At 36.6% G+C, this 57,671-nt stretch carries 54 protein-coding genes and 5 other annotated features (1 of these 59 running past the window's edge); of the genes, 43 read left to right on the top strand and 11 right to left on the bottom strand.

Features of this window, described 5'->3' with window-relative positions:
* The 3 genes from pfkA to AC0NJG_RS23540 all read left to right on the top strand — a co-directional run.
* Window positions 1–527, top strand: the 3' portion of a protein-coding gene (gene pfkA, locus AC0NJG_RS23550) for a 6-phosphofructokinase (RefSeq protein ID WP_000821163.1). 433 nt of this gene lie to the left of the window's left edge; only the last 527 of its 960 coding nucleotides appear in the window; its start codon lies off the left edge, out of view; it ends in the stop codon at window positions 525–527.
* Window positions 528–580: 53 nt separating this feature from the next.
* The gene (gene pyk / locus AC0NJG_RS23545) at window positions 581–2,338 is read left to right on the top strand and encodes a pyruvate kinase (protein WP_087954125.1); all 1,758 of its coding nucleotides are present in this window, start codon (window positions 581–583) and stop codon (window positions 2,336–2,338) included.
* A gap of 199 nt (window positions 2,339–2,537) precedes the next feature.
* Complete coding sequence (locus AC0NJG_RS23540; RefSeq protein WP_087954126.1) at window positions 2,538–2,927, top strand: FxsA family protein; 390 nt, start codon at window positions 2,538–2,540, stop codon at window positions 2,925–2,927.
* Between the two features lie 729 nt (window positions 2,928–3,656).
* Here AC0NJG_RS23540 and ytvI read toward each other — a convergent pair.
* The gene (gene ytvI, locus AC0NJG_RS23535) at window positions 3,657–4,775 is read right to left on the bottom strand and encodes a sporulation integral membrane protein YtvI (protein WP_087954127.1); all 1,119 of its coding nucleotides are present in this window, start codon (window positions 4,773–4,775) and stop codon (window positions 3,657–3,659) included.
* A gap of 419 nt (window positions 4,776–5,194) precedes the next feature.
* Between ytvI and AC0NJG_RS23530 the strand changes: the two genes are divergently transcribed.
* The 5 genes from AC0NJG_RS23530 to AC0NJG_RS23510 all read left to right on the top strand — a co-directional run bounded on the left by AC0NJG_RS23530 (window position 5,195) and on the right by AC0NJG_RS23510 (window position 10,292).
* Window positions 5,195–5,656, top strand: coding sequence for a DUF441 domain-containing protein (locus AC0NJG_RS23530; RefSeq protein WP_000625507.1), 462 nt, complete (start codon window positions 5,195–5,197; stop codon window positions 5,654–5,656).
* A gap of 387 nt (window positions 5,657–6,043) precedes the next feature.
* Complete coding sequence (gene citZ, locus AC0NJG_RS23525) at window positions 6,044–7,192, top strand: citrate synthase (RefSeq protein ID WP_000503657.1); 1,149 nt, start codon at window positions 6,044–6,046, stop codon at window positions 7,190–7,192.
* A gap of 160 nt (window positions 7,193–7,352) precedes the next feature.
* A complete protein-coding gene (icd, locus tag AC0NJG_RS23520) occupies window positions 7,353–8,645 on the top strand; it encodes an NADP-dependent isocitrate dehydrogenase (RefSeq protein WP_474063526.1) in 1,293 nt (430 codons plus the stop codon).
* Between the two features lie 19 nt (window positions 8,646–8,664).
* Window positions 8,665–9,603: a malate dehydrogenase gene (gene mdh / locus AC0NJG_RS23515; protein WP_000153232.1), complete on the top strand. Its 939-nt coding sequence runs from the start codon at window positions 8,665–8,667 to the stop codon at window positions 9,601–9,603.
* A gap of 215 nt (window positions 9,604–9,818) precedes the next feature.
* Window positions 9,819–10,292: a MaoC family dehydratase gene (locus AC0NJG_RS23510; RefSeq protein ID WP_000914178.1), complete on the top strand. Its 474-nt coding sequence runs from the start codon at window positions 9,819–9,821 to the stop codon at window positions 10,290–10,292.
* Between the two features lie 56 nt (window positions 10,293–10,348).
* Here AC0NJG_RS23510 and AC0NJG_RS23505 read toward each other — a convergent pair whose 3' ends face one another.
* Window positions 10,349–10,480, bottom strand: coding sequence for a hypothetical protein (locus AC0NJG_RS23505; RefSeq protein WP_087954128.1), 132 nt, complete (start codon window positions 10,478–10,480; stop codon window positions 10,349–10,351).
* A gap of 89 nt (window positions 10,481–10,569) precedes the next feature.
* On the opposite strand from AC0NJG_RS23505, the gene AC0NJG_RS23500 reads away from it, so the two are divergent.
* From AC0NJG_RS23500 to AC0NJG_RS23410, 19 genes are all read left to right on the top strand, one after another.
* Window positions 10,570–10,809, top strand: coding sequence for a hypothetical protein (locus AC0NJG_RS23500; RefSeq protein WP_474063525.1), 240 nt, complete (start codon window positions 10,570–10,572; stop codon window positions 10,807–10,809).
* 154 nt (window positions 10,810–10,963) lie between these two features.
* A complete protein-coding gene (gene phoP / locus AC0NJG_RS23495) occupies window positions 10,964–11,683 on the top strand; it encodes a two-component system response regulator PhoP (protein WP_001065225.1) in 720 nt (239 codons plus the stop codon).
* Window positions 11,676–13,439 (top strand): sensory box histidine kinase PhoR, encoded by a 1,764-nt coding sequence (gene phoR, locus AC0NJG_RS23490; protein WP_308902024.1) that lies wholly within the window; start codon window positions 11,676–11,678, stop codon window positions 13,437–13,439. Before phoP ends, phoR begins: the two co-directional genes overlap by 8 nt.
* Before the next feature lie 285 nt (window positions 13,440–13,724).
* Complete coding sequence (polA, locus tag AC0NJG_RS23485) at window positions 13,725–16,358, top strand: DNA polymerase I (protein WP_140421148.1); 2,634 nt, start codon at window positions 13,725–13,727, stop codon at window positions 16,356–16,358.
* A gap of 12 nt (window positions 16,359–16,370) precedes the next feature.
* Window positions 16,371–17,201 (top strand): DNA-formamidopyrimidine glycosylase, encoded by an 831-nt coding sequence (mutM, locus tag AC0NJG_RS23480; protein ID WP_087954132.1) that lies wholly within the window; start codon window positions 16,371–16,373, stop codon window positions 17,199–17,201.
* A gap of 72 nt (window positions 17,202–17,273) precedes the next feature.
* The gene (ytaF, locus tag AC0NJG_RS23475; protein WP_000281752.1) at window positions 17,274–17,906 is read left to right on the top strand and encodes a sporulation membrane protein YtaF; all 633 of its coding nucleotides are present in this window, start codon (window positions 17,274–17,276) and stop codon (window positions 17,904–17,906) included.
* Window positions 17,907–17,957: 51 nt separating this feature from the next.
* Window positions 17,958–18,560: a dephospho-CoA kinase gene (gene coaE, locus AC0NJG_RS23470; RefSeq protein ID WP_087954133.1), complete on the top strand. Its 603-nt coding sequence runs from the start codon at window positions 17,958–17,960 to the stop codon at window positions 18,558–18,560.
* Between the two features lie 109 nt (window positions 18,561–18,669).
* Window positions 18,670–19,698 (top strand): glyceraldehyde-3-phosphate dehydrogenase, encoded by a 1,029-nt coding sequence (locus AC0NJG_RS23465; protein ID WP_087954134.1) that lies wholly within the window; start codon window positions 18,670–18,672, stop codon window positions 19,696–19,698.
* A 387-nt stretch (window positions 19,699–20,085) separates the two neighbouring features.
* The gene (speD, locus tag AC0NJG_RS23460) at window positions 20,086–20,469 is read left to right on the top strand and encodes an adenosylmethionine decarboxylase (protein ID WP_002003660.1); all 384 of its coding nucleotides are present in this window, start codon (window positions 20,086–20,088) and stop codon (window positions 20,467–20,469) included.
* Between the two features lie 284 nt (window positions 20,470–20,753).
* Complete coding sequence (gene nrdR / locus AC0NJG_RS23455) at window positions 20,754–21,215, top strand: transcriptional regulator NrdR (RefSeq protein ID WP_001203687.1); 462 nt, start codon at window positions 20,754–20,756, stop codon at window positions 21,213–21,215.
* Window positions 21,216–21,342: 127 nt separating this feature from the next.
* On the top strand, window positions 21,343–22,749 hold the full coding sequence (locus tag AC0NJG_RS23450) for a replication initiation and membrane attachment family protein (RefSeq protein ID WP_087954135.1): 1,407 nt from the start codon (window positions 21,343–21,345) through the stop codon (window positions 22,747–22,749).
* Between the two features lie 33 nt (window positions 22,750–22,782).
* Window positions 22,783–23,721, top strand: coding sequence for a primosomal protein DnaI (dnaI, locus tag AC0NJG_RS23445; RefSeq protein ID WP_000400101.1), 939 nt, complete (start codon window positions 22,783–22,785; stop codon window positions 23,719–23,721).
* A gap of 280 nt (window positions 23,722–24,001) precedes the next feature.
* Window positions 24,002–24,883, top strand: coding sequence for a putative sporulation protein YtxC (gene ytxC, locus AC0NJG_RS23440; RefSeq protein WP_000569618.1), 882 nt, complete (start codon window positions 24,002–24,004; stop codon window positions 24,881–24,883).
* Window positions 24,884–24,914: 31 nt separating this feature from the next.
* Window positions 24,915–25,143 (top strand) — a binding site (T-box leader).
* Between the two features lie 47 nt (window positions 25,144–25,190).
* Window positions 25,191–27,128, top strand: coding sequence for a threonine--tRNA ligase (gene thrS, locus AC0NJG_RS23435; RefSeq protein WP_000786083.1), 1,938 nt, complete (start codon window positions 25,191–25,193; stop codon window positions 27,126–27,128).
* A gap of 210 nt (window positions 27,129–27,338) precedes the next feature.
* Window positions 27,339–27,459, top strand: a sequence feature (ribosomal protein L20 leader region).
* Window positions 27,460–27,521: 62 nt separating this feature from the next.
* A complete protein-coding gene (infC, locus tag AC0NJG_RS23430) occupies window positions 27,522–28,025 on the top strand; it encodes a translation initiation factor IF-3 (protein WP_000973214.1) in 504 nt (167 codons plus the stop codon).
* A gap of 21 nt (window positions 28,026–28,046) precedes the next feature.
* Complete coding sequence (rpmI, locus tag AC0NJG_RS23425) at window positions 28,047–28,247, top strand: 50S ribosomal protein L35 (protein WP_001125945.1); 201 nt, start codon at window positions 28,047–28,049, stop codon at window positions 28,245–28,247.
* Between the two features lie 37 nt (window positions 28,248–28,284).
* Window positions 28,285–28,641, top strand: a complete 357-nt coding sequence (rplT, locus tag AC0NJG_RS23420; RefSeq protein ID WP_001138362.1) for a 50S ribosomal protein L20 — start codon at window positions 28,285–28,287, stop codon at window positions 28,639–28,641.
* A gap of 469 nt (window positions 28,642–29,110) precedes the next feature.
* Window positions 29,111–29,602 (top strand): dUTP diphosphatase, encoded by a 492-nt coding sequence (locus AC0NJG_RS23415; RefSeq protein WP_000365050.1) that lies wholly within the window; start codon window positions 29,111–29,113, stop codon window positions 29,600–29,602.
* 69 nt (window positions 29,603–29,671) lie between these two features.
* Window positions 29,672–30,757 carry a M42 family metallopeptidase gene (locus AC0NJG_RS23410; protein ID WP_087954136.1) on the top strand — a complete coding sequence of 362 codons (1,086 nt, stop codon included), beginning with the start codon at window positions 29,672–29,674 and terminating at the stop codon, window positions 30,755–30,757.
* A 40-nt stretch (window positions 30,758–30,797) separates the two neighbouring features.
* On the opposite strand, the gene AC0NJG_RS23405 is transcribed toward AC0NJG_RS23410, so the two are convergent.
* On the bottom strand, window positions 30,798–31,415 hold the full coding sequence (locus tag AC0NJG_RS23405) for a TetR/AcrR family transcriptional regulator (protein WP_087954137.1): 618 nt from the start codon (window positions 31,413–31,415) through the stop codon (window positions 30,798–30,800).
* A gap of 297 nt (window positions 31,416–31,712) precedes the next feature.
* Between AC0NJG_RS23405 and AC0NJG_RS23400 the strand changes: the two genes are divergently transcribed.
* Window positions 31,713–32,366: an HlyD family secretion protein gene (locus AC0NJG_RS23400; RefSeq protein WP_016086016.1), complete on the top strand. Its 654-nt coding sequence runs from the start codon at window positions 31,713–31,715 to the stop codon at window positions 32,364–32,366.
* A gap of 12 nt (window positions 32,367–32,378) precedes the next feature.
* Complete coding sequence (locus AC0NJG_RS23395; protein WP_474063524.1) at window positions 32,379–34,178, top strand: DHA2 family efflux MFS transporter permease subunit; 1,800 nt, start codon at window positions 32,379–32,381, stop codon at window positions 34,176–34,178.
* A gap of 137 nt (window positions 34,179–34,315) precedes the next feature.
* Here the strand turns inward: AC0NJG_RS23395 and AC0NJG_RS23390 are convergent, their stop codons facing one another.
* The 3 genes from AC0NJG_RS23390 to sspI all read right to left on the bottom strand — a co-directional run bounded on the left by AC0NJG_RS23390 (window position 34,316) and on the right by sspI (window position 36,264).
* The gene (locus tag AC0NJG_RS23390; RefSeq protein WP_087954139.1) at window positions 34,316–35,029 is read right to left on the bottom strand and encodes a CPBP family intramembrane glutamic endopeptidase; all 714 of its coding nucleotides are present in this window, start codon (window positions 35,027–35,029) and stop codon (window positions 34,316–34,318) included.
* Between the two features lie 140 nt (window positions 35,030–35,169).
* Window positions 35,170–35,727, bottom strand: a complete 558-nt coding sequence (locus AC0NJG_RS23385; RefSeq protein ID WP_087954140.1) for an HD domain-containing protein — start codon at window positions 35,725–35,727, stop codon at window positions 35,170–35,172.
* A gap of 327 nt (window positions 35,728–36,054) precedes the next feature.
* Window positions 36,055–36,264: a small acid-soluble spore protein SspI gene (sspI, locus tag AC0NJG_RS23380; protein ID WP_000009513.1), complete on the bottom strand. Its 210-nt coding sequence runs from the start codon at window positions 36,262–36,264 to the stop codon at window positions 36,055–36,057.
* A gap of 82 nt (window positions 36,265–36,346) precedes the next feature.
* Between sspI and AC0NJG_RS23375 the strand changes: the two genes are divergently transcribed.
* The 3 genes from AC0NJG_RS23375 to pheT all read left to right on the top strand — a co-directional run bounded on the left by AC0NJG_RS23375 (window position 36,347) and on the right by pheT (window position 40,938).
* Window positions 36,347–37,144, top strand: a complete 798-nt coding sequence (locus tag AC0NJG_RS23375) for a TrmH family RNA methyltransferase (protein ID WP_003305540.1) — start codon at window positions 36,347–36,349, stop codon at window positions 37,142–37,144.
* Window positions 37,145–37,192: 48 nt separating this feature from the next.
* Window positions 37,193–37,421: a binding site (T-box leader), on the top strand.
* Window positions 37,422–37,464: 43 nt separating this feature from the next.
* On the top strand, window positions 37,465–38,499 hold the full coding sequence (pheS, locus tag AC0NJG_RS23370; RefSeq protein ID WP_000388219.1) for a phenylalanine--tRNA ligase subunit alpha: 1,035 nt from the start codon (window positions 37,465–37,467) through the stop codon (window positions 38,497–38,499).
* Between the two features lie 18 nt (window positions 38,500–38,517).
* Complete coding sequence (pheT, locus tag AC0NJG_RS23365) at window positions 38,518–40,938, top strand: phenylalanine--tRNA ligase subunit beta (protein ID WP_429681233.1); 2,421 nt, start codon at window positions 38,518–38,520, stop codon at window positions 40,936–40,938.
* A gap of 57 nt (window positions 40,939–40,995) precedes the next feature.
* Here pheT and AC0NJG_RS23360 read toward each other — a convergent pair whose 3' ends face one another.
* Both AC0NJG_RS23360 and AC0NJG_RS23355 read right to left on the bottom strand, forming a co-directional pair.
* Window positions 40,996–41,391 (bottom strand): carboxymuconolactone decarboxylase family protein, encoded by a 396-nt coding sequence (locus tag AC0NJG_RS23360; RefSeq protein ID WP_087996679.1) that lies wholly within the window; start codon window positions 41,389–41,391, stop codon window positions 40,996–40,998.
* Window positions 41,378–42,595, bottom strand: coding sequence for an MFS transporter (locus AC0NJG_RS23355; RefSeq protein ID WP_474063523.1), 1,218 nt, complete (start codon window positions 42,593–42,595; stop codon window positions 41,378–41,380). Before AC0NJG_RS23355 ends, AC0NJG_RS23360 begins: the two co-directional genes overlap by 14 nt.
* A gap of 104 nt (window positions 42,596–42,699) precedes the next feature.
* Here AC0NJG_RS23355 and AC0NJG_RS23350 point away from each other — a divergent pair, with 104 nt between their 5' ends.
* From AC0NJG_RS23350 to AC0NJG_RS23340, 3 genes are all read left to right on the top strand, one after another.
* Window positions 42,700–43,539, top strand: coding sequence for a helix-turn-helix transcriptional regulator (locus AC0NJG_RS23350; RefSeq protein ID WP_474063522.1), 840 nt, complete (start codon window positions 42,700–42,702; stop codon window positions 43,537–43,539).
* A 136-nt stretch (window positions 43,540–43,675) separates the two neighbouring features.
* Window positions 43,676–43,927: a binding site (T-box leader), on the top strand.
* 52 nt (window positions 43,928–43,979) lie between these two features.
* On the top strand, window positions 43,980–45,371 hold the full coding sequence (gene asnS, locus AC0NJG_RS23345) for an asparagine--tRNA ligase (protein ID WP_097851384.1): 1,392 nt from the start codon (window positions 43,980–43,982) through the stop codon (window positions 45,369–45,371).
* Window positions 45,372–45,463: 92 nt separating this feature from the next.
* Window positions 45,464–45,598, top strand: coding sequence for a YuzL family protein (locus AC0NJG_RS23340; RefSeq protein ID WP_000039588.1), 135 nt, complete (start codon window positions 45,464–45,466; stop codon window positions 45,596–45,598).
* 43 nt (window positions 45,599–45,641) lie between these two features.
* Here the strand turns inward: AC0NJG_RS23340 and AC0NJG_RS23335 are convergent, their stop codons facing one another.
* The 3 genes from AC0NJG_RS23335 to rnhC form a co-directional block, all read right to left on the bottom strand.
* The gene (locus AC0NJG_RS23335; protein WP_000994757.1) at window positions 45,642–45,893 is read right to left on the bottom strand and encodes a hypothetical protein; all 252 of its coding nucleotides are present in this window, start codon (window positions 45,891–45,893) and stop codon (window positions 45,642–45,644) included.
* A complete protein-coding gene (locus tag AC0NJG_RS23330) occupies window positions 45,890–46,159 on the bottom strand; it encodes a hypothetical protein (RefSeq protein ID WP_087954144.1) in 270 nt (89 codons plus the stop codon). The genes AC0NJG_RS23335 and AC0NJG_RS23330 overlap by 4 nt, the downstream gene beginning before the upstream one ends.
* A 116-nt stretch (window positions 46,160–46,275) precedes the next feature.
* Window positions 46,276–47,211, bottom strand: coding sequence for a ribonuclease HIII (rnhC, locus tag AC0NJG_RS23325; protein ID WP_087996685.1), 936 nt, complete (start codon window positions 47,209–47,211; stop codon window positions 46,276–46,278).
* Between the two features lie 124 nt (window positions 47,212–47,335).
* Here rnhC and zapA point away from each other — a divergent pair, with 124 nt between their 5' ends.
* The 8 genes from zapA to AC0NJG_RS23285 form a co-directional block, all read left to right on the top strand.
* Window positions 47,336–47,605 carry a cell division protein ZapA gene (gene zapA, locus AC0NJG_RS23320; RefSeq protein ID WP_000082701.1) on the top strand — a complete coding sequence of 90 codons (270 nt, stop codon included), beginning with the start codon at window positions 47,336–47,338 and terminating at the stop codon, window positions 47,603–47,605.
* Window position 47,606: 1 nt separating this feature from the next.
* The gene (locus AC0NJG_RS23315; protein ID WP_000565408.1) at window positions 47,607–48,146 is read left to right on the top strand and encodes a CvpA family protein; all 540 of its coding nucleotides are present in this window, start codon (window positions 47,607–47,609) and stop codon (window positions 48,144–48,146) included.
* 55 nt (window positions 48,147–48,201) lie between these two features.
* Entirely contained in the window at window positions 48,202–49,920 is a 1,719-nt protein-coding gene (gene polX, locus AC0NJG_RS23310; RefSeq protein WP_000867555.1) for a DNA polymerase/3'-5' exonuclease PolX, read from the top strand.
* A gap of 19 nt (window positions 49,921–49,939) precedes the next feature.
* Window positions 49,940–52,300, top strand: coding sequence for an endonuclease MutS2 (locus tag AC0NJG_RS23305; RefSeq protein WP_087954146.1), 2,361 nt, complete (start codon window positions 49,940–49,942; stop codon window positions 52,298–52,300).
* A 196-nt stretch (window positions 52,301–52,496) separates the two neighbouring features.
* On the top strand, window positions 52,497–53,186 hold the full coding sequence (locus AC0NJG_RS23300; RefSeq protein ID WP_429681236.1) for a 23S rRNA pseudouridine(2604) synthase RluF: 690 nt from the start codon (window positions 52,497–52,499) through the stop codon (window positions 53,184–53,186).
* A 108-nt stretch (window positions 53,187–53,294) separates the two neighbouring features.
* Window positions 53,295–53,546, top strand: a binding site (T-box leader).
* A 117-nt stretch (window positions 53,547–53,663) separates the two neighbouring features.
* The gene (gene brnQ6, locus AC0NJG_RS23295) at window positions 53,664–54,989 is read left to right on the top strand and encodes a branched-chain amino acid transport system II carrier protein BrnQ6 (protein WP_429681237.1); all 1,326 of its coding nucleotides are present in this window, start codon (window positions 53,664–53,666) and stop codon (window positions 54,987–54,989) included.
* Between the two features lie 499 nt (window positions 54,990–55,488).
* Window positions 55,489–56,196 (top strand): heme uptake protein IsdC, encoded by a 708-nt coding sequence (gene isdC, locus AC0NJG_RS23290; RefSeq protein WP_087954149.1) that lies wholly within the window; start codon window positions 55,489–55,491, stop codon window positions 56,194–56,196.
* A gap of 19 nt (window positions 56,197–56,215) precedes the next feature.
* On the top strand, window positions 56,216–57,671 hold a 1,456-nt coding region (locus AC0NJG_RS23285), incomplete at its 3' end, for an NEAT domain-containing protein (RefSeq protein WP_474063521.1).

The raw sequence follows: 57,671 nt of genomic DNA, 5'->3' as shown, positions 1-57,671 counted from the left end.
CTGTTATTGATGCAATTGATAAAATTCGTGACACAGCTACATCTCATGAACGTACATATGTTATCGAAGTAATGGGACGTCACGCTGGTGATATCGCATTATGGGCTGGTTTAGCTGATGGTGCGGAAACAATCTTAATTCCAGAAGAAGAGTATGACATGGAAGATGTTATCGCTCGTCTGAAGCGCGGTAGTGAACGTGGTAAAAAACACAGTATTATCGTTGTAGCTGAAGGTGTTGGAAGTGCAATTGACATCGGTAAGCACATTGAAGAAGCAACAAACTTTGATACTCGCGTAACTGTATTAGGTCACGTACAACGTGGTGGATCACCAAGTGCACAAGACCGTGTATTAGCAAGCCGTCTTGGCGCAAGAGCAGTTGAATTATTAATTGCTGGTAAAGGTGGACGTTGTGTAGGTATTCAAGATAACAAACTTGTTGATCATGATATTATCGAAGCGTTAGCTCAAAAGCATACAATCGATAAAGATATGTATCAATTATCTAAAGAATTATCCATCTAATCGACTTAATGTCGGATATTTGGGAACGGTTTCATAATTTTCGGAGGTGCAATATGCGTAAAACTAAAATTGTATGTACTATAGGTCCTGCTAGTGAAAGTATTGAAAAATTAGAGCAATTAATCGAAGCAGGTATGAACGTTGCTCGTTTAAACTTCTCTCATGGTAGCCATGAAGAGCACGGCGCTCGTATTAAAAACATTCGTGAAGCTTCAAAGAAAACTGGTAAAACAGTTGGTATCTTACTTGATACAAAAGGTCCAGAAATCCGTACTCACGACTTCGTAGACGGACAAGCTGAGCTTGTAACAGGTGCAGAAGTAGTTCTTTCTACTGAGCAAGTATTAGGTACTGCAGAGAAGTTCTCTGTATCTTACGCTGGTCTTTATGACGATGTAGACCCAGGTTCTCGCATTCTAATCGATGACGGTCTTATCGAGCTAGAAGTAATCGACAAAGCTGACGGAAACATCCGTACAAAAGTTCTTAACAGCGGAACTGTAAAAAATAAAAAAGGTGTTAACGTACCAAACGTAAGCATTAAGCTTCCTGGTATCACTGAAAAAGACGTAAAAGATATCATTTTCGGTATCGAGCAAAAAGTTGATTTCATCGCAGCTTCATTCGTACGTAAAGCAGCTGACGTATTAGAAATCCGTGAATTATTAGAAGAGCATAACGCTCAGTACATCCAAATCGTACCAAAAATCGAAAACCAAGAGGGTATCGACAACATCGATTCAATCTTAGAAGTTTCTGACGGTTTAATGGTAGCTCGTGGTGACATGGGTGTAGAAATTCCACCAGAAGAAGTACCGTTAGTACAAAAACGTCTAATTAAAAAATGTAACGTGTTAGGTAAACCAGTTATTACTGCAACACAAATGTTAGATTCTATGCAACGTAACCCACGTCCAACTCGTGCGGAAGCAAGTGACGTAGCTAACGCAATCTTCGATGGTACAGATGCAATCATGCTTTCAGGTGAAACAGCTGCTGGACAATACCCAGTAGAAGCAGTAACAATGATGGCTAACATTGCAGTACGTGTTGAAAAATCATTACAATATGAAGATATGTTCAAAAAACGTATTAAAGAGTTCACTCCAACAATTACAGATGCAATTAGCCAATCTGTTGCGCATACAGCACTTGCTCTTGATGTAGCTGCAATCGTAGCTCCAACAGAAAGTGGATATACTGCGAAAATGATCTCTAAATACCGTCCAAAATCTCCAATCGTAGCTGTAACATCTGACGAGCAAGTAGGACGTCGTCTTGCACTTGTTTGGGGTGTACAAGCATTTATGGCTGAGAAGCGCGCAGCTTCTACTGACGAAATGTTAGATACAGCGATTCAAACAGGTATGGATGCAGGTCTAATCGGACTTGGAGACACTGTAGTAATCACTGCTGGTGTTCCGGTTGCTGAAACTGGTACAACAAACTTAATGAAAATCCACGTTGTTGGTGAAGAAGTTGCTAAAGGACAAGGAATCGGTCGTAAAGCTGCAAAAGGTAAAGTAGTTGTAGCGAAAACAGCTGCTGAAGCTGTAGCGAACGTAAACGAAGGTGATATCCTTGTTACAACAAGCACTGATAAAGATATGATTCCTGCAATCGAAAAAGCTGCTGCTCTAGTTGTAGAAGAAGGCGGTCTAACAAGCCATGCGGCTGTTGTAGGTGTATCAATCGGTATTCCTGTTATCGTTGGTGTAAACGGCGTAACAACAACTTTAAAAAATGGCCAAGAAGTAACAGTTGATGCAGCACGCGGAATTGTTTATAATGGACATGCGGAAGTGCTATAAGTAATACGGAGAGAAGGGTCGGAGTCCTTCTCTTTTTTTTACACAAAAAATGAGATAGAACTAGCTTGAGGCGTCTGAAATTGCTTTTGAAAGCTGTTTATTATGAAATTTGATAGGAAAGCATATTCGGATTTCATGTAGTGTATATGAGCGTTTTGAGGACGTTAAAAGTGATGGTATATGAGAGGGGTGTAGAACTATGAAGTGGTTACTGTTCTTGTTTATTTTAATACCGGCTATTGAGATTACAGTCTTAATTGGGTCGAGTCATGTAATAGGTTTATGGTCTACGTTCGCTATGATCGTATTTACAGGTGTTGTAGGTGTATATTTGGCGAAAAGACAAGGGTTTAAAGTGCTTGGAGAGATTCAATCTAAGTTGAATAGAGGAGAAATGCCAGGGGCAGCAGTACTGGATGGTATTTTTATCTTTGTAGGGGGTATTCTTTTAGTGCTTCCTGGATATGTAACGGATATAATAGGTTTCATCTTTGTTGTCCCTATGACGAGGGCTTTATTGAAGCCGTTTATTATGAAGTGGATGGAATGGAAGTTTAGAAAAAACTCAACTATTATTGTGCAGAAATAGTGCTTAGATTTAGCGATCTAAGCACTATTTTTTTATCCCGCTTTAATGGGTAGTAAGACCCCCGCCTCAAAATTCAGTGAAAGCAAAGAAGTTAGGTTGGGGTCGGGCTGCCCATTAAAGTCCGATTGGTGAGGGCTGATAATCAGTGGGGATGAAGAAAACCCCACTGATTAAAGTTTCACTTTATCTGCAACAGGATGAGAGGGGGAGTAAAGTTCAGTTAATGAAAGATGTGTTTTGACATGCGGCGAATGTGACGGTTAATAATCGATGGGGATAGGATCCTTATAGATTAAAGTTTCACTTTATTGTATTTGTTGTGTACTTTTTCGATTGGATATGTGATTCGGGGAGTTATTAGCTCTTAATGAGTGTGTTTAAAGTGGGAATCTGAACTTAAGATTGTTTTTTTTTGTATATAAAAAGAATGAAAAAGTTAAATAAGAGTAGGAAAATGGTCAGTTTAAGTCTCATTCTGGGCTGTTTTGTATATTTATTCATTTACATAAAAAGTAATAAATGTAAGTAATAATTATGAAACAAATAGAATAAAAATGTAAAAACACCACGAAATATGCGGTTTTTATGCAAAAAACAAGAGAATTATCCTGTTTTTAGGGTAATTCTCTTGTTGTGTGTAATGAGTATGAAAAATAAGTACAAGGAATAATCAGTGGGAAATTCCCACTGATTACATGTAAGTTTTTGTTGTGTATGAATTAGAAACTATTATTTTGAAGGTGAGCCTTTAATATATTTCCACAAATCATGGAATACACGAGCTTTGTGCAATGTATTAAGTAGTACTAAGGTGACTGGACCGATGATTAATCCTAAGAAGCCAAAGAGCTTAAAGCCGACAAATAGAGCAATCAGTGTTGCTAATGGATCAAGGCCGATATTAGATGAAAGTACCTTTGGCTCCATAATTTGTCTTTGGACAATCACGACGATGTATAAAATGAGAAGACCGATGGCGAAAGCGGTGTCGCCAGTGAAAAATACGTATATAACCCAAGGAACGAAGACAGCTCCTGTTCCTAAATACGGGAGTAAATCTACAACTCCTGTAATAATCGCGATAGTAATGGCGTATGGTACGCGTAATATTAAAAGTCCGATTAATACAATAACAGTTGTCATAGATACGAGTGTAAGTTGTGCTTTAACAAAACCGAATAAAGCTTTTCTTAAATCCACAAAAATAGTTTTTCCATAGCCATGAACACGGTTGGGCAAAAACTTTCTTACTTTCTGAGCAAGACGATGCCAATCGTAACTAATGAAGAAAGTGGCTAATAAAACGAAAACAAGTACAGTTAAAGTAGTTGGTAGTGCACTAATAAAATTTGTTAACCCGCTTATAATAGCGGTTAAAAGTTCTTTCATTTGCGTCGTTGCTTCAGTTCCTAAGTTTTGAATGTTTTGTGTAATCGTATAGCGCTGTGGTTCCCCAAGATGATTAAATTTAGAAATTAAATCATCATAGAGAGGCATAATATGATTAAGTGCAAACTGCTGAGCGAATGCAACGATATCCGGAAATTTTACTGTAACAAGTTGTAGTAAGTATGTTGTAGCAGATATTGCTTCTGTTACAAGGTATGTAACGAGTCCGACGATAGCTCCAAATACGAGAATTAAGCTAACGAGTACTGCGAGTGCCCGAGGAAATTGTAGTTTTTGATTAAGGAAATTGACGACAGGATTAATCAAATAAGCAAATGCGAAAGCGATAATAAAAGGATAGATAAGTCCTGACATATATAGTAATGCATAGAACCCAGCTACCGTAGCTACAATGACAAATATGAATCGCAATATCATATATAGTAAGTTTCGATTCAAAGATGTATACCTCCCATTCCAATTTGGATTATCCTAATTCGTTCAACTTATAACGAGTGTGCCCCACTGATTAAAGTTTCACTTTATGTTATAGTGGAATGATGGATTTTTCCTGCTTTTTCAGTATGTGAGTGACTGTGAAAGCTTGGTGTTGATGCTTCTACTATATGGTAAAAACTTCATTTTCTCTTCTTTTTATTTTACCTGTTTCTAATTAGAAAAGAAAGGAGAGACGCCTGTTTTTTTAAATGTATACATGCTTACATTTGGATGGTGAAAGTCTCAGTTTTTCATTTTAAAATGCATAAAAAATGAAGTGATTCATGTTGGATAGGCATCGATATAGCATGTATAACGATAGGTTTAAAGGTATTTTTGTTTGGAAATGAGTTCATTATTTTCAGAAAGGAAGTGCAGACATGATTAGTCAGTCAACGTTATTTTTATTCATACTACTTATTATAGGACTTATTGCGAAAAACCAATCACTTACTGTAGCTATTGGTGTGTTATTTTTATTGAAATTTACGTTTCTAGGAGATAAAGTCTTCCCTTATCTACAAACGAAAGGGATTAACCTCGGTGTTACGGTTATTACAATAGCAGTACTCGTACCGATTGCAACGGGGGAAATAGGTTTTAAACAACTTGGGGAAGCAGCGAAATCGTATTATGCATGGATTGCTTTAGCTTCAGGGGTAGCAGTTGCTCTGTTAGCGAAAGGTGGCGTACAATTATTAACGACAGATCCTCATATTACAACTGCACTCGTTTTCGGGACAATTATAGCAGTTGCTTTATTTAATGGGGTCGCTGTAGGTCCATTAATTGGGGCTGGAATTGCCTATGCAGTTATGAGTATTATACAGATGTTTAAATGAAGAATTTTATAGTAATATAAAATTTTTGAATTCTTTCTGTTCACAAAAGTCAGATAATTGTTTATAATAGGATTAGAAACTTTGAAAAGTTACATAACAGCAGAGACTTTACACCAGATAAAATAAAAACAACATAAAACAATTTTATAATGATATTGCTTTATGTTGTTTTTATCATAAAACTCTTCGGAATTCATTTTCCTCACTAACTTGTTGTTTTGAGCGTGAGGATTCGGGGAGACATTCACGCTCATGCTTTCCATGTAAACAATGGACAATAAGAGGGGAACATCGCAACAAATTTGCATGATCGTGCATTTTGCTTGCCTAAAGAGTGAACGGGCGTTCATAATTCAAAAGGGGAGCAAATAGATATAAGGAGCAAGGTTGGGAGAATTTTCAGGAAAAGGAGAGAATGTCATGACTGTTATTCGAGGTTTAGAAGGGGTAGTAGCAACAACATCATCTGTGAGCTCTATTATTGATGATACATTAACTTATGTTGGGTATAATATTGATGATTTAGCTGAGAATGCTACATTTGAAGAAGTAGTGTACTTATTATGGCATCGCAAGCTTCCTAACGAGCAAGAACTAGCGGAATTTAAGGAGATTGTATCGGAATACTATAAAGTTCCAGGTGAGATTTTAGCATATTTGAAACAAGTAGATTTAAAAATCGCACATCCGATGTCTGTTTTACGAACTGCAATTTCCATGCTATCATTATACGATGAGAGTGCTGAAATTATGGATGAAAAGTCCAATTATTTGAAAGCGGTTAAATTACAGGCTCAAGTGGGAACTTTAGTTGCTGCTTACGCAAGAATCCGTAAAGGCTTAGATGTTGTTGAGCCTAGAAATGATTTATCATTAGCTGCAAACTTCTTGTACATGTTAAATGATCGCGAGCCAAATGAAGTTGAAATTGAAGCTTTTGATAAGGCGCTTGTACTTCACGCAGATCATGAGTTAAACGCTTCTACATTTACTGCACGCGTTTGTGTAGCTACACTTTCAGATGTATATTCTGGTATTACAGCAGCAATCGGTGCGCTAAAAGGTCCTCTTCACGGCGGGGCAAATGAAAATGTAATGAAGATGTTAACTGAAATTGGCGAAGAAGAAAATGTAGAATCATATATTCATAATGCTCTTCAAAATAAAGTGAAAATTATGGGCTTTGGCCACCGTGTATATGAGCATGGTGATCCACGTGCAAAACATTTACGCGAAATGTCTAAGAGATTATGCGTGCTTTTAGGAGAAGAGAAATGGTATAATATGTCTATCAAAATTGAAGACATTGTAACAAAAGAAAAAGGTCTTCCACCAAATGTTGATTTCTATTCAGCTTCTGTATACCATTGTTTAGGAATTGATCATGACTTATTTACACCTATTTTTGCAATTAGCCGTATGTCAGGCTGGTTAGCTCATATTCTAGAACAATATGAAAATAACCGTTTAATCCGTCCGCGTGCTGATTATAATGGACCAACACATCAAGTGTATGTTCCGATTGCACAACGATAAGCGAATAACACTATTTTGATAGTGAAAATACGCTTTCAAAAGTCTGATTTTTTCGGAAAGATGTAATGATTAGAATATTTTAATTTGACTAACGGTTTGAACTGAGGGGTTATTCCCTCAGTTTCATACATATGAAATTTCAAACATGGGGGTTATCACATTGACGACAGGTGAAAAAATTACTGTAACTAATGGTGTTATGAATGTACCAAACAATCCGATTATTCCATTTATTGAAGGAGATGGAATTGGTCCTGATATTTGGGCAGCTGCATCTCGTGTACTAGAAGCAGCAGTTGAAAAAGCTTATGATGGTGAGAAGAAAATCGTTTGGAAAGAAGTGCTTGCAGGGGAAAAAGCATTCAACCAAACAGGCGAGTGGTTACCAGAAGAAACTTTAAACTTAATTCGTGAATATTTAATCGCGATTAAAGGTCCACTTACAACTCCAGTTGGCGGTGGTATTCGTTCTCTAAACGTAGCACTTCGTCAAGAATTAGATTTATATGTATGTCTACGTCCAGTTCGTTATTTTGAAGGTGTTCCTTCACCTGTAAAACGTCCGGAAGATACTGATATGGTTATTTTCCGTGAAAATACAGAAGACATTTATGCTGGAATTGAATATGCACAAGGATCTCCAGAAGCAGAAAAAGTTCTTGCTTTCTTAAAAGAAGCAATGGGTGTTAATAAAATCCGCTTCCCAGAAACATCTGGTATTGGTATTAAGCCAATTTCAGAAGAAGGGACAAAGCGTCTTGTTCGTGCTGCAATTCAATATGCAATTAACGAAAAACGTTCTTCTGTTACATTAGTTCATAAAGGAAACATTATGAAATTTACAGAAGGTGCTTTCAAAAACTGGGGTTACGAAGTAGCGGAACAAGAATTCGGCGACAAAGTATTTACTTGGGCTGAATACGATCGTATCGTTGAAAAAGATGGTAAAGATGCAGCGAATAAAGCGATGGCAGACGCTGAAGTGGCTGGAAAAATCATCGTAAAAGATTCTATTGCAGACATCTTCTTACAACAAATTTTAACTCGTCCACGTGAGTTCGATGTTGTTGCAACAATGAACTTAAATGGTGACTATATCTCTGATGCACTTGCTGCACAAGTAGGTGGAATTGGTATTGCACCTGGTGCAAACATTAACTATGTGACTGGACATGCTATCTTTGAAGCTACACACGGTACAGCTCCAAAATATGCAGGTTTAGATAAAGTAAACCCATCTTCTGTTCTTCTTTCAGGTGTATTATTATTAGAACACTTAGGATGGAACGAAGCTGGGAAATTAGTAACTGCTTCTGTTGAGAAAACAATTGCTTCAAAAGTAGTAACTTATGATTTCGCACGCTTAATGGAAGGTGCAACAGAAGTGAAATGTTCTGAGTTCGCTAATGAACTTATTAAAAACATGGATGTAGCGATAATCAAAAACGCATAATTAAAGCGGGGGGTAAATTATGACAATCAAACGCAAGAAGGTTTCAGTCATCGGTGCAGGATTTACAGGAGCAACAACGGCATTCTTATTAGCACAAAAAGAACTTGCAGATGTTGTATTAGTGGACATTCCACAACTGGAAAATCCAACAAAAGGGAAAGCGTTAGATATGTTAGAAGCGAGCCCAGTACAAGGTTTTGATGCTAACATTATTGGAACATCTGATTACGCAGATACTGCTGATTCTGACGTTGTCGTTATTACAGCAGGTATTGCACGTAAGCCTGGTATGAGCCGTGATGACTTAGTAGCAACAAACTCTAAAATTATGAAAAGTATTACGCGCGACATTGCAAAACATTCACCAAATGCAATTATTGTTGTTTTAACAAATCCAGTTGATGCAATGACATATTCTGTATTTAAAGAAGCAGGATTCCCGAAAGAGCGTGTAATCGGCCAATCGGGTGTATTAGATACAGCTCGTTTCCGTACATTCATCGCACAAGAATTAAATCTTTCTGTAAAAGACATTACAGGATTTGTTCTTGGCGGACACGGTGACGACATGGTACCTCTTGTGCGTTATTCTTATGCAGGCGGTATTCCGTTAGAAACGTTAATTCCGAAAGAGCGTTTAGAAGCAATTGTAGAACGTACACGTAAAGGTGGCGGTGAGATTGTAGGCTTATTAGGAAACGGTAGTGCATATTACGCACCAGCAGCTTCTTTAGTTGAAATGACAGAAGCAATCTTAAAAGATCAACGCCGTGTATTACCAGCTATTGCGTACCTTGAAGGTGAGTATGGTTATAGTGACCTTTACTTAGGGGTACCAGTAATTCTAGGTGGTAACGGAATTGAAAAAATTATTGAATTAGAACTTCTTGCAGATGAAAAAGAAGCGTTAGATCGCTCTGTAGAATCTGTACGTAACGTAATGAAAGTTCTTGTTTAATCATTGAATAGTAGTGAAAAAGATTCGGGATTCCGAATCTTTTTCTACTATTTACCGAATTATTTTTTTGAAATAATATGAAAACGCTATCATTTGTAATATCCTATAATGAAACTGTAGATTTACACTATACATTGCCCTCATCATAGTAAATTTCGGATCAGGTATCGCTTTTAGTAGGATAATAAGGTGAAAAAATCGGAGGGGGTTGTAACATGTTAAAGAAAAAAGTTCAAATTGGTCGTAAAATGGATGAAATTACAGTAGGAGAGAAATTATCTATCACTGAAAAAATTGAGGATAAAGATTTGTTATTGTACTTAGGGTTAACGAATGATGCCAATCCATTATATATTCAGCATGATTACGCATCCCAAACTCCGTATGAAAAGCCGATTGTACCAAGCATTATGCTAACGGGAATGATTACAACGGCGGTTACGAAATATTTACCAGGTCCAGGAAGTCATATTACGAGAAAGGACCTTACATTCGTGAAACATGTTCACCATTATGAAACGTTACAAATCCACTTTGAAGTTGTGGCTGTTTCTGAGGAGGAACATACAATTGATATGCTTGTATCTGCTCATGATGAAAAAGGAGATACTGTTGTGAAAGGCTCATTAACAGTAACCCCACCTTATAAATCTGTTTCCATTATGGAAAAAGCATTGGATAATTTTTAAAACATGAAAATATGAATAGCGCTAGCATACCTTTTATAAGGGAGCTAGCGCTATTTTTAATTTAAGAATCCTTCAGTAAATCCTTGAGCGAAATCTGAACAACCTGTTTTAATCGTATCCCAGCTTGGGGCGTTGAATGTAAGAAGACACGTTACTATTAAAGATAGAATAGGTAGTACTAGTCGCATAATAGACCTCCATATTATTTATATTTATATATTTTAATTTATAATATATAAATTGTTAATGTAAGTCAATGAAAGGAGTGATTTTTAAGGTGAGATGGAAAAGAGAAGACGTTATCTTTGAAACGATGAGAGAGGCTGAAGTGTGGGCGGATTCAATTGTGAATGAAATGGATGGAAGAGTATTTGATGGGTATGAAACGCTAGATTATAAAATAGCGTATGCTCTTTCTTTTTTCTTAGCCCAGGAGAGGGAGTTTACGGTTTGTACGGAAAAACATTTTGAAAAAGGTAGATTCATCTATCGAGTTTGGAGAGCGGAGAGGGAATGAAGTTTTAATTGCTTTTATTTTCGAAGTGTTAGTACAAATGAGCTCCATGTATAGACAATTATATTGAGAGGGACCTTGTTTTCTAGTATGATGAGAATAACGGGGAAAATACTAGGATGAAGAAGGTTTCAAGTCTATAACTTGGAGGAAAAGAATGAACAATCGTATTTTAGTAGTTGATGATGAGGAGTTTATCTTAACTTTAATCGAATTTAATTTACAACAAGCTGGTTTTGAAGTGATAACAGCGATGGATGGAGAAATGGCGCTTCAAAAAGCGACAACAGAACGTCCAGATTTAATTATATTAGATTTAATGCTTCCAAAAATGGATGGTATGGAAGTGTGTAAAGAATTACGATTGCAGCGCGTTATGACGCCGATTTTAATGTTAACAGCAAAAGATGATGAATTTGATAAGGTGCTAGGTCTTGAACTTGGGGCTGATGATTATATGACGAAGCCATTTAGTCCAAGGGAAGTTGTCGCGCGTGTGAAGGCAATTTTACGCCGTACGAAATTACAACAAGAAGAGCAAGTTACAGAATCGTCAGATGAAGAGAGCATCACGATTGCTGAACTTAAAATTTTACCAGAGTTTTATGAGGCTTATTTCCAAGGAAGAAAGCTTGAATTAACACCAAAAGAATTTGAACTACTTGTTTATCTTGCGAAAAATAAGAGCCGCGTGTTGACGCGTGATCAATTATTAAGTGCTGTATGGAATTATGATTTCGCTGGTGATACACGAATTGTTGACGTTCATATTAGCCATTTACGCGATAAAATTGAACAAAATACGAAAAAACCGACGTACATTAAAACGATACGTGGTTTAGGATATAAATTAGAGGAGCCAAAAGGGGATGAATAAATTTCGTTCCAGGCTTCTTTTTACATTTGTTTCTCTTATTGTATTTATTTTAGTTGGACTCGGTTTATTGCTGGAAACTGTTTTTGAAAACTATTATATAGATCATGCGAAAGAGAGAATGGTAAAAGAGACAGAGTATGTTGCGGTATTAGCAGAAGAACAAGGTTTTGATGATGTTTTAAAAAATCCATATGTATTTGAGAAGTTAGAAGAAAAAATACAGGCTTCTATTGCATTTGTAGATGAAAAAAAGAAGGTTCAATATAGCGGGGACGAACAATCTGCGTTTAGCCAAGGGATAGTGAAAGAACTTACTTCTGAAACAACGAAACAAAGAAATAAAGTCATTACGAAAGAAACAGATCAGAATAACGAATTTTATCATGCGGTGTTCGTGCAAGATGTAGCAGGGAAACAAGGATACATTTTGGTGAAAAGCACAATTGAGCCTTTGAAAGACGTTCATCAAAAAACGTGGGGATTATTAATTATTGGATTTGTCATTGCTTGTCTCGTAGTTGTATTTTTAGGTATGAAAATTACAGGGCAATATATTAGGCCAATTGAATCGGTTACGAAAGTTGCCATCGAATTAGCGAAGGGTAATTATAAAGCACGCGCTTATGAAAGTCATTCGGATGAAACGGGAATGTTAAGTAAAGCGATTAATATTTTAGCTCGTAATTTACAAGAGATGACACTTGAGCAAGAAATGCAGCAAGATCGTCTACATACGTTAATTGAAAATATGGGAAGCGGAATGATTTTAATTGATAGCCGAGGATATATAAACCTTGTAAACCGCTCTTATAAGGAAACTTTCCACGTCACAGATGAAGAATATTTAGATCGTTTATATTATGAGTCGTTTCATCATTCGGAAATTATAGAGCTGGTGGAAGAAATCTTTATGACAGAAGTGAAAGTGCGCAAACAAATGTTATTGCCTCTTGGGATTGAACGAAAGCATTTCGAGGTATATGGAGCACCGATTATCGGGACGAACCATGAATGGAAAGGGATTGTCCTTGTATTCCATGACATTACTGAACTGAAAAAGTTAGAACAAATGAGAAAAGACTTTTTAGCGAATGTTTCTCATGAACTAAAAACTCCGATTACTTCTATTAAAGGTTTTTCAGAAACACTTTTAGACGGTGCTATGGATAATAAAAAATTCTGCGAGCATTTCTTGCATATTATTTTAAAAGAAAGTGAACGTATGCAAGGATTAATTGAAGATTTATTAGATTTATCAAAGATTGAGCAACAAGGATTTAAATTGAGTATGGGGACCGTTGATATGAAGGGGCTTCTTGAAGATATTCATATGGTGCTTGATAATAAAGCGGGAGAAAAAGAAATCTCTTTACAAGTAAATACGCTAAAACGTGTCTCTGTCATTGGAGATCCAAGTCGTTTGCAGCAAATCTTTATTAATTTAATGAATAACGCAATTGTATATACACCGGCTGGAGGCGTTGTTTCTGTAGAATTAGCAGAAGATAAATATAATGCTTATATAAAAGTATCAGATACTGGAATTGGTATTAGTAAAGAGGAAATTCCACGTATTTTTGAACGCTTTTACCGAGTGGATAAAGCGAGAAGTAGAAATACTGGTGGTACAGGCCTTGGGTTATCGATTGTAAAGCATTTAGTTGAGGCGCATCATGGTACGATTACAGTGGATAGTGAAGTTGGGGAAGGGACAACATTTACAGTTGTTTTACCAAAATCAGCAACTGAAAAATAGGATGAAGAATGTTTACAATATATTAACAATGGCTTAATTAAATATTAATAAAGCTCTGTTAATATAATACATGAAAACCCCTTCATCCAAGGAGTAATTTTGGACGAGAATAGTTAAGCTGTTCTCGTCACTTCCCTTTATGCCAATATAAGTCTGTTTTATATATGAAAGAAAATAACCGTTATTTTTCTTCTCTCTATTAGTCATGTTAATATAGAGGGAGGAAAGAAACGGTTTTTTTCTGTGAAAAAAATCATTTCAAATTTGTATGGGGAGGTTTCTGATTTGGAAAAAAAGGTCGTATTAGTAGATGGTAATAATATCGCGTATCGTGCTTTCTTTGCACTACCGCTTTTAAATAACGACAAGGGTATACATACGAACGCAATTTACGGTTTTACAATGATGTTAATGAGAATATTAGAGGAAGAAAAACCGACGCATATGTTAGTAGCGTTTGATGCGGGGAAAACGACATTCCGTCATAAAACATATAGTGAGTATAAAGGAGGACGTCAAAAGACTCCACCTGAGTTATCAGAGCAATTCCCGTTTATTCGTGAGATGCTTGATGCATTCAACGTACCGCGTTATGAATTAGAAAATTATGAAGCGGATGATATTATGGGAACGCTAGCGAAAGAAGCGAGTGAACAAGGGGCTAGTGTAAAAGTTATTTCAGGAGATAAAGATTTACTTCAACTTGTTTCTGATAACACGCTTGTATGCATTCCTCGAAAAGGGATTACGGAAGTAGATGAATATACAAAAGAAGCTTTATTTGAGAAATACAGCTTATCACCAAAGCAAATTATCGATATGAAAGGTTTAATGGGAGACCAATCAGATAATATTCCAGGTGTACCAGGAGTTGGTGAAAAAACTGCGATTAAATTGTTAACGCAGTTTGGAACGGTTGAAGAAGTGTATGAAAATATAGATCAAGTAAGCGGGAAGAAATTAAAAGAAAAGCTGGAAGCAAATAAAGACCAAGCTCTTATGAGTAAAGATCTTGCAACCATTATTACAGACGCACCGATTACTGTGCATGTGGATGATATGGAGTATAAAGGGTATGAAGCAAGTGATGTCATTCCAATGTTCGAGAATTTAGGATTCACATCTCTTTTAAATAAATTAGGCGTTACGCCAGAAGAAACAGCTCCAGTTGAATTAGATGATATTACATTTGATATTGTGGAAGAAGTTACTGAAGAAATGCTTCAGCAAGATAGTGCGCTTATCGTTGAAGTACAAGAAGATAATTATCATAAAGCAGACATTCAAGGTTTCGGTATTCAAAATGAAAATGGATGTTACTTTATTCAGACAGACATTGCTCTTAAGTCAGATGCATTTAAAGAGTGGCTTGCAGATGGAGAAATGAGAAAGCATACATTTGATGCGAAGCGTGCGATCGTTGCACTGAAATGGAACGGTATAGATATGCAAGGGATTGACTTTGATCTATTAATTGCTGCTTACTTACTTGACCCGGCCGATACAGATAAAGATTTCCGTACTGTAGCGAAAATGAAAGAAACGCATGCTGTGAAATCTGATGAAGAAGTTTACGGAAAAGGTGCGAAGCGTGCTGTTCCAGAGCTAGAGATAGTAGCGGAGCATGTAGCTCGTAAAGTGCATGTATTATATGATGTGAAGCAAACATTCATTGAAGAGTTAGAAAAGAATGAGCAATATGAACTGTTTACAGAGTTAGAATTACCACTTGCACGTGTATTAGCTGATATGGAAGTAAAAGGTGTAAAAGTTGATACAGAGCGTCTTCGTAATATGGGAGAAGAACTTGCAGGTAGATTAAAGGAAATGGAACAGGAAATTTATAAGCTGGCGGGAACAGAATTTAATATTAATTCACCGAAGCAGCTTGGCGTTATTCTGTTTGAGAATTTAAACTTACCAGTTATTAAGAAGACGAAAACAGGTTATTCTACGTCAGCTGATGTACTAGATAAGCTGATGGATCACCATGAAATTATTCCAAACATTTTACATTACCGTCAATTAGGGAAACTAAATTCAACTTATATTGAAGGATTATTAAAAGTTGTACATGAAGATTCATCTAAAATCCATACTCGTTTCAATCAAGTATTAACGCAAACAGGTCGATTAAGTTCAACGGATCCGAACTTGCAAAATATCCCGATTCGATTAGAAGAAGGAAGAAAGATTCGTCAGGCATTCGTTCCATCAGAAGAAGGATGGATTATGTACGCGGCAGATTATTCACAAATTGAACTTCGTGTATTAGCTCATATTGCAAATGATAAAGGGCTAGTCGACGCGTTCCAACATGATATGGATATTCATACGAAAACAGCTATGGATGTATTTGGTGTTGAAAAAGATGAAGTAACTTCAAATATGAGACGACAAGCGAAAGCAGTTAACTTCGGAATTGTGTATGGTATTAGTGATTATGGTCTTTCACAAAACTTAGGAATTACAAGAAAAGCAGCAGCGGAATTTATTGAAAAGTATTTAGAAAGTTTCCCTGGTGTACAAGAATACATGGATGACATCGTAAAAGATGCGAAACAAAAAGGATATGTGGCTACATTATTAAATCGACGCCGTTACATTCCGGAAATTACGAGTCGTAATTTCAACTTGCGTAGCTTTGCTGAGCGTACAGCTATGAATACACCAATTCAAGGTACTGCAGCAGATATTATTAAAAAAGCGATGATTATTATGGCAGATCGTTTAGAAGAAGAAGGATTACAAGCGCGTCTTCTATTGCAAGTACACGATGAATTAATATTTGAAGCACCAAAAGAAGAAATTGAAAAATTAGAGAAGCTTGTACCAGAAGTAATGGAGCATGCAATTGAACTTGCAGTTCCGCTGAAAGTTGATTATTCTTACGGTCCAACTTGGTACGACGCAAAATAAGGAAGTGATGAAATGCCTGAATTACCAGAGGTTGAAAACGTCAGACGGACACTTGAAAATCTTGTAACAGGAAAAACAATTGAAGATGTCATTGTTACCTATCCCAAAATAGTAAAACGTCCAGATGATGCAGAAATCTTTAAAGAAGTGCTAAAAGGCGAGACGATTGAAAATATAAAGCGAAGAGGAAAGTTTTTGCTTTTATATGTAACGAATTATGTCATTGTTTCACATTTGCGTATGGAAGGAAAGTTTTTACTGCATCAAGAGGGTGAACCAATTGATAAGCATACGCACGTCCGTTTCTTGTTTACAGATGGAACTGAATTACATTATAAAGATGTGAGAAAGTTTGGTACGATGCATCTCTTTAAGAAAGGTGAAGAGTTGAATCAAATGCCTCTTGCTGACTTAGGTCCGGAGCCATTTGATGCTGAATTGACACCACAGTATTTACAAGAGAGATTGCAAAAGACAAATCGTAAAATAAAAGTTGTATTATTAGACCAGCGTCTTTTAGTAGGACTTGGAAATATATATGTAGATGAAGTTTTATTCCGTTCTCAAATTCATCCAGAACGAGAAGCGTCGTCTTTAACAGCAGAAGAAATTGAGCGAATTTATGAGGCGACTGTTACAACGTTAGGCGAAGCAGTGAAGCGTGGCGGAAGTACAATTCGAACGTATATCAACTCACAAGGGCAAATTGGCTCATTCCAAGAACTTCTAAATGTATATGGAAAAAAAGGAGAACCGTGTGTGACTTGCGGTACGATATTAGAAAAAACAGTTGTTGGCGGAAGAGGAACGCATTACTGCCCAATTTGTCAGCCAAGAATATAGAAAAGAGATAACATCGGATAGGCATTTGTCATATACATACAGCAGAGCTATGTATAAGGGAGGAGCTTACCGATGTACCTTTATTTATCTCTTATTTTATTAGCTTTTACATTAAGCTTAGATAGCTGTAGTGTAGGGCTAACCTATGGTTTAAGAAGCGTAAGAATTCCACTAAGATCAATTGTAATTATCGGAATGTGTTCAGCGGCTGTTATGCTTGTTTCAATGGGAATTGGACATATGATCGCGAAAGTATTTTCACCTGTTATCGCAACGCGTATCGGTGGGCTTGTTCTTATTGGAATAGGAATTTGGGTATTATACCAATTTTTTCGAAGTGAGAAAAAAGAAGAACCGAAGCAAGAGGAGAAGGTATGGAAGTTAGAGATTGCCTCGCTTGGGTTAGTCATTCAAATTTTACGGAAACCGACTGTAGCAGATTTCGATAAATCAGGCACCATTTCTGCAGGAGAAGCATTGCTTCTTGGTATCGCTCTTTCTGTAGATTCATTCGGTGCTGGAATAGGTGCATCTTTATTAGGGTATACACCCGCTATGATGGCGATATTAGTTGCAGTGATGAGTTCTTTATTTTTATTTATTGGAATGAAACTTGGAACGGTTTTATCAAATATGAAATGGCTGCAAAAATTTACATTCCTGCCTGGAGTATTACTCATTATTATTGGAATTTGGAAAATGTAAGTACGGGCGTGGAACATTAGTTTCGCGCCTTTTATTATGAGGAGGGTTATGATGACAGTAGTAATTGGATTAACGGGAGGTATTGCAAGCGGAAAAAGTACAGTATCTCAAATGTTTCGCGAGCTAAATATACCAGTTATTGATGCAGATATTATTGCGCGAGAAGTTGTAGAACGAGGAAAGCCAGCATATAACAAAATTGTAGAAGTATTTGGAACGGAAGTATTACAAGAAGATGGAAAACTGGATCGGCCGAAATTAGGAAGTGTCGTTTTCTATAATGAAGAGAAACGATTGCAGTTAAACAAAATTGTTCATCCTGCAGTGCGTGAGGAAATGAATAGGCAAAAGGAAATGTACATAAAAGAAGGTGCGCAAGCGGTTGTGTTAGATATTCCTCTCTTATTTGAAAGTAAATTAACAAGTCTCGTTGACCGCGTTTTAGTTGTAGCAGTTAAGCCGCATACGCAATTAGAACGTTTAATGAAGCGAAATAATTTTTCGGAAGAAGAAGCAACAGCTCGTATTCAATCTCAAATGCCGTTAGAAGAAAAAGTGAAAAATGCAGATGAAGTGATAAATAATGATGGCACAATTATGGGAACGAAAACACAATTACAGGTGATTTTAAAGAATTGGAACATTATTGATTAAAAAATTGTGAAATTAATGAAAATGCTTAGTGACATATCCCCTTTTTGTGTTATACTATTATTGGGATTGGAGATAAATAGTATAACGCATTCAAGGGGGATAACATATTATGACTCGTGTGGCAATTAATGGATTTGGACGTATTGGGAGAATGGTATTTCGTCAGGCAATAAAAGAAAGCGCATTCGAAATTGTAGCAATCAATGCAAGCTATCCATCTGAAACGTTAGCACATTTAATTAAATATGATACAGTTCACGGCAAGTTTGACGGAACAGTAGAAGCATTTGAAGATCACTTATTAGTTGATGGGAAAATGATTCGCCTTTTAAACAATCGCGATCCAAAGGAATTGCCTTGGACAGATTTAGGTGTTGAAGTTGTAATTGAAGCAACTGGTAAATTCAATTCAAAAGAAAAAGCAATTCTTCACGTTGAAGCTGGAGCGAAAAAAGTTATTTTAACGGCGCCTGGTAAAAATGAAGATGTAACAATTGTAGTAGGTGTGAACGAAGACCAATTAGATATTACAAAGCATACTGTTATTTCAAATGCATCTTGTACAACAAACTGTTTAGCACCTGTTGTGAAGGTGTTAGATGAGCAGTTTGGAATTGAAAACGGTTTAATGACGACAGTTCACGCTTATACAAATGACCAAAAAAATATTGATAACCCACATAAAGATTTAAGAAGAGCACGTGCTTGCGGACAATCAATTATTCCGACAACGACAGGTGCTGCGAAAGCGCTAGCAAAAGTTCTTCCACATTTAAATGGAAAACTTCATGGTATGGCACTTCGTGTACCAACACCAAACGTGTCTCTTGTTGACTTAGTAGTAGATGTAAAACGCGATGTAACAGTTGAAGCTATTAACGACGCATTCAAAACTGTTGCAAACGGTGCGTTAAAAGGCATTGTAGAATTCAGCGAAGAGCCTTTGGTATCTATTGACTTTAATACAAATACACACTCAGCTATTATTGATGGTTTATCTACAATGGTAATGGGTGATCGTAAAGTGAAAGTACTTGCTTGGTATGATAACGAGTGGGGCTACTCTCGTCGTGTTGTAGATCTTGTAACGTTAGTTGTGGATGAATTAGCGAAACAAGAAAATATGCAGCATATTTAATTGAATAAGGAGAGGGCAAGTGAATATTTGCCCTCTTTTTTTTATTTTTTTCTGAAAAGGAAAAAAATTATATAAGTATATTTTTAGAAGTGGACATACCACGAAACGTTGGGGTTACTGTATTCGTGAATCATTTATTTTTTTTAGGGAAAAGTAAAGAGGAAAATATGACAGAAAATCGAAAAAACTGTTGTTGCAAAATGAAAATAAACAAAGTATACTAACACTCGTAAACTTAAGAGCTGAGGTACGTAGTCACTACTTAAAGGGTTAGGACCTCTCTGGACTAACTTTCCCCCGTGGTAGTGGAGCAAGCCAAATTGCAAATTAGTTTTCAATTCGAACAGTTAGAATAAATTTACAAGGGGGAACTGTAGAATGGATACTATGGATACGATGGGTCGTCACGTGATCGCTGAACTTTGGGATTGCGATTTCGACAAGCTTAATGACATGCCGTATATTGAACAATTATTTGTGGATGCAGCACTAAGAGCTGGTGCTGAAGTGCGTGAGGTTGCTTTCCATAAATTTGCACCACAAGGTGTAAGTGGAGTAGTAATTATCTCGGAATCACATTTAACAATTCATAGCTTTCCGGAGCACGGTTACGCAAGTATTGATGTTTATACTTGTGGGGATCGTATTGATCCAAATGTTGCTGCAGAATATATTGCAGAAGGTTTAAACGCGAAAACGCGTGAGAGCATCGAGCTTCCTCGAGGCACTGGTAGCTTCGAAATTAAGCAGAGAGAAACAAAAGCTCTTTAAAAAAGAACATAATTGATTTAAAATGTAAAGAGGTGTATAATGCACCTCTTTTTTAGTTTATAAAAAAGGAAAAATATGATGTGCTCGTTAGTTGAATAAATGGAGCTCTTACGAATAAGTTAATGCTCTATCTACCATCTTATTTTTGGAACCGAGATGATAACATAATGTGTTTAAACTTAAAGTGGTAAGAGAGTTAGAATGAGTTATATAATAATGTATATATATTGTCAGATGAAGTAAGTAGAGAAAAATAAAGAATATAGTGTAAAGGAGTGAATATATTGCGTTGTCCATCCTGTTCTCATAATGGTACAAGAGTGTTAGATTCGCGTCCGGTAGACGAGGGGCGCTCTATTCGAAGAAGGAGAGAGTGTGAAAGCTGTTTAAGCCGCTTTACGACATTTGAAAGAGTGGAAGAGTCACCTCTTATCGTTGTAAAAAAAGAAGGAACAAGAGAAGAGTTTAATAAAGAAAAGATTTTACGTGGCTTAATTAAAGCGTGCGAAAAAAGACCAGTATCTTTAAGACAATTAGAAGAAGTAACTCAAAGTGTGGAACGTGAACTTCGTAATTTAGGTATATCAGAAGTGAAGAGTGATATGATTGGTGAAATTGTTATGGAAGAACTACGTGATATCGATGATGTTGCCTACGTGCGTTTTGCTTCTGTATATCGCCAATTTAAAGATTTAAATGTATTTATTGAAGAATTAAAAGATATACTGCAAAAAGAAAGAGAGTAGAATCTGCATTGTATTCTCTTTACATACCGTAAATAATGAGATAAGAGAGCTAGAAGCGAAAGCTAATAGCTCTTTTTCGCTAATAAATTATATAGTGAAGATTGGATGAGAGAAAGGAAAAGCAAGAATGGAAAAACAGTCATGGATGGAGCTATTGCCGATTGATCGTTATAAAGTAAGTGCGAAAGGGTTACTGCATAATTACGACCGAAAAGTGTTAACGATGTTATATCAGCCGTTAATAGGTAGTAGAGCTTTTAGCTTGTACATGACGCTATGGGGAGAGTTAGAGCAAGATCGTGTGTTTGGAAAAGAGAATACGCATCATTCCCTTATGGTGACCATGCAAATGCAACTTCCCGAAGTGTATGAGGAACGAGTAAAGTTAGAGGCAATTGGGCTTTTGAAAGTATATATTAAGAAAGAAAAAGATATTCGAATGTTTATATATGAGCTGCAACCACCTTTATCCCCGAAGCAGTTTTTTGATGATATTGTTTTAAGTATCTTTTTATACAATCGACTGAGTCGGACAAAATATAATCAAGTAAAACAATATTTCTTAGAAGAAGAATTTGATTTTGTATCGTATGAAAATGTTACACGTTCTTTTAATGATGTATTTGGTTCGTTTAATCCAGGACAGCTTGAGCATGCGCAAGAAGATCTTCGTATTCCAAAAGCGACAGCTATGCCAAGTAATGAAAAGGGAGATGCTCCAAAAGTTTGGAATGATTTCTTTGATTTCTCCTTATTTGTAGACGGCTTGTCCGCTCTTGTTCCTAAAAAGGCGATTACAGATCAAGTGCGAGAATGTGTCATTACACTTGCTTACGTGTATGATGTAGATGTGTTATCGATGCAAAATATCGTTCTTGGTGCGGTGACAGAGATGCAGACAATTGATATTGAAAGGCTTAGAAAAGGAGCACGTGATTGGTATCAGTTCGAAAACGGTCAAGCGTTACCTGTATTAAGTGAAAGAGTACAGCCTCACGCTGCACGTATGATGAAAGAAAAAGAGCCTACATCCCAAGAAGAGATGTTAATCAAACAGTTAGAGGAAATCTCACCAAAGCAACTATTGAAAGAAATCTCTGGCGGTGCAGAGGCAACGAAGGCTGACTTGCAAATTGTTGAAGATGTAATGATGAATCAAAAGTTAACACCAGGTGTTGTGAATGTACTTATTTATTACGTTATGCTACGCTCAGATATGAAACTTGCGAAAACGTATGTGGAGAAGATTGCTGGACATTGGGCACGTAAAAAGGTCGGTACAGTTGCTGAAGCGATGGCATTAGCGAAAGAAGAAAATCGTCAATATCAAGAATGGGCTGAGACGAAGAAGAAAGGTCGTACATCCAAGAAAACAGTACGAAAAGAAATGGTACCAGATTGGCTGAAAGAAGAGCCGAAAGAACAAGAGAAAGAAACTGTGAAAAAAGATGTAAGTGCTGAAAAAGGTGCAAGTACGTTAGAGGACGAACGAAAACGATTAGAAGAAGTGTTAAAAAAATATAAGCGTGATTAATAGAAGAGAATGAACGCTCTTTGAGGTGAGAAAATGGAGCATATTCAAAATTCATTTGCAAAGTTAATGGAAAATGAAAATTTTAAAAATAGATATGAAGTATTAAAGGCGGAAGTAATGGCACATCCGCGTGTGAAAGAATTTATAGACGAACATAAAGGGGAAGTAACAACGTCTATGATTGAGCGTAGTCTTGTGAAATTATACGAATATATTGGACAAAGTGTAGGTTGCGCGGATTGTCCGGATCTAGGTTCGTGTAAAAACATGCTGCAAGGATATGAGCCAAAGCTCGTTATCCAAGGGAAGATGATTGATATTCAATATGATCGTTGCGTTAGAAAAGTAGCATATGACGAGAGGAAGAAATATGAAAAGCTCGTTCAAAGTGTATATATGCCAACTGATATTTTACAAGCAACGATGGAAAACTTAGACCCTTCAGATTTAGATGCGCGTATTGATGCAATTGGTGCAGCTAATGAGTTTTTAAGTACATATGAACCTGGTAAAAAAGTACAAGGTTTATATTTGTACGGTAAATTTGGTGTAGGGAAAACGTATTTGTTAGGAGCAATTGCGAATGAGCTTGCTCGAAAGAAAATAAGTTCGATGCTTGTATACTTCCCTGAATTTCTACGTGAAATTAAAAGTTCGATTCAAGATAATTCAATTGGGGAAAAGATTGATGCAGTGAAACGCGTACAAGTTTTAATGTTAGATGATATTGGAGCAGAAGCGATGTCAAGCTTTGTGCGTGATGATGTACTCGGTGCAATTTTGCAATTCCGTATGTTAGAAAACTTACCGACGTTCTTTACGTCTAACTTTGATTTTAAACAGCTAGAACATCATTTAACATATACGCAGCGCGGTGAAGCGGAAGAAATGAAAGCAGCTCGTATTATGGAGCGAATTAAATATTTAGCGAAACCAATTCCAATTGGCGGGAAAAACCGTCGTCATAAGTAAAGAGTAAGCTGAGAAGCTTGCTCTTTTTTTCGTAGTTAAACGCTTTTTAAAGTAGTCGAATGATAAAATGAAAAGTTCTTATTGAAAATTCCTAGTAGCTTGTATCATTTTTTTCTCCCTCCCTTAATATATATAAAATTAGCAAGCCATATCGAGTGGATTTTCTAACGATAGGAAATGTAATTCTACTAAGAGTGAACTTTCACGCGGGACGGACTCTTATAGGATTTGTAACGTATAGATACAGTCCTTTAGAGCAGGGATAAAAGGGGGGACAAAAGTGATTGAAATTTGCTTCGAAGAAAAAAATGATGCTATGCATGTATATAGACAACTACTGAAAAGAGCGGAACTGTTATATAAGGAAACGAGTGTGTATTTACAGGAACAAAAAGTGGTGATTCACATACCAGTATGTGAATCAAATTATATTGAAAAGATTTTATTGCCAGTAATGGTATATTTCATTGTGAATGTGAAACAAAATGAGTGGATATATACAATCTTAAAAGAGAAGTTTTTTTATGAAGAAGAGGAAGAGTGTCATCAGATATTGCATATGGCACAAGAGATTTTAAAAGGAAGAAGAAAAGGAATTGCTCGTGAATTAACACGTCACACATTTGAATCATATATTAAATCCTCTTTAAATAACTGGCTTTGTGATCCACTTTCATTCTCGTTTTCATCATATGTTCGTTTTCGTCTTCGTACATATAGGGAAATGGTAGCTAAGCTTGCTGAAGTGGCGATTGATGAGTATAAGTTAGAACAAGAATATCAAATGTTTATTGAGACACTCCGGCAACAAGTTCGTAGCCGGAAATCACGTTTGTCATGTGTCCATCTTATTTTTGATGAAAGTTTTATTTTCTATGATGATAAAGGTAGACGTTTAAAACAAGAGAAATTGGTTCAATATATAGATGAAGACTTATTAAAACAAAAGGATGTATATATTGATACGAAAGTAATTGCACCACTTCTTTCTATTTCGCCGAAAAAAATTTATTTATATACGAAAGAACAAGATCATAATATGATTATTACTTTGCGAAATGTATTTCAAGAACGGGTACAATTACATGGATTACATGAGTTTGAGCGCAATGTGAAAAATTTAAAAAATAAAGGTAACGCCCTTGATTTTCTAAGTTTTTGAGCATATAATTACCTACATAAATGAAATATATTGAAATGTCATGATGAGGACATGAGTAGTTTTCTACGATTTTCAGAGAGGGAAGCCTTAGGGTGTGAGCTTCCTAGTACGGGATTATTACTTACCACCTCTAAACTTTAGCAGTGAACGGTTTTTCTAGTAATTGCTAACGGACAACACCGTTATGTTGAACTTGAGCAATTAACAATTATGTTAATTGGAACAAGGGTGGAACCACGAATTCAACACTCGTCCCTTTTTACGGGATGAGTGTTTTTTATTTTGAGAAAAAGAGGAGTGACCAGTGATGGCAGATGTAGTTAAAATTACTTTCCCTGATGGAGCTGTGAAGGAGTTTCCAAAAGGCGTAACAACTGAAGAAATCGCAGCTTCTATTAGCCCAGGCTTAAAGAAAAAAGCTGTGGCTGGAAAATTAAATGATGAGATGATCGATCTTGTTACACCAATCGAAGAAGATGGTGCAGTTTCTATCATTACATTAGATTCTGAAGATGGCTTATATATTTTACGCCACTCAACAGCTCACCTTTTAGCACAAGCGTTAAAACGTTTATATAAAGATGTTAAAGTTGAGCTTGGTATTGGTCCAGTAATTGAAAATGGCTTCTACTACGATATTGATATGGAAGAAGCAATTACAGTTGAAGACTTCAAGAAAATCGAAAAAGAAATGCAAAAAATTGTGAACGAGAACTTAGAAATCGTTCGTCATGAAGTGCCACGTGCAGAAGCAATTCGTCGCTTTGAAGAAATCGGCGATGAGTTAAAATTAGATTTAATTAACGATCTTCCAGAAGATGCAGTTATTTCAATCTATGAGCAAGGCGAATTCTTCGACCTTTGCCGTGGTGTTCACCTTCCATCTACAGGGAAAATTAAAGTATTTAAATTATTAAGCGTTGCGGGTGCTTACTGGCGCGGCGATAGCAATAATAAAATGCTACAACGTATTTACGGTACTGCATTTGTTAAGAAAGCAGAATTAGATGAGCACTTACGTATGCTTGAAGAAGCGAAAGAGCGCGATCACCGTAAATTAGGTAAAGAATTAAAACTATTTACTAATAGCCAAAAAGTAGGACAAGGTTTACCACTTTGGTTACCAAAGGGTGCAACAATCCGCCGTATTATCGAGCGTTACATCGTTGATAAAGAAGCAAGCTTAGGCTATGATCACGTATACACTCCAGTACTAGGAAGCAGAGAGCTTTATGAAACTTCTGGTCACTGGAACCACTACCGTGATGGTATGTTCCCATCAATGGAAATGGATAATGAAGAGTTAGTTCTTCGTCCAATGAACTGCCCTCACCACATGATGGTTTATAAAAACGATATTCACAGCTACCGTGAATTACCAATCCGTATTGCGGAACTTGGAACAATGCACCGCTATGAAATGTCAGGTGCGTTATCTGGATTACAGCGTGTACGCGGAATGACTTTAAACGATGCGCACATTTTCGTACGCCCAGATCAAATTAAAGAAGAGTTAAAACGTGTTGTAAACCTAACTCTAGAAGTGTACAAAGATTTCGGTTTAGAGAACTACTCATTCCGTCTATCTTATCGCGACCCAGCAGATACTAAAAAGTACTATGCTGATGATGAGATGTGGGAAAAAGCACAAGGTATGTTAAAAGAAGCTATGGATGAAATGGGTCTTGATTACTACGAAGCTGAAGGTGAAGCGGCATTCTACGGTCCGAAACTTGACGTTCAAGTTCGTACTGCTCTTGGAAAAGACGAAACACTTTCAACTGTACAATTAGACTTCTTACTTCCAGAACGCTTTGAACTATCTTACGTTGGTGAAGACGGTAAACAACATCGTCCAGTTGTAATTCACCGTGGTGTTGTATCTACTATGGAACGTTTCGTAGCCTTCTTAATTGAAGAATACAAAGGTGCATTCCCAACTTGGTTAGCTCCAGTTCAAGTACAAGTAATTCCAGTTTCTCCGCAAGTACATTTAGACTATGCGAAGAAAGTACAAGATGAATTACGCCGTGCTGGTATCCGTGTTGAATTAGATACTCGTGAAGAGAAAATTGGTTACAAAATCCGTGAAGCACAAATGCAAAAAATTCCGTACATGCTTGTAGTAGGTGACAATGAAGTAACTGAAAACGGCGTAAACGTACGTAAATACGGTGAACAAAAATCAGAAACAATCGCATTAGATGCTTTTGTTGATATGATTAAAGTAGAAGGAAAACGATAAGAAAAAGCCGCGGTATACCGCGGCTTTTCTATGTAATATGAGTAAGGGAAATTAGAAAAAAAAACCATGTAACACTTATCGTAAAAAAGTATTGCAAGTATGTTAGTTGTTTGTTACAATATTTCTTGTTGTTAGTAAAACACATCGCGTCTTCTTGACAGACGTCATGTCCTATGATAAACTCATCAAGGATAATAGAATATTGTTTTGTGGAACAAGTAGAAGCACCCGCTTCTCACCTGATGGACGCATTCGCAGTTTACAGGTAAATGTATTTCTTACTTAAGATTTTACAAGTGTGGGTGTCGTATGCCCGCACTTTTTTTGTCGGGTTCTATGACTACAAACTATGTTCTGAGAAAACCTTGGAGGTGGCTTACTATTAGCAAGGATATGATGATTAACGAGCAAATTCGTGCACGTGAAGTACGTTTAGTTGGCGCAAATGGCGATCAACTTGGAATCAAGTCTCGTAATGACGCTTTAGACTTAGCTGCAAATCTTAATCTTGATTTAGTATTAGTTGCTCCAAATGCGAAACCGCCAGTATGCCGCATTATGGACTACGGTAAATTCCGCTTTGAGCAACAGAAGAAAGAAAAAGAACAGCGCAAAAATCAAAAAGTAATTAGCATGAAAGAAGTTCGTTTAAGTCCAACAATTGATGAACACGACTTTAACACAAAACTTCGTAATGCTATCAAGTTTTTAGAGAAAGGCGACAAGGTTAAAGCGTCAATTCGCTTTAAAGGACGTGCCATTACTCATAAAGAAATCGGTCAACGTGTTTTAGATCGCTTCTCAGAAGCTTGTGCTGAAGTTAGTACAATCGAATCTAAGCCTAAAATGGAAGGACGCAGTATGTTCTTAGTTTTAGCACCGAAAAACGATAAGTAATAGATAGAGGAGGAAATACCTATGCCTAAACAAAAAACTCATCGCGGCGCTGCAAAGCGTTTCAAAAAGACTGGATCAGGTAAACTGAAACGTTCTCACGCTTACACAAGCCATTTATTCGCTAACAAATCTACAAAAGCTAAACGTAAACTACGTAAAGCTGGTGTAGTAAGCGCTGGTGACTTCAAACGCATTCGTCAAATGCTTGACAACTTAAAATAAGTTCGGCTGATATATAGAACAATTAGGAGGTAATATTATGCCAAGAGTAAAAGGTGGTACAGTTACTCGTCAACGTCGTAAAAAAGTAATTAAATTAGCAAAAGGTTACTACGGTTCAAAAAATACATTATTCAAGGTTGCTAACCAACAGGTTATGAAATCTCTAATGTATGCATTCCGTGACCGCCGTCAAAAGAAACGTGACTTCCGTAAATTATGGATTACACGTATCAATGCAGCAGCTCGTATGAATGGTCTTTCTTACAGCCGCTTAATGCACGGTCTTAAAAATGCTGGCATCGAAGTTAACCGCAAGATGCTTGCTGACTTAGCTGTTCATGACGAAAAAGCTTTCGCTGAATTAGCAACAGTTGCAAAAAACAACATTAACTAATTAATTAGTTGAAACCTTAGAAGAATTTTCTTCTAAGGTTTTTTGTTTGTATACAAAGAGCGCGATGTCGTTATCGATATGACAAAACCCATATAAAAGCTATAGCAATATAGAAGAATATACATATGAAGTCAGGAGAATCCTTCTGGCTTTTTTTTATTATGCCCCTTTGGAAAGAAGAGTATCTTTCCTAGGTGAAACGACACTGCTATAATGGAAAGATGATATGGAACTTTCATCAGATAAAATAACATTTTCATTAGTGGACAATACACAGATAATGAATATCTATCACCAATCGGAGTGAACAATCTAATCGTGATGATTGAAACGTATTTGTAAATTAAGGACAAGCTATTTTGTAAAGAGGTAAATGGCTTACTTATTAATAAGAAACGAAAAATAATAATGAACTTTGAAATGAAACAACATTGTTGCGTAAAATGCGATGTTGGAGGAGGACAATAGAGTGGACTTACTACAACTATTTAAATTACAAAAAGAATTAGATGACCGTATTGCGAAAGAACATGACTTACAACCGAAAAAGTTGTTAAAAGAAAAAATGTTAGCTCTTCTTGTAGAAATTGGAGAACTTGCAAATGAAACACGTTGTTTTAAATATTGGAGCAACAAACCAGCATCAGAACGTGAAGTAATATTAGAAGAATACGTCGATGGTTTGCATTTTATTTTATCAATCGGAATTGATTTAGGTATTGATAAAAACTTCCTATTCTATAAGTGTGCACAGACGAATAAAACACAAGTAGAAATTTTCTTAGACACATATGCGAAGGTAATTCGTTTTACAGATCAACCATCTATTACGAACTATATTGAATTATTTACAAGCTACCTTCGACTTGGACAAGCACTTGAGTTTGAACAAGAAGAGATTGAAAAGGCATATTTAGATAAAAATGAAGTAAATCATCAGCGTCAAACACAAGGATACTAAGTTAATTTTTGAATATTTCAATTTCCTTTTGTATAATGAAGTGACTGAAGAAAAAGGAGGGTGTTGGCAATGACAAAATTAGACGAGACATTGACAATGCTAAAAGAATTAACAGATGCACGTGGTATTGCGGGTAACGAGCGTGAACCACGTGAAGTAATGAAGAAATATATTGAGCCGTTTGCGGACGAACTTTCTACTGATAATTTAGGAAGTTTAGTTGCGAAAAAAGTAGGGGAAGAAAACGGCCCGAAAATTATGGTTGCAGGTCATTTAGATGAAGTTGGCTTTATGATTACGCAAATTGATGACAAAGGTTTCCTTCGTTTCCAAACAGTTGGTGGTTGGTGGTCACAAGTTATGCTTGCACAGCGCGTAACAATTGTAACGCGTAAAGGAGATGTAACAGGTGTTATCGGTTCAAAACCACCTCATATCTTACCTCCAGAAGCGCGTAAAAAGCCAGTTGACATTAAAGACATGTTCATTGATATTGGTGCTTCTAGCCAAGAAGAAGCAATGGAGTGGGGCGTACGACCAGGAGATCAAGTTGTACCTTATTTTGAATTCCAAGTGATGAAGAATGAAAAAATGTTACTTGCGAAAGCATGGGATAATCGAATTGGTTGTGCAATTGCAATTGACGTGTTAAAACAATTAAAAGATGAAAAGCATCCAAACGTTGTATATGGCGTCGGGACTGTACAAGAAGAAGTCGGTCTTCGTGGTGCAAAAACATCTGCAAACTATATTAAACCAGATATCGCGTTCGCAGTCGATGTTGGTATCGCTGGTGACACACCTGGTGTAACGTCAAAAGAAGCGCAAAGTAAAATGGGTGATGGACCACAGATTATTTTATATGATGCTTCTGTTATTGGTCATACAGGTTTACGTGACTTTGTAGTTGATGTTGCTGACGAATTGGAAATTCCATACCAATATGATTCAGTAGCGGGCGGCGGAACGGATGCAGGTGCAATTCATATTGCTGTAAATGGTATTCCGTCTATGGCCATTACGATTGCAACGCGTTACATTCATTCTCATGCGGCAATGTTACACCGTGATGACTATGAAAATGCAGTGAAGTTAATTGTAGAAGTTATTAAACGTCTTGATAAAGAGGCAGTACATAACATTACATTTAATTAATAGAAAAAGCGAAGGAGCCTCTCCTTCGCTTTTTTATGTTTTAAAAAGGCCGTTCTAATCCAGCTGCAGTATGAGCCCCTAAAATGATTAAACGAGTTAATTGCATAGCCATAAAATGTGGGGTATATATCATTCCTTTTTTTAGCCATGACATAATCATTCCAAGGTGAGCGCCAGTAACGTAACTAATAAGGATATCACGTGGAACCATTAGTTTTTCATCGTTAGGTTGTGAAATAGAGAGGCTTAATGTTAAATGTGTTTGAATTGCTTTCATCATTTTATACGTATAATTTCCGGCAGCTTTATCACCAAGCATAACGTTATAGAAGTTCGCATTTTCTGCAATATGTTCGAACAATGCCAAAAAACTTGGATGTGGTGAATCAAATGTAAGTTGAAAATCTTCTTTATTTCTATTTTTCGGTTTAATGACTTCTGTTAACTTCTCTAACATTTCTTCAATGCTTTTGTCTAATAAGTCATATTTATCGTGATAATGGCTATAAAACGTAGCACGATTTACAGGAGCACGTTCTGCAATATGTTGAACAGTTACATTTTCAAACCCTTTTTCGCCTACTAAAGCGACAAAAGCATCCTGTATGAGTTGTCTCGTCCGTTTTACACGTGGATCATTTGTATTTTTAATAGACATTTTTACTTCCCCTCGTTTAATTTTCTATACTTAAACAACATATTGGTATTATATTGTTGTTTAAACGACATTTCATATGTAAATTGTCGGTTGTAGATTTAAAATAATTATTTATAATTATAAACGATAGTCCTTCAGAAATCAGCACCGCTCGCAGGTAGATAAATTTCGATTTACGCTGCAGATGGTGTGATTTTTTTGTTAAAAGGTTAATATAATTAACAATTAAACAATCTAAACAATAAGGACATAAATAGTTTAGAAAAAAATTATATGCGATATAAGGAGAGGAATGCAATGAATCAGTTTCGAAGAATGGTAATTATCAACATTATCACATTAATTGTACTAGTTGGTGGCGGTATTGGCGGTTACTACTATTACAACCAAACGGAAAATTACTTAAAAACAGACAATGCAAAAATTGATGGAAAGGTAATTCCGATCGCTTCACCAGTAGCAGGTAAATTAACGGACTGGAAAGCTGAAGTAGGTAAGAACTACAATGAGAACGACAAATTAGGTGCTGTTACTGTAGCGGCAGCAAATGGGGAACAAACAGTGGATGTAACAATTCCGCAAAATGCAACAGTTGTACAATCAAACGCAACGACAAATGCTTTCGTTGGAGCGGGTAGCCCAATTGCTTATGCATTTGATATGAACAATTTATGGGTAACAGCAAATATTGAAGAAACAGTAATTGATGATGTTCAAAAAGGTCAAACAGTAGATGTGTATGTAGATGCATACCCAGATACAACATTAACAGGTAAAGTAGAACAAGTTGGCTTAACAACAGCGAACACATTCTCAATGTTACCATCAAGTAACGCAACGGCGAACTATACGAAAGTAAAGCAAGTTGTACCAGTTAAAATTTCTTTAGATCATAGTAAATCAGTAAATATTGTTCCTGGAATGAATGTGTCAGTTCGTATTCATAAGTAAGGGGGAGATGAGATGTCCTCAATTGCAATTGTAGGATATGCACTATTTTGTATAATCGTCTTCTTCCTTGTAAATCGTCTTTTACGAAAGAAAAAAACGAACGTGGGAGAAGAACAAGTCCCAGCCGTAAGTAAAATAGAAGTAAGTAAGGTAGAAACAGAAGAGAAAGAAAATGAACAAAAGCAAGAAGTAGAAATTTCTAATGTAGTTGAGTTAGAAACAAGCAAGCAAGAAGAAGTAAAACAAGAAAAAGAAATGCCGAAAAAACAAACGTCTATGCCTATAGAGAATGTAAATGTAAAAGCAGTTGTAACAGTATTAATTCTCGGTATGTTCGTTTCTATTTTAAACCAAACAATTATTAACGTTGCATTGCCACCGTTAATGAATGAATTTAACGTATCAACTTCAACAGCACAATGGTTAATTACAGGATTCATGCTTGTAAATGGTATTTTAGTACCGATTAGTGCCTTTTTAGTTTCACGATTTACGTATCGTAAATTATTCGTAGCAGCAATGTTATTCTTTACTGTAGGATCTATCATTTGTGCTACATCAGGAAACTTTACAATGATGATGACAGGTCGTATTATTCAAGCGGTCGGTGCAGGTATTTTAATGCCGGTTGGTATGAATATCTTCATGACATTATTCCCGCCTCATAAGCGCGGAGCAGCGATGGGATTACTAGGTGTAGCGATGATTTTAGCTCCAGCTATCGGACCAACTGTAACAGGTTGGGTAATTGAAAACTACAGCTGGAACTTAATGTTCTATGCGATGTTTATTATCGGTTTAATTATTACCTTCCTATCTTTAAAATTCTTTACACTAGCTCAGCCAGTATCTAAAACGAAATTAGATGTATTTGGTGTGGTTAGTTCAAGTATTGGACTAGGAAGCTTATTGTACGGATTTAGTGAAGCTGGAAATAATAGTTGGACTAGTGCCGAAGTTGTTATTTCACTTATTATCGGTGTAATTGGTTTAGCATTATTTATTTGGAGAGAGTTAACAACAGACAATAAAATGCTTGATTTACAAGTATTTAAATATCCAGTATTTACTTTTACTTTAGTAATTAATGCAATCGTTACGATGGCATTATTCGGAGGTATGTTATTGCTTCCAGTATATCTGCAAAACATTCGTGGCTTCACGCCAATTGAATCAGGTTTATTATTACTTCCAGGTTCATTAATTATGGGAATCATGGGACCTATTGCAGGTAAACTATTTGATAAATATGGAATTCGTCCGTTAGCGATTGTTGGATTAGCTATTACAACGTTTGCCACATATGAATTTACAAAGTTATCAATGGATACGCCATATAGCGTTATTATGACGGACTATATTATACGTTCAATTGGTATGTCATTCATTATGATGCCAATTATGACAGCTGGTATGAATGCACTGCCGATGAAATTAATTTCTCACGGTACAGCAACGCAAAATACATCAAGACAAGTAGCTGGTTCAATCGGAACAGCGATTTTAATCACACTTATGACGCAACAAACAACTGCTCACGTGGCAGATTACGGCAACATGTTAACAACTTCAAATCCAATTTTAGTTGATAAAGTACATGGCATGGGGCAAAGCTTAGCGGCCTTAGCTGGATCAGCGCAAGCAGGAGATGCGATGAGTACACAGCTATTATATGGACAAATTTTAAAGCTATCTGCAATTAACGGTATTAACGATGCCTTCTTAATTGCAACGATACTCGCAGGGATTGCTTGGGTGTTATCATTCTTCTTACCATCAGGCAATAAACCAAATAGAAAAGCAGGGAATTAATTTCCCTGCTTTTTATTTTGGATATTATTAATAAATAAATGAGAAATAACGATCCGAATTATTGAAAAATGTTAAAGAAAGAGGAATTTGAAGTTGTTATAAAAGAGTAAAAAGAGAAATCGTGATGATATCTCTCTTTAACTTAAAAGTGCTACTATATTATTTATAATATGAAATAGTATGGTTGGAATGATGGAATTTGTTTTCCTGTATAAAAAAGCCATCATTAGCCCTGCGAAGAACGCACTCACCATTATCCCGAGTGAGTATGTATGGGCGGCTCCGAAAAATAAACTTGTCAAAATTGCAGCAATCCAGAATGGGAACCGTTCTGAGAAGAAGCGAAGCATAAAACCTCTGAAAATGAGTTCTTCAAAAATGGGTGTAAGTATTGCGGACCCAATAAGTAACAATATTTGATATTGGCTTAAAATATGTAAGTTTAACGCAGACGATTGTTCTTTTGATGCATCTGGAAATATGTGTTGTAATACGAATAAATTGAAAAGGATACTTAATGAAAAGATAATGAACAAGTATGCGTATGTACGACATTTTTTTAATACACTAAAGTCAAATGATGGTAATAATAATCTTTTGGCAGGCTCGTATTTAAATATAAAAAACAATAGAATAATCAGTTGTAGTGCAGTACCTGTCGTATCTATAATAGATTCGTATAAGGCGATTTGTGTTTTATCTGCAAATATACTTTTATACATTATTAGTGGGAGTATAAGGAATGCAGTTATAAAACCAGTGCCCCAAAATGCAAATAGAGTAGAGGGGATAAATTGTCCCCATGCCATGGATTGTTTTTGTTCGTGCGGAAGTTGTGTAGTAGGTTGCATATGTTTAAACCACCCCTTTATATTTGTATATTTAACTATAAAGTATTTTATTTTCGGATGTAATATTTAAATATTACATATAAAGGTGTATTTTCCATAAAATAATAAAAGAGGTATCACCCTGTAGTGATGCCTCTTTCTCATTGATAACTATGTTCTGTCTTGTTATTCAATTTTGCTTGCTCTATTTGCAATTCACGCTCTACCAATCGATCTAATTGCTGAATTGCTTTAAGTGCTTTTTCATAAGAAATTGTTCGATAATGATGCGCTCCGCCTGGTTCTTCATCTGCTTCGTCTGCCCATTTAATAATATTTTGAAGAGACGTTCGTTCAATTTCTTGCTGTACTAAGAAAGAATCTGTATGAAGAAGAATTGCGATAGAAATTTCTTTTGCTAGTTTAGGGTGCTCTCCTAATCTAATAAGCAATTTATGAGCTCTTTCTGCTCCTTTAATTGCGTGTATATCATTCTTTTTATATAAATCATAGTCCCATTCGCCGCCTGTGTACCACGTATGATGTCCGATATCATGAAGGAAGCCAGCTTTTGTGGCAGCATCGACTGAGGCGTGATGCTTTTTGGCTAGGTGAAACGCATGGTAAGCGACAGCAATCGCGTGGACCATTCCAGAACGATTTACGTATTTTTGTGTAATATGGTGTTTAAAAACTTGTTCAAGCGTAATACGGTGCATAAAACATTCACTCCTTTTATCCCGCTTTAACGGGCAGTAAGATTCCTAGTTCAAAATTCAGCGAATACGAGGAAGTTAGGTGAGGAATCAACTGCCCGTAAAAGCCCGATTGGTTCAACTAATAATTAGTGGGGATGAACACCCCTCCCCACTAATTAAAGTTTCACTTTATCTTATGGTGTATATGAAGAAAAATCGATCGGTTTAAATGTATTTTGAACATTGTACTCCATCATAGTTCGTTAGTAAAGTAGAAATGTTTAGGAGAAGAAAAATTTTTTCGCAAAAAAATCACCTTAGCTTATGCAAAGGTGATTTTCAAATTGCTTATTTTTTTAATCCTTGTTCTAGTGTTTCTAACATTTCGTGCTTTTCATTTTCATCGGCGTTTTTCCAAATGACTTCAAATAAAACACCAAGACCTGGAAGCATTTTTTCTTCACCGCTTTGAATTGCATCGACAATTGTTTCTTGTAATTGATCTTGTGTATTACCAGATACATTTGCTAATACAGCACCGCGTAAATTAAAACTCATTGTTTTCACCTCTTCTTCAGAATTGAAACTGACGTTAGTTTTTGTTCTTTTTTATGTAAATATGTATGAAAAATAGGCTATAATGATAAGACAAGAAGAGAGGGAAATACATATTATGAAAAACATTGATTCAGTACAAAATCCGCGTGTGAAGCAGTGGAAAAAGCTGCAGACGAAGAAAGAGCGCGATAAAAAAGGTTTATTTTTTGTAGAAGGATTCCATTTAGTGGAGGAAGCTTTAAAAGCAGGAGTTGTAACAGAACTTATCGTTTCAGATCAGACAGACCTTCCGAAAGATTGGACAGTTAATGATGTAGAAATGTATATCGTACCGGAAGCAATCGTAAAAGTACTTCGTGAAACAGAAACGACGCAAGGTGTATTTGCTGTTTGTGAGAAACACGAGAGTGAAGTAGCTCTTACTGATGGGAAGTTTCTTTTATTAGATGGTCTGCAAGACCCAGGTAACTTAGGGACGATTATTCGTACAGCCGATGCAGCTGGTATTCATGCCGTTGTGCTTGGAGAAGGTTGTGTTGATGTTTATAATAGTAAAGTACTCCGCTCTACACAAGGCTCTATTTTCCACTTACCAATTGTAAAAGGGAACTTAGAAGAATGGGTAGACAAGCTAAAAGAAAATAACGTTCCTGTATATGGAACAGCTCTTGAAAATGGAGTTCCGTATGGGGAAGTAACACCAGCTGGTAGTTTTGCATTAATTGTAGGAAATGAAGGAAACGGCGTACGCCAAGAAATTCTTGCAAAAACGGATCAAAACTTGTATATTCCGATTTACGGCGGGGCAGAATCATTAAATGTTGCAGTTGCAGCAGGGATTTTAACGTATTATTTGCAAAGCCCGGTTGCGAACAAATAAAAAACTTCTTATAATAAGTTGAAGTACATTATATTAAAAGTTAAATAACGAAAAACGTTGATAGAGAAGAGTAGCTTACAAAATCGCCATATAGGGAGAGAATGCCGTAGACTGAAAGCATTCTTATGGTAGACGGAAGTGAATTCACCTCTGGAGTTGACGCCAGGACCATGTATATGTAAAGGCGTTCCGGTCAGAATTGATCGTTATAACTAATGAGTGGGCAGACATGTTCTGTCAATTTAGGGTGGTACCGCGAATTTACCTCGTCCCTTTTTGGGAGCGAGGTTTTTTTATTTTTAAAATTAGGAGGGTTCCAAATGGAAGCACGTTTAAAAGAGCTAAAGCAAAAAGCGTTAGAGCTTATTGAAGAAGCGAAAGAGCTAAAAGGCTTAAACGACGTACGCGTAGCGTATTTAGGAAAAAAAGGCCCAATTACAGAAGTATTACGCGGCATGGGAAAATTATCAGCAGAAGAGCGTCCACGTATGGGAGCACTAGTAAATGAAGTACGTGAAGCGATTCAAACGCGTCTAGACGACAAAATCAGCAACTTAGAAAAAGCAGTAATTGAAGCGAAATTAGCAACTGAAACAATTGATGTTACATTGCCAGGTCGTCCTGTTGAAACAGGTTGTCACCATCCGTTAACAGCTGTTGTTGAACAAATTGAAGATGTATTCATCGGTATGGGTTATGAAGTAGCGGAAGGAACAGAAGTAGAAAAAGACTACTACAACTTCGAAGCATTAAACTTACCGAAAGATCACCCAGCACGTGATATGCAAGATACATTCTACATTACAGAAGAAACGTTACTACGTACACATACATCTTCTGTGCAAGCACGTACGATGGAAAATAATAAAGAAAAAGGCCCAATTAAAATTATTTGTCCTGGTAAAGTGTATCGCCGTGATGACGATGATGCGACGCATTCACACCAGTTCATGCAAATTGAAGGTCTTGTAATTGATAAAAACATTCGCATGAGTGACTTAAAAGGTACACTGCAAGTATTCGTGAAAAAGATGTTCGGTGAAGATCGTGAAATCCGTCTTCGTCCAAGTTTCTTCCCATTCACAGAGCCATCTGTAGAGATGGATATTTCTTGTATGATGTGTCATGGCAAAGGTTGCGGCACTTGTAAAGGAACTGGTTGGATTGAAATTTTAGGCGCAGGTATGGTTCACCCGAACGTACTTGAAATGGCTGGTTATGATTCAAAAGAATATCAAGGTTTCGCATTCGGTATGGGCGCAGAGCGTATCGCAATGTTGAAATACGGCGTAGATGACATTCGTCATTTCTATACAAATGATGTACGTTTCTTACAACAATTCAAACGAGCGTAAGGGAAGGAGAGGATAAGTATGTTCGTATCATATCGTTGGTTACAAGAGTATGTAGATATTAAAGATGTAACGGCACAAGAACTAGCAGACAAAATTACGAAAAGTGGTATTGAAGTAGAAGGTGTTGAAGTATTAAATAAAGGTGTAAAAGGTGTTGTAGTTGGTCACGTATTAGAATGTGAAAAACACCCAGAAGCTGATAAGTTAAGCAAATGCTTAATCGATATTGGTGAAGAAGAGCCAGTTCAAATTATTTGTGGTGCTGCTAACATTGCAAAAGGTTTAAAAGTACCAGTTGCAAAAGTTGGCGCTGTACTTCCTGGTAATTTCAAAATCAAAAAAGCAAAACTACGTGGTGAAGCTTCTCACGGTATGGTTTGTGCTCTTCAAGAGCTTGGCATTGATGGAAAGTTAGTTTCAAAAGAATATGCAGATGGTATCTTCATCTTCCCAAGTGACGCTGAAGTTGGTGCAGATGCACTTGAAATTTTAAACTTACATGATGAAGTACTTGAGCTTGGTTTAACACCAAACCGTGCAGATTGCTTAAACATGTTAGGTGTTGCATATGAAGTAGCTGCTATTTACGGCCGTGAAGTAAAACTTCCAGCTATCGACTTACAAGAAACAGCAGAAAAAACTGCTGATTACATTTCTGTAAGTGTAGAAGCGAAAGAAGAAAATCCATTATACATTGCAAAAATGGTGAAGAACGTAAAAATTGGTCCATCACCAATGTGGATGCAAACTCGACTTATGGCAGCTGGCATTCGTCCAATTAGCAACGTAGTTGATATTACAAACTACATTCTAATGGAATACGGTCAACCGTTACATGCATTCGATTACGATAAATTAGGTTCAAAAGAAATCGTTGTTCGTCTTGCAAAAGAAGGCGAAAAAATTGAAACGTTAGATGATCAAGAACGTACATTACAAAGCCACCACCTTGTCATTACAAACGGCACAAAAGCTTTAGCTGTTGCTGGTGTAATGGGCGGAGCGGATTCTGAAGTTACAAATGAGACAGTAAACGTTTTAATTGAGTCTGCATACTTTGCAGGTCAAACAGTGCGTCGTACATCAAAAGACTTAGGTCTTCGTAGTGAATCAAGTGCACGTTTCGAAAAAGGAATCGACCCAACACGTACATTTGAAGCAATTCAACACGCAGCTGCTTTAATGGCGAAATACGCTGGCGGAGAAGCACTTGAAGGTGTAGTAGAAGCTGATAACTTACAAGTACAAGAGCGTACAGTATCTGTTACTGCTGAAAAAGTAAACCGTGTATTAGGTACGAATATTTCTGCAAGTGAAATGGGTACAATGTTTACAAACTTAAAATTCCCATTCACAGAAGTAGAAGGAACATTCCACGTGAATGTACCAGCACGTCGTCCTGATATTACAATTTCAGAAGACTTAGTAGAAGAAGTGGGCCGTCTATACGGTTATGATCACATTCCAGTTACATTACCTTCTGGAACGATGACACGTGGTAAATTAACAGCAGCGCAAACGAAACGTCGTAAAGTACGTCGCTTCTTAGAAGGTGCTGGTTTATATGAAGCAATCACGTATTCATTAACAAGCGCTGACAAAGCGAAACAATATATGGTGGAGCCAAACGAAAAAGCGCCTGTAGCTCTTGCACTTCCAATGAGTGAAGAACGCAGCCAACTTCGTTTAAGCTTAGTGCCACAATTGTTAGAAGCAGTTTCATACAACGTTGCACGTAAAAACGACAGCGTTGCTTTATACGAAGTAGGTTCTATCTTCTTACCGACAGAAGAAGGAGAACTTCCGAAAGAAGAACAACATCTTGCAGGTGTTATGACAGGTCTTGCTCTTCACCATGCATGGCAAGGTGAAAAGAAGGTTGTAGACTTCTTCGTTGTGAAAGGTGTACTAGAAGGACTATTCGACGTACTTGGTGTTTCAAACCAAATCACATATGCACCAGCAAAACGTGAAGGTATGCACCCAGGTCGTACAGCTGACATCGTATTAGATGGCGAAGTAATTGGTTTCATCGGTCAATTGCACCCAGAAGCAGAAAAACAATTAGATGTGAAAAATACATTCGTATTCGAACTATCTCTTGTAAAAGTATTTGGTGCAGACGCAGAAGAAACTTACTACGCAGCAATTCCACGTTTCCCATCTATGACACGTGACATGGCTGTTGTCGTAACGAAAGAAACAAAAGCTGGCGAAATGAAGCAAGTTATTGCTGAAGCTGGTGGAGAACTTCTGAAAGACGTAACATTATTCGACTTATACGAAGGTGAAAAAATGGAAGAAGGCAAGAAATCACTTGCATTCTCTATGACTTACTTCGATGCAGAACGTACGTTAACAGACGAAGAAGTAACAGAAGCACATAACCGTGTATTAACAACGGTAGAAGAGAAATTTGGTGCGGAGTTACGTAAGTAATTTTTAAATAAAAAGGTTGAGTACCCATTGAAGGGGACTCAACCTTTTTATTTTTTATTACATTGTATCTGTTTTTCGTTCTGTAAATACTTCGGTAGCAACCGTTAAAATGGTATTTAATGCTACAGGAAATCCGGCATATATAATCATCTGCATCATTACTTCAATGATTTCTTCTTCTGTCCATCCGACGTTTAAAGCTCCGTTTATATAAAATTTCAGTTGTTCAGCATTGCCTAAAGCTGTTAATCCAGCAACGGTCGCAAGTAATCGGGATTTCAAGTCGAGACCTGGTCTGGCAAAAATTTGACCGTAGTTAAACTCGACAGCTAATGTTCCTAAATCAGGTGCAACAGAATCTGCAAGGTTATTTACGATCTTTTGGTAATGTTCAGGAGCGATTTTTGCTAAAATTTTCATTCCTTTTTCATAATTCACACTAGGATTTTTCATTACATACATCTTCCTTTCTAGTATAGTGAGGCACCTTTATAAATGAGATTAGTGTAATACTTATCATGGAAATTCCAAGAATACATACTCCGGTCCACTGCCATTTGCTCCAGACGAGCAGTCCGAAGTAAGAGCCTATAGACCCACCGAGAAATGTTGCCACCATGTATATGCCGTTCAAACTACTTCGTTTCTCAGGATGTAATTGGAAAAGGTGTGCTTGACAAGCTACTTGATTTGCTTGAGTGCCAGCTGTAAGTAAAAGAGCCCCTACAATGAGTTCTGGTAACCAGTACCCTGAAAACAAAAATAGTAAAAAAGAAAAAAATGAAATAGACGTACATAAAGCGTTCGCAAATATGGCTCCTTTTTTATCTATAATGCGCCCGATAATAGGTGTTGCAAATGCTCCTACTATTCCTACTAAACCGATTAATCCAACAGTAGAGCTTCCGTAATGATAAGGATGTGTGGTTAATAAGAAAATAAGTGTAGTCCAAAAAACACTGAAAGCTCCAAATACCATCCCTTGACTTAAACAAGCCTTTCGTAACATTTTCTCTTGCAACAAGAGTGGAATGAAAGAAAAGAGAAGCTTTTTATATTGCATGTGATGAGTCTTATCTCCTTTAGGGAAATACATTTTCACTAATAATATAAGAATGAAAGTACTTATGAAAAAAATCCCATAAACAGTTCGCCATCCGAAGTGAATATCAATGAATCCGCTAATTAATCGAGCTCCTAAAATGCCACAAACTAGACCGATAGATACATTTCCTAAAATTTGGCCTCTATTTTGATCAGTGGCGTATTGAGAGACGAAAGGGATTACAATCTGGGGGATGATTGTAACAAATCCAAGAATAAAATTAGCTACAATTAGCCAAGTCATATCTGTTGAGAAAGCGGCTAAAGCTAAGTTAATACAAATGAGAGACAATAAAATTAAAATTAATTTTTTTCTCTCAAGTATATCCCCTAAAGGAACTATAAAGAGATTTCCTAATGCATATCCGACTTGGGTTACGGTAGCAACAATACCGATTCTAGTTTCTGAAACATGAAAAGTATGGGCTATGCTTACTAAAAGGGTTTGATTTATATACACGTTTGCTACTGTAAAACCACATATTACCGCCATAAATAAAACAAATCGCTGTGTTAGTTCAAAAGAATGTGTTTCTATATTTTTTATTATCATAAAATTCACCTCCTTTACTTATTAAGATAAAGGTAGGTTTATAATGAAAATAGGAGTGTATTTATACTGGTATAAAAACTACCACTAATAAAGGGGAATATTATATGTTAAGCGATGCAGATAGAAGGAAGGAACTAGCAGATTTTTTGAAAAGCCGCCGCGCTAGGTTGACTCCTGAGCAATTTAATTTACCAATTGGTCAGCGAAGAAAAACAAAAGGATTAAGACGAGAAGAAGTTGCACAATTAGCGGGAATTGGATTGACATGGTATACATGGTTAGAACAAGGGCGTGATATCCAAGTTTCTCAAGAAGTTATAGAGTCAATTTCTCGTGTATTTCGGTTGGAGGGAGAAGAAAGAAACCATTTGATTTTATTGGCAAATCTTTCACTACCTTCTCAAATAAGGAAGCCGATTGCTGGACATATAAATGGGGTTTTAGAGGGATTACTAGATCAATTACAATTATGTCCTGCTTATGTAATCGATGAAAAACTTAACATTGTTCATTGGAATAAGGCTGCCAGCGTTGTATTTGGTGATTTTGGTGAAATGGATGAGAGAAATCGAAATGCGGTGTGGCGTTGTTTTACATCAAAAGAATACCGTAAACTATTTGAAAACTGGGAAAATCATGCACAGCGTTTAATTGCACAGTTCCGCGCTACATATACACAATTTATTGGGGACGAGTGGTTTAAAAATGTGATTGAGGAACTTACGGAAAGAAGTAGTGAATTTCGTAAGTGGTGGTCAAATCATGAAGTGCAAGGAACACCTATTGGTCGGAAAGTACTTTTACATCCTGCCGTAGGAACGTTAGTTATGGATCATGTTACACTCCAGGTTTATGATGCACCTGAATTAAAGCTTACAATTTATCAGCCACGTACAGAGGAAGATACAGAAATGAAGATGAAAGAATTATTAAAAGTAAATTAGAATAATACGGTAGAGAATTAATCTCTCATGGAAATCGTTTAAATATATGTTGTTGAAAAAAGAAAAATACTGATATATTTTCCGACATCTTGCATCTTTCTCTCGAATGTAGTACATTAATTTTAGTTTAACAAAATGAAAGACGATGATAAGGAAAAGTAGTATATACTATAATCCAAAGCGAGTCAGGGACGGTGAGAGCCTGATGAGGCGGTATATGTGAAGAACACCTTGGAGTTGCTAACCGAAATTGAATCTTGTATTCAAGAGTAGACTTAGACGGGAATCCGGCCTGTTACAAACCGGGAAGTATGTATTACATACGAGTTAAAGTTGGTCTTTATGACAAATTGGGTGGTACCGCGAAGTTTAACCTTTCGTCCCTTTATGGATGAAAGGTTTTTTTGTATTTAAATATATCAGCAAAGGAGAATTTCACTATGGAAAACACATTAGTAAAAAGTCTGTATAGAGATACAGATAAATACGCAGGTCAAACAGTACAAGTATCAGGGTGGATTCGTAACTTACGTGATTCAAAAGCATTTGGCTTCATCGAATTAAACGACGGTAGCTTCTTCAAAAGCGTTCAAATCGTTTTCGATACAGAATTAGATAACTTCAAAGAAATTGCAAAACTTCCACTTAGCTCTTCAGTCAAAGTAGAAGGTAAAGTAATTGTAACGCCTGGAGCGAAACAACCATTTGAAATTAAAGCAGAAAAAATTGATATTGAGGGCTTATCAGATTCTGATTACCCACTTCAAAAGAAACGTCATACGTTTGAATACTTACGTACAATTGCTCACTTACGTCCAAGAACAAATGCATTCTCTGCAACGTTCCGCGTACGTTCTATCGCAGCATTTGCGATTCACCAATTCTTCCAAGAGCGTGGATTTGTACATGTTCATACACCTATCATTACTGGTAGTGATACAGAAGGTGCGGGCGAAATGTTCCGCGTAACAACGCAAGATTTAAACAACGTACCAAAAGGCGAAGACGGACAAGTTGATGAAACAAAAGACTTCTTCGGCAAAGAAACAAACTTAACAGTAAGTGGACAGCTGAACGCTGAAGCTTATGCATTAGCATTCCGTGATGTATACACATTCGGACCTACATTCCGTGCAGAAAACTCAAACACAACTCGCCACGCTGCTGAATTCTGGATGGTTGAGCCTGAGATTGCATTCGCTGAACTAGGTGACGTAATGAACCTTACAGAAGATATGCTGAAATATGCAATGAAATACGTATTAGAGCATGCACCAGAAGAAATGGAATTCTTCAACAGCTTCGTTGATAAAACAGTTCTAGAGCGTATGAACAACGTAATTAACTCTGACTTCGGTCGCATCACTTATACAGAAGCAATTAAAGTACTTCAAGAATCAGGTGCTGACTTCAAATACCCAGTAGAATGGGGTATTGACTTACAAACAGAGCACGAAAGATACTTATCAGAAGAAATCTTCAAACGCCCTGTATTCGTAACTGACTATCCGAAAGACATTAAAGCATTCTACATGCGCTTAAATGACGACGGTAAAACAGTAGCTGCTACTGACCTTCTAGTTCCTGGCATCGGCGAATTAATCGGTGGAAGTCAACGTGAAGAAAGAATGGATGTTTTAGTAGACAGAATTAAAGAATTAGGTATGAACGAAGAGGACTACTGGTGGTACTTAGAACTTAGAAAATACGGCGGTACAAAACACGCTGGATTCGGTCTAGGTTTCGAGCGCTTCCTAATGTACATCACTGGCATGGCTAACATCCGTGACGTAATTCCATTCCCAAGAACTCCAGGTTCTTCTGAATTCTAAAATATGAAAAAAGCGAGAGGATTTCCTCTCGCTTTTTATTTTGCATAGTTTATTCTCCCGTAGCAAAAATTAACGCGAAGGGGTGAATATAAATGAGTAAAAAAGTGAAAAAAGATCATTCAAGATCGGGCCTAGGTTCTCCAGAAGTAGAAGGACAAGGAACGACGACACATGAAACAGGTTCTCATAAAGTACCTTCATCTAATAAGAAGCAGAAACGAAGCTAACATAAAAAAGGAGAGTCTTGGCGGCTCTCCTTTTTTGTATGTATTACATCTTTTTATCATGAATCTCTTTTGTAATAGTATCTACATCTTTGTCTAAGCGATCTAAATAGAAAAACCACAGTAAGCTCATAAATACGTAATAGATAGCCATTACACCAAGATTATCAGATATATTTTCAAATGTAGATTTAGTAGTGAAAAAAGCTCCCCAAATGGTAGAAATAGTGAGGTAAGAAAGAGGACCTACGATGTGTACGAAAGCATATAGTACCTTTTTAACTTTTACAGCGTTCAGCTGAAAAACCTCCTTTTTCTAATCATACATTCAAGTTCCTCACAGAAGTGTTGGAGTTTTGCTGGATTATGTATTAACGAGCGAGCATCGTGTTTTCCGATAAATCTTCGAATCCGAAAGTTTAATAAGAAAGATCGGCCATAGCGCTCTATTAAATCGTTGAACGCTCGTTGTTCACTTAGTAGCTGAATGTTTTCCCTAATTTCAAACTGTCTTTCGTGTGGATTACCTAGTAAAATATTTAGAATCATTTGTATAAGAAGCAATGGGGATTTCCTCCTATGTTAGAATAATCTATATATTATAATTATAACAAAACTATAAGGATAATAGTAGGGTGAAACAAAAAACAGGAGTTTGTAGGCTCCTGTTTTTGTCGATACTATTTTAGTAAGCGAAACGCCTTCTCTGTATTAGCAAAATGCAGTTTCACAAACTCAGGTAATCGTTCTTTACCAAGCTTTTGAATTAATTTAGCAGCGGCGATATCAACTTGTTTACCAGCACCTTTTGGAAGCGGCATACCAGCTTTTTTGCTTAGTTCGTTAAATTGTTTGACGAATGAGTAGCGAGCTAAAATAGAAGCAGCGGCTACTGCTAAATGGACGCTTTCACCTTTCGTAGCGAAATAAACATTTTCACGCTGTACCTGCTTTTGTTTTGCTAAATATTTGTAGTATGTATCAGGTTGTGTGAATTGGTCGATTAAGACGCCTTCAGGTTTTGTAGGTGCCATTTTAGCTAATAAGTTTGTAATAGCTTTATTGTGTAGTAAAGCTTTTAACTTACCTTGGTTGTTTCCTTTATCAAATAGCTCGTTATATTTTTCGTTATGAAGGACAAGAGAGCTGTAAGGAACAACGTGAAGAAGTTGTTTCGCAATGGCAGTAATTTGATCGTCATTTAAATTTTTAGAGTCTTTTACACCAAGTTCTTTTAGTAGTGGAATTTGCTTCGCATCCACATATACAGCAACTACTGTCATCGGTCCGAAGAAATCACCAGTACCAACTTCATCTGATCCTACAATCGACATTGTACCGATGGAAGCAGGCGGTGCATAACGGTGTGAATCAACAGATTTTTTTACAGCTGTTTTCGGTGCTTGGGAGACAGTTTGCCAACGGGCAGCTTCTGCCTCAGCACGTCCACCTTGGAACATTACTTTTCCAGATTTATACGCTGTAATTGTGCAAGATGGCACTTTTGCCATGAAGATTCCGCCTTGTGGAGTTTTCGGGCTAAGCGAATGTTTATATTGTTGTTTCATGTCCTCAATTACTGTAGAATTTGTTTGAATTACGATAGAATTTGACATAATGGTCACCCCTTTTTTTATATTGTTATTTTTATCATATCGGATTGTTCTTTCTGTTTCCATATTATGAAGGTTCATGGTATGATAAACTTTAGGATTCTGTACGTGATTGGAGGCCGGTGAGTTGTCACAACAAAAGGGAAAGAAAAGTCGAATTAATGTAGAAATCTATGGTCAGCAATATTCAGTTGTTGGCGATGAAAGTACAAGTCATATCCGCATGGTAGCAGCGATTGTGGATGATAAAATGCGCGAACTCAATGCCAAGAATCCTTCGCTTGACACGAGTAGACTAGCGGTATTGACGGCGGTAAACGTCATACACGATTACATAAAATTAAAAGAAGAACATGAGAAATTGAAAGAAAGTATGACAAAAAAAGGAATGGAATAACATGATTGATATTATTATCATTTTACTGCTTGTTATGGGATTTTTCCTCGGCTTACGCAGAGGGTTTATTCTGCAACTTGTAAAGTTAACAAGCTTTATTATCGCATACCTTGTTGCATACTGGTACTGTAAAGATTTAGCGCCAGCACTTGCGAAATTTATTCCGTATCCATTTGATAAAAACGTATCTGTTCCAGAATGGATTGATGCAAATAATATTGAGACAGTATTTTATCAAGCGCTTGCGTTTATCATATTGTTTATTATCACAAAAATTGCACTTTCATTACTTGGTAATTTGTTAAATATGTTTGCAGAAATACCGGTTTTAAAGCAAGTAAATGCGTTTGCGGGGGCGATCCTCGGATTTTTAGAAGTATATATTATTTTGTTTGTCTTAATTATCATTGGAAACATTCTTCCGATTGAACAATTACAAACACCATTACAACAATCATCAATTAGCAAAATAATTGTAGACGATACACCGATTCTATCTGAAAAGGTGAAGGAACTATGGCAGACAGGTAGCAGAGTATAACTTCTCTTTTTTCGGAAAGAGAAGTTTTTTTCTATGAAAGAAAGGCGGGACAATGATGAAAGTAAATAAAAAACAAGTGATTAAATTATTAGAGACAATCGGGCTTTTTATGGAACTAAAGGGCGCGAATCCATTTAAAATATCTGCATTTCGTAAAGCGGCAGCAGCATTAGAAAGTGATGATCGTAGTCTTTCTGAGATTGAAGATTTCACGAAGATTCCGGGCATTGGAAAAGGAACAGCGGCAGTTATTCAAGAATATATAGAATCGGGAACATCTGAAGTATTACAAGAGCTTGAACAAGAAGTGCCAAGTAGCTTATTACCGTTATTAAAATTGCCAGGCCTTGGTGGTAAAAAGGTAGCTAAGTTATATAAAGAACTTGGTGTTGTTGATATGGAATCGCTAAAAGCGGTTTGTGAGGAAAATAAAGTACAAGCTTTAGCAGGTTTCGGTAAGAAGACAGAAGAGAAAATATTAGAAGCAATCGATCAAGTAGGATCTCGTCCGGAGCGTTTACCAATCGCGATGGTATTGCCTATTGCCGGGGAAATAGAGGAGAAATTGTCGAATATTGCTGAAGTAATTCGCTTCTCGCGTGCTGGTAGTTTGCGCCGCGTTCGTGAAACAGTGAAGGATTTAGACTTCATTATTGCAACGACAGAGCCAGCTGCAGTACGTGAGCATTTACTACAATTTGATAATATGATTGAAGTAATCGCGAGCGGAGATACGAAAGTTTCTGTCCGTCTTCAATATGAATATGATATTTCGATTGATTTCCGTCTAGTAAAACCAGAAGAGTTTATTACAACTCTTCACCATTTCACAGGATCAAAAGACCATAACGTAAAAATGCGTCAAATCGCAAAAGATAAAGGCGAGAAAATTAGTGAGTACGGTGTAGAGAACTTGGAAACAGGTGAAGTGAAAACATTTGAGACGGAAGAAGAATTCTTTGCTCATTTCGGTCTTCCATTTATTCCGCCAGAAGTGCGTGAAGATGGAAAAGAAATTGAATTAATTAAAGAGTATCCAAACTTAATTCAATTCTCTGATATACAAGGTGATTTACATATGCATACAACATGGAGTGACGGCGCTTTTTCAATTGAAGAGATGGTACAAGCGTGCCGTGCTCGTGGATATAAGTTTATGGCAATTACTGATCACTCACAATATTTGAAAGTAGCGAACGGTTTAACGAAAGAGCGCCTTCGTGAGCAAGCGAAAGAAATTGAGCGTATGAACGAAAAGTATCCAGACATTACAATTTTACGCGGAATTGAAATGGATATTTTACCAGATGCCTCGCTTGATTTTGATGATGAAGTATTAGCAGAATTAGATTATGTAATTGGAGCAATTCACTCTAGCTTCTCACAAGACCGTGAAACAATCATGAAACGTCTTCGTGCTGCGCTAGAGAATAAGCATGTCACAATGATTGCTCATCCGACAGGACGTCTTCTTGGACGCCGTGAAGGTTATGATGTAGATACAGACTTATTAATCGAACTCGCAAAAGAAACAAATACAGTTTTAGAATTAAATGCGAATCCAAACCGTCTAGATTTAAGCGCGAAATTATTAAAACAAGCACAAGATGCTGGTGTAAAAGTAGCGATTAATACGGATGCTCATACACTTGAAATGTTAGAAGATATGGAAACAGGTGTAGCGGCAGCGCGTAAAGGTTGGATTCAAAAAGATAACGTGATTAACACGTGGGATATTGAACGTTTATTAGACTATATTAAACGTAATAAGTAACACAAGGGGGACCTGCAACATGTTAGAAAGAACGTTGCGTGTATTAGAATACAATAAAGTAAAAGAACAATTACTTGAACATACAGCATCTTCACTTGGTCGTGACAAAGTGAAGCATTTAGTGCCAAGCACTGATTTTGAAGAAATTGTAGAAATGCAAGATACAACGGATGAAGCAGCGAAAGTCATTCGTTTAAAAGGTAGTGCACCATTAGGTGGCATTACGGATATTCGCTCAAATGTGAAGCGTGCAAAGATTGGAAGTATGTTAAGTCCAAATGAACTACTTGATATTGCCAATACGATGTATGGTAGTCGCAACATGAAACGTTTCATTGAAGATATGGTTGATAATGGCGTCGAGCTTCCCATTTTAGAAACTCATGTCGCTCAAATTGTATCTTTATATGATTTAGAAAAGAAAATCACAAATTGTATCGGTGATGGCGGTGAGGTAGTCGATAGCGCAAGTGATAAACTGCGTGGTATTCGTACTCAAATTCGTACTGCGGAAAGCCGTATTCGTGAAAAGTTAGAAAATATGACGCGTTCTTCAAACGCGCAAAAGATGCTGTCTGACTCAATTGTAACGATTCGTAACGAACGTTACGTAATCCCAGTGAAACAAGAATATCGCGGCGTATATGGCGGTATTGTCCACGATCAATCAGCTTCTGGACAAACGTTATTTATTGAACCTCAAGTCATTGTAGAATTAAATAACTCGCTTCAAGAAGCACGTGTGAAAGAAAAACAAGAAATCGAACGCATCTTATTGATGTTAACAGAAGAAGTGGCAGTAGAAGCGGATATCGTTTTATCAAACGTAGAGGTAGTTGCAAATCTTGATTTCATCTTTGCGAAAGCTTTCTATGCGAAGCGTATTAAAGCAACGAAACCAATCGTAAACAACGAGCGTTACATGGATTTAAGACAAGCACGTCATCCGCTTATCGATCCAGAAATTATCGTGCCAAATAACATTATGTTAGGGAAAGATTTCACGACAATTGTTATTACAGGACCGAATACAGGTGGTAAAACAGTTACGCTGAAAACAGTTGGTATTTGTGTATTAATGGCGCAATCTGGCCTTCACATTCCAGTAATGGATGAGTCAGAGATTTGTGTATTCAAAAATATCTTTGCTGATATCGGTGATGAGCAATCGATTGAACAAAGTTTAAGTACGTTCTCCTCACATATGGTGAACATTGTTGATATTTTAGAAAAAGCTGATTTTGAAAGCTTAGTTTTATTCGATGAATTAGGTGCCGGAACAGACCCGCAAGAAGGGGCTGCACTAGCAATTTCGATTTTAGATGAAGTATGTAATCGTGGCGCTCGCGTTGTTGCAACGACGCATTACCCAGAATTAAAAGCATACGGATATAACCGTGAGCAAGTTATTAATGCGAGCGTTGAGTTTGATGTGAACACGTTAAGCCCAACGTATAAATTATTAATTGGTGTACCAGGACGTAGTAATGCCTTCGAAATTTCGAAACGTCTTGGGTTATCTGATCGCGTGATTGAACAAGCGCGAAACCACATTAGTACAGATACAAACAAAATTGAAAATATGATTGCGAAGTTAGAAGAAAGTCAAAAGAACGCAGAGCGTGACTGGAACGAAGCAGAAGCACTTCGCAAGCAATCTGAAAAATTGCATCGCGAATTACAACGTCAAATCATTGAATTTAACGAAGATCGTGATGAACGATTGTTAAAAGCGCAAAAAGAAGGAGAAGAAAAGGTCGAAGCTGCAAAGAAAGAAGCAGAAGGCATTATTCAAGAACTTCGTCAATTGCGTAAAGCACAGCTTGCAAACGTGAAAGATCACGAGCTTATTGAAGCGAAGAGCCGTCTAGAAGGCGCAGCACCAGAGCTTGTGAAGAAACAAAAAGTAAACGTGAAAAATACTGCGCCGAAACAACAGTTACGCGCAGGTGATGAAGTAAAAGTATTAACGTTCGGGCAAAAAGGTCAATTACTTGAAAAAGTAAGCGATACAGAGTGGAGTGTACAAATCGGTATTCTGAAGATGAAAGTAAAAGAATCTAACATGGAATACATTAACACACCGAAACAAACAGAGAAAAAAGCAGTGGCAACAGTAAAAGGTAGAGATTATCACGTTTCATTAGAACTTGACCTTCGTGGTGAACGATTTGAAAATGCAATGGCGCGCGTTGAGAAATACTTAGACGATGCCCAGCTTGCAAGCTATCCTCGCGTATCAATCATTCACGGTAAAGGAACAGGAGCACTTCGTCAAGGTGTTCAAGATTACTTGAAGAAGCATCGCGGTGTGAAAACATTCCGTTACGGTGACATGGGCGAGGGAGGCCTAGGCGTAACAGTTGTCGAATTAAAATAGAAAACAACGAAACAAAGGGGAAACCATTATATGTTTATGGACAAACTTGCAAAAGTATTGTTAGCTTGTTGCGGAATATTTTTGGTGATTGGGGTTATTTATTTAGTTGTTTTTGCGAAGTAAACGAGCGTCAATCGTGGCATAATGATATTGCCATAGATTGACGCTTTTAATATATGTGAAAAGGGAATAAAACATGAAAATCAACCAATACATAAGCGAAGCAAAATCCTGCTCAAGACGCGAAACAGATCGCCTTATTAAAGCTGGACGCGTGGCGATTAACGGTGAAATATGTACGCACGGTGCACTCGTGGGCGATGGTGATGTTGTAACGATTGATGGGCAGGTTATTGCAAAAGAAGAGAAAGAAAAGGTGTATATCGTCTTTCATAAGCCAGTTGGTATTACTTGTACAGCAGCTGATCATATTGAGGATAATATTATTGATTATATTAATTACCCTGAGCGTATCTTTCCTGTTGGACGATTAGATAAAGCGTCAGAAGGCCTTATTTTATTAACGAATGACGGTGCGATTGCAAATCAAATCTTACACGGTGATCATGAGCATGAGAAAGAATATGTTGTCACAGTCGATAAACCTTTTACAGATTGGTTTATTGATGAAATGTCCAGCGGTGTAAAGATTAAAGATGGAATGACGAAGCCGTGCAAAGTGACAAGAGTCGATCAATCAACATTTCGTATCGTTTTAACGCAAGGAATGAACAGGCAAATTCGTAGAATGAGCCGAGCTTTCGGGTTTACTGTAACAAAGTTAAAGAGAGAACGCATTATGAATATAGAGCTAGACGATCTTGAAGTGGGAAAGTGGCGAAACATTACAGATGGGGAATTAGAAATATTAATAGGGCAGCTATAGGGAGGAAAAATTTTCTCCCTATATTTTTTTGTCAGAAAAAATAAAACTATTGATTTTTTAAAAAATAGCCCATATAATAAAAAACAACAAGTTTCGACAAGATATTTTATAAAAGTAATGATGAGGACATGAGTTGTTTTTTACGATTCTCAGAGAGGGAGGCCTTAGGCTGTGAGCTTCCTAATACGAAAAGACAGACTTACCACCTCTAAACTTCAAGAGTGAACTGCATGATGCATTGTAATTCTTGGCGGATAAAACCGTTATCAATTTACACGAGCTATAAAATGAGCTTATTTTGTTATAAATTCATTTTATTAGAATAAGGGTGGAACCACGATTTCAACACTCGTCCCTTTGTTAGGGACGAGTGTTTTTTGCGTTCTTTTACGGGGAAGTATGCTTGAAAGAGGATATGTGACGGATTTTAATTCAGAATATTTTGTTAATTTATAATTATTTAGGAGGTTAGTAGAAATGAAACCATCTTTAAAGTTTTCTGAGATGCTTGCAATAAGTTTAATGTTATTTGCACTATTTTTCGGTGCAGGTAATATGATTTTTCCACCAGCATTAGGACAAGGCGCTGGAACAGATGTATGGATCGCGCTGTTTGGTTTTGTCGTAACAGGCGTTGGATTGCCTTTATTAGGAGTTATCGTTATAGCTTTAAAGGGAGATATTAATGAGCTAGCAGGGCGTGTACACCCTATATTCGCACTAGTTTTTATTACTGCAATTTATTTATGTTTAGGCGTATTCGTAAGTGTGCCGCGTACAGGAACTGTTGCTTATGAAATGAGTGTTGCACCATTTTTACCAAGTGAGATAGCTGGTCAATCGTATCCACTTGTTATCTTTACATTTATTTTCTTTGCTGTAACTTTCTATTTAGCTTTAAACCCATCAAAATTAGTGGGTCGCATCGGTAAAGTATTAACTCCAATTTTATTAGCTGTTATTGCAATTATTGTAGTGAAAGCACTTATTACACCAATGGGTGAATTTGGTGCACCAACAGAAGCATATAGTGCTCCGCTTTTTAAAGGTTTTATTGACGGATATTTAACTTTAGATGGACTTGCAGCACTTGTATTCGGAAACGTTGTAATTCATGCGTTAAAAGAAAAAGGCATTACAAATAAAAATAGCATTGCAAAAGTAACAATCTTTGCAGGATTTATTGCAGCGCTTGGTCTACTACTTGTGTATTTAGCACTTGCTTATCTTGGAGCTTCTAGTGTGTCACTTGGAATGGGCGCAAACGGAGGAATTATTTTAACAAATGTCGTGAATCATTTATTTGGTAGCTACGGAACTTTATTACTAGGGATCGCAATTACAGCAGCATGTTTAACAACTTCTGTAGGTATTGTTGCAGCTTGTGGTGATTACTTCTCTTCTTTATTACCAAAGCTTTCTTATCAAAAGGTTGTTTTCATTTTCTGCGTATTAGCATTTATGGTAGCGAATCTTGGGTTAACGCAGTTAAATGCATTAGCATTACCGATTTTAATTGCAATTTATCCTATTGGAATCGTACTTATTGTATTATCACTTGTTGAAAACTATATTCGACTTCCTTTAGTCATGTATGTAGGTGGTATTGTAGGAGCATTCATGATTAGTTTCTTTGATGGGTTACACAATGCAAATCTTGAGATTGCAGCATTAACACCAATTTTAAATAAAATTCCATTATATAGTGTAGGGATTGGTTGGTTCGTTCCTGCTTTAGTAGGGATTGTAGTTGGATATGTAATTTCTTTGTTTCAAAAAGAAGAAGTTGCTGTAGAAAAATAGAGAAAAGAGGCTTTCTATGAAAGAAAGCCTCTTTTTTTGTAGGAAAAGCCGTATATAGAGAAATTCAGATATTTAAAATTTTATACGTAATATAGTTGACAAAAAAATTATGAGTAGGCTAAGATTGACTTAGTTGTGGAAATATTGGAAGGAAAGCGAGGAGTGAAAGGGATAAGGTTTTCTATAACGATATCATTTTTGTAGATAGAGGTGATAGAGTAGGAGAATGGGGAGTTTTATTTTTTTGAGTTTTATTGAGAATGATAATCAACAGGATAAATAGGAACTTATGTTAAAATGTGAATCGCTCTTTATAAGGAATAGGGAGGGATATTATTTTTAACATGTATTGAGAATGATAATCAATGATATCTACATTACATAAATAAATTACAAGTAAATAATGGTAGAGGATTATTATTTTTTTTCTTATAAATTGAGAATAATTATCATTTTCAAAAAGTATGGATGATGGATAAACAAGGAGGAAGTAAGCCAAATGAGAAAGATTTCTGTATTACCCGCTTTTATTATAACGTTCGTATGCATGCTAGCTTTTCTTGTCATGCCATATGGGAAAGTTTCAGCACAACTAGCTGACGGTACTTATGATATTAACTATGTCATTCAAAAAGCGGAAAATGATTCAGCTTCAATGGCAAATGACTATTTTGAAAAACCAGCTAAGCTAGTTGTGAAAAATGGTGAGATGAGAGTGCAAATCCCGATGAATCATAGTGCTTGGATTACAGAATTTAAAGCACCTGAGAACGGGAATTTTGTTGATGCAAAAGTTGTTAGTAAAGATGAATCGGCAGATAAAAGAACAGTAGAGTTTAAGGTAGATGACTTATCTAAGCCGGCAGCTGTAAAAATTCATGTTGTTGTACCAAACGTAAATTATGACCATAACTACACGATTCGCTTTGCATTTGATGCAAATGTAAAAGCAGTAGGTGGAGAAAATAAAGCAACTGCTGTAATAAAGAATAACAATCAAACAAAAACAGATACAAAAGTAAAAGAAGAAGTGAAAAAAGAAGAGAGTAAAGAAGCAAATAAAGAGGCGAACAAAGGAACAAATGAAAGTGGTAAAACTGAAAAAACAGATAACCCAAAAACAGGTGATGAAGCACGCATCGGATTATTTGCAGCGTTAATCCTTATTTCAGGAGTTTTCTTAATTCGTAAAGTACGTCAAAACTAAATAAAGGAGCGGTATTCCATTGAATAGATATTTTAAAATTGTTGTTGCGATGTTCTTAATGATATTTACATTCGTATCAACATTACAACCTCTTGCAGTTCAAGCAGCAAGCCAACTAGCTGACGGTGAATATTCAATCGGTTTCAAAGTTCTTAAGGATACATCAGATGAAGAATCTATGATGAATCAATACTCTGTAAGTCCAGGAACTTTAAAAGTGAAGGATGGGAAGAAGAAGGTATCCTTTACGTTAGAACATAGTTCATGGATTACGAAGTTTGAAACAGAAAAAGCAGGTCAGCTTGTTGAGACAAATGTAATTAGTGAAGATAAAGAAAAAGATACAAGAGTAGTAGAATTTGATGTAGAAGATGTAGAGAAGGTATTAAATGCAAAAGTAAAAGTAGATATTGAGTTTTTAAATTATCATCATGAGTACGACGTTCGCATTGCGTTTGATCAAAATAGTATTACACCGATTCATGTGGAACAACCAAATGAAAAAGAGGACCCAGCTAATAAGCCAGATCCAAATGAAAAACCTGATCCAAGTCAGAAGCCCGACCAAAAGCCTGACCCAGATCAACAACCAAATTCTAACACAATTAAAGATGGAGAGTACAGTATTCCATTTAAAGTGTTAAAAAATCAAACAGATGAAGAATCTAAGATGAATAGTTACATGGTAAACCCAGGAGTATTAAAAGTAGAAAACGGTAAGAAAAAAGCAATTGTAACATTAAAAAGTAGCTCATTAATTAAAAATTTTCAAACGGAAAAAGATGGTGTATTTGTTGATGCAAAAGTAGTGATTGAAAATAAAGAAAAAGATATAAGAGTAGTAGAGTTCGAAGTAGCTGATTTATCAAAAAAACTAAATACAAAAGTATTTATTGAGATGGCATCAAGAAATTATAAACAAACGCATGATGTACAACTTTTATTTGAACAAGATAAACTTGAACAAATTAAAAATGAAGAGAAAAAACCAGAAGTAGAAAAACCAGATGAAAATAAAAAACCAGATGCTGAAACAATTAAAGACGGTGAATACAGCATCAATTTCAAAGCTTTAAAAGATCAAACAGAAGAAATTTCAATGATGAACACGTATACAAAGAGTCCAGGTGTGTTAAAGGTAAAAAACGGTAAAAAATATGTATCGTTTACATTAACGAATAGTGCATGGATTACAAAGTTTGAATTTGAGAAAAATGGTGCGTTTATTGATGCAAGTGTATTAAGTGAAGATAAAAAAGCTGATACACGCGTAGTGGAAGTAGAAGTAAACGACTTATCTAAAAAGTTAAATGCAAAAGTGAAAGTAGATATCGATTCAATGAATTATCACCATTTCTACAATATTCAATTTGCATTTGATAAAGATAGCATGAAACCGTTAGACAACCAAGGCGGAAACGACAACCAAGGCGGAAACGACAACCAAGGCGGAAACGACAACCAAGGCGGAAACG

The sequence above is a fragment of the Bacillus sp. SSR7 genome, assembly GCF_055902415.1.
Note: the sequence above shows the minus strand (reverse complement) of the source record. Positions and strands in the feature narration are given on the sequence as shown.

Coding starts and splice junctions, on each gene's coding strand:
- AC0NJG_RS23530 (WP_000625507.1), top strand. CDS start 5,195: ATGATTAGTCAGTCAACGTTATTTTTATTCATACTACTTATTATAGGA.
- mdh (WP_000153232.1), top strand. CDS start 8,665: ATGACAATCAAACGCAAGAAGGTTTCAGTCATCGGTGCAGGATTTACA.
- sspI (WP_000009513.1), bottom strand. CDS start 36,264: ATGAGTTTTAATTTACGCGGTGCTGTATTAGCAAATGTATCTGGTAAT.
- phoP (WP_001065225.1), top strand. CDS start 10,964: ATGAACAATCGTATTTTAGTAGTTGATGATGAGGAGTTTATCTTAACT.
- dnaI (WP_000400101.1), top strand. CDS start 22,783: ATGGAGCATATTCAAAATTCATTTGCAAAGTTAATGGAAAATGAAAAT.
- AC0NJG_RS23385 (WP_087954140.1), bottom strand. CDS start 35,727: ATGCACCGTATTACGCTTGAACAAGTTTTTAAACACCATATTACACAA.
- pyk (WP_087954125.1), top strand. CDS start 581: ATGCGTAAAACTAAAATTGTATGTACTATAGGTCCTGCTAGTGAAAGT.
- AC0NJG_RS23350 (WP_474063522.1), top strand. CDS start 42,700: ATGTTAAGCGATGCAGATAGAAGGAAGGAACTAGCAGATTTTTTGAAA.
- AC0NJG_RS23300 (WP_429681236.1), top strand. CDS start 52,497: ATGAAAATCAACCAATACATAAGCGAAGCAAAATCCTGCTCAAGACGC.
- AC0NJG_RS23390 (WP_087954139.1), bottom strand. CDS start 35,029: ATGCAACCTACTACACAACTTCCGCACGAACAAAAACAATCCATGGCA.
- ytaF (WP_000281752.1), top strand. CDS start 17,274: ATGTACCTTTATTTATCTCTTATTTTATTAGCTTTTACATTAAGCTTA.
- AC0NJG_RS23400 (WP_016086016.1), top strand. CDS start 31,713: ATGAATCAGTTTCGAAGAATGGTAATTATCAACATTATCACATTAATT.
- AC0NJG_RS23540 (WP_087954126.1), top strand. CDS start 2,538: ATGAAGTGGTTACTGTTCTTGTTTATTTTAATACCGGCTATTGAGATT.
- rplT (WP_001138362.1), top strand. CDS start 28,285: ATGCCAAGAGTAAAAGGTGGTACAGTTACTCGTCAACGTCGTAAAAAA.
- AC0NJG_RS23450 (WP_087954135.1), top strand. CDS start 21,343: ATGGAAAAACAGTCATGGATGGAGCTATTGCCGATTGATCGTTATAAA.
- polX (WP_000867555.1), top strand. CDS start 48,202: ATGAAAGTAAATAAAAAACAAGTGATTAAATTATTAGAGACAATCGGG.
- brnQ6 (WP_429681237.1), top strand. CDS start 53,664: ATGAAACCATCTTTAAAGTTTTCTGAGATGCTTGCAATAAGTTTAATG.
- pheT (WP_429681233.1), top strand. CDS start 38,518: ATGTTCGTATCATATCGTTGGTTACAAGAGTATGTAGATATTAAAGAT.
- AC0NJG_RS23315 (WP_000565408.1), top strand. CDS start 47,607: ATGATTGATATTATTATCATTTTACTGCTTGTTATGGGATTTTTCCTC.
- AC0NJG_RS23410 (WP_087954136.1), top strand. CDS start 29,672: ATGACAAAATTAGACGAGACATTGACAATGCTAAAAGAATTAACAGAT.
- AC0NJG_RS23305 (WP_087954146.1), top strand. CDS start 49,940: ATGTTAGAAAGAACGTTGCGTGTATTAGAATACAATAAAGTAAAAGAA.
- thrS (WP_000786083.1), top strand. CDS start 25,191: ATGGCAGATGTAGTTAAAATTACTTTCCCTGATGGAGCTGTGAAGGAG.
- AC0NJG_RS23510 (WP_000914178.1), top strand. CDS start 9,819: ATGTTAAAGAAAAAAGTTCAAATTGGTCGTAAAATGGATGAAATTACA.
- AC0NJG_RS23395 (WP_474063524.1), top strand. CDS start 32,379: ATGTCCTCAATTGCAATTGTAGGATATGCACTATTTTGTATAATCGTC.
- isdC (WP_087954149.1), top strand. CDS start 55,489: ATGAGAAAGATTTCTGTATTACCCGCTTTTATTATAACGTTCGTATGC.
- AC0NJG_RS23375 (WP_003305540.1), top strand. CDS start 36,347: ATGATAAGACAAGAAGAGAGGGAAATACATATTATGAAAAACATTGAT.
- infC (WP_000973214.1), top strand. CDS start 27,522: ATGATGATTAACGAGCAAATTCGTGCACGTGAAGTACGTTTAGTTGGC.
- AC0NJG_RS23355 (WP_474063523.1), bottom strand. CDS start 42,595: ATGATAATAAAAAATATAGAAACACATTCTTTTGAACTAACACAGCGA.
- speD (WP_002003660.1), top strand. CDS start 20,086: ATGGATACGATGGGTCGTCACGTGATCGCTGAACTTTGGGATTGCGAT.
- AC0NJG_RS23465 (WP_087954134.1), top strand. CDS start 18,670: ATGACTCGTGTGGCAATTAATGGATTTGGACGTATTGGGAGAATGGTA.
- pheS (WP_000388219.1), top strand. CDS start 37,465: ATGGAAGCACGTTTAAAAGAGCTAAAGCAAAAAGCGTTAGAGCTTATT.
- phoR (WP_308902024.1), top strand. CDS start 11,676: ATGAATAAATTTCGTTCCAGGCTTCTTTTTACATTTGTTTCTCTTATT.
- asnS (WP_097851384.1), top strand. CDS start 43,980: ATGGAAAACACATTAGTAAAAAGTCTGTATAGAGATACAGATAAATAC.
- rpmI (WP_001125945.1), top strand. CDS start 28,047: ATGCCTAAACAAAAAACTCATCGCGGCGCTGCAAAGCGTTTCAAAAAG.
- coaE (WP_087954133.1), top strand. CDS start 17,958: ATGACAGTAGTAATTGGATTAACGGGAGGTATTGCAAGCGGAAAAAGT.
- AC0NJG_RS23360 (WP_087996679.1), bottom strand. CDS start 41,391: ATGAAAAATCCTAGTGTGAATTATGAAAAAGGAATGAAAATTTTAGCA.
- AC0NJG_RS23505 (WP_087954128.1), bottom strand. CDS start 10,480: ATGCGACTAGTACTACCTATTCTATCTTTAATAGTAACGTGTCTTCTT.
- rnhC (WP_087996685.1), bottom strand. CDS start 47,211: ATGTCAAATTCTATCGTAATTCAAACAAATTCTACAGTAATTGAGGAC.
- AC0NJG_RS23405 (WP_087954137.1), bottom strand. CDS start 31,415: ATGTCTATTAAAAATACAAATGATCCACGTGTAAAACGGACGAGACAA.
- mutM (WP_087954132.1), top strand. CDS start 16,371: ATGCCTGAATTACCAGAGGTTGAAAACGTCAGACGGACACTTGAAAAT.
- AC0NJG_RS23340 (WP_000039588.1), top strand. CDS start 45,464: ATGAGTAAAAAAGTGAAAAAAGATCATTCAAGATCGGGCCTAGGTTCT.